Raw genomic sequence first — 51,128 nt, forward strand, 5'->3', positions numbered from 1 at the left:
GAAGCGTTCGGCCACCGCGAGTGCCGTCTCCATGGTCGCCTTCGACATCGTTTCGGTGCGACGCGGGCCGGCGGCCACGTGGCAGTGCACGCAGCTGAGGTTGCAGCGGTAGCCGAGGTTGAGCTGCAGCGTCGTGAACGCGCCGCGGGTGAGCGCCGGGAACGGGATGTCCTTCAGCAGGGGCCAGGTGTCACGCATGCGGGGCGGTCTCGGTGGGGGCGGGGCGCGGGGCGCGCCGGAAGGGGTTCAGCAGCAGGGCGGCCCAGCGTTGGTCGGCATCGCTGCGCCAGCCCTCGAGGCCGATGGCCATGGCGCGCTGGTCGCTGGGCGGCGTCACCGGGCGGGTGCGGAACAGCCGGTCCCAGGCGGTGAGCAGGTTGCCGTAGTGGCTGTCGGTGCAGGCGCGCTCGGGCGAGTGGTGCACGCGGTGCCACGTGGGCGTGACCAGCACCGCGCTGACGGCGCGTTCGAGGCGCGGCGGCAGGGCGAGGTCGGCGTGCGTCCACAGCGCGGCCAGCGCAAGCAGGGTCTCGTACAACGCGATGCCCGCGGCGGGAAGGCCGAGGGCCAGGACCAGCAGCAGCTTCCAGCCCAGCGAGACGAGGATTTCGAGGGGATGGAAGCGCAGGCCCAGCGTGGCCTCGAAGCGCGTGGCCACGTGGTGCACGCGATGCAGGCGCCACAGCCAGGGCCAGCGGTGCGAGGCGACATGCTGTGCCCAGATCGCGAGGTCCATCAGCACGACGGTCGCAGCGATCGCCCCGGCGCCGTCGAGGCCGATCGCGGAGAACAGGCCCAGCCCTTGCGACTGCGCCCACAGCGCGGTGCCGACCGTACCGATCGGTACCACGAGTCGCAGCAGGCCACTGCCGGCCAGCGCGACGACGAGGTTGTCGAGCATCACGCGGCCGCGCATGTCATGGCGGAAGCCGAAGCGCCACTGCAGCACCAGCAGCAGGGTCAGCAGGCCGAGCACGGCGGCGAGACGGAGCAGGTCGGCGTTCATCGGGGCATCGTCGCCAGCAGGGCGTCGAGACGGCGCGACACCCGCTCCTGCGAAGCCGTGCGTTCCGGCAGCGCGGCCAGCGCCGCGGCGACGACGGCGAGGTCCCCCGGTTCATCGAGGTCGTGCGCCGCGTCGAGCTGGTGGATGTGCAGGCCCTTCGGGAGCGCGGCGAGGAAGTCGCTGCGCGCGTCGGGCGTGCTGTAGCGCGGTGCCGTCCACGCGGCGAGCGGCAGGTCGACGCGGCCGCCCACCAGCCAGAAGCCGCCGTCCTCGCTCGGCCCGAGCACGAGATCGGCCTTGGCGTGGACGAGGGCGTCCACGGCGTCGGCCAGGGCCGGCATGGACAACTGCGGCAGGTCGGTGCCGATCAGCAGCGCGGCGCCGTGGCGTGCGCGCAGCGTGGCCCAGACATGCGCCATGCGCTCACCGAGCCCGCCCTCGCCTTGCGCAATCACCGGCAGGAGCTGCCAAGGATCGGAGGGCGCGGCGTGGTCGCCGTCGGCCTCCGCCACCGCCCAGTAGGCGTGGAGCCGGTCGCTGCGTTGCAGGGCGATCGCGATCTCGCCAACGGCGGTGGCGCAGTCGAGGTAGAGCGCTTCCGCGGCCTCGCGGCCGATCGCCGGCCAGAGCCGCGACTTCACCGGCGAGCGGCCGGGCGTCTTCACGAACAGGGCGAGGCCGGGCCTCATGGCGCTGGGCCTCGTGAGAATGCACGGCGCTGCTGCCAGGTCAGCCGAAGGTGTTCGCGCGTCGTCCGCCACCAGCCATGTTCGATGTAGCGGCGCGCGCTGGTTGCCACCCGGCCGCGCAGGCGTCGCAGCGGCAGTCCGGCGCGACGCACGGTGTGGACGAAGGCATGGTCTTCACCGCGGCCAACCGACGGATCGAAACCGCCGAGCGATTCGAACAGCGTTCGGGGTGCCAGGAAGCCCTGGTCGCCGAAAGGCATGCCGAACCAGCGGCTGCGCAGGTTGGCGCCGAAGGCGTTGATCGCCATCGCCCGCGGCCCGTCGTGGAAGGCGAGATTGAACCAGCACAGCGCCGGTGCCTCGCCGCGCGCGAAGCCGAGGGCCGCATCACGCGCGGCAGCGAACGTGTTCCCATCGATGCGGGTGTCGGCGTGCAGGATCCACACCGTCGCGCCCCGTGCTTCGCGCAGGCCAGCGTTGATCTGCCGCGCCCGGCCCGCCGGCGCGACGATCACCCGCGTGCCCGTTGGGCCGACCGGCAAGGCGTCGCCTTCGGCCAGCACCAGCAGGCGCTCGAGGTCGTCGCTCGCCGGCAGGTCATCCAGCAGCGCCGTCCAGTCACGGTCGCCGGGGCCGGCCGGGATGACGATGCTGAGCACGGGGGCACCCACGGCTGAAAGACTCAGCAGCAGGCGCCGGCGGCCTTCGGTACCGACGTCGGCGAGGCCGGCGCGCAGTCGAACAGACCGAAGTGGCGCGCTTTGTCGCCGTGCAGCTCGAAATGCGCGCCGAAGCGAGTGGCCGCCAGCATGTCGAAGGTGTTGCCGCAGACGCGCAGCGGACGGCCGGTCTCGAAGGTGTGGTGGTCGTCGAGCACGAAGGCGTGCGGCGCGTCGGGAATCGTGCCGCGATACGTCGCGATCTGGCCGAAGTCCTCACAACGATCTTCCAGTGCGAGCTTGAACGCCCGCACCGTGATCGATTCGAAATTCACGAAGCCGATGGCGGCCTCGATGGCCGGGTCGAGCAGCGGAATCGGCGCGCGGCTGACGGTACGGGCGTCGGCGCAGCCCACCTGCTGCATCAATCGGCGGAAGTCCTCGGTGTAAAGCGCACCGCCGAGGCACTCGCCCAACAGTACGGGGTCGCGGCGCAGGGCGTCGGGGATGCGGCGGTCGGCGAACACGTCGGCGAAGTACAGCTCGCCGCCGGGCTTGAGCACGCGGAAGACCTCGGCGAACACACGCGCCTTGTCGGGCGCAAGGTTCAGCACGCAGTTCGAGACCACCACGTCGATGCTCGCGTCGGTGATGCCGATCGCCCCGAGGTCTTCGATCAGGCCCTCATGGAACTCGACGTTGCTCGCCGCGAAGCCGTAGCGCTCGGCGTGCCAGTCGCGATGGCGGCGCGCCACCGTGAGTTGCTCGGGGGTCATATCGACGCCGATCACGCGTCCCGTCGGGCCGACCAGTCGCGAGAGCAGGTAGGCGTCGCGGCCAGTGCCGCAGCCGAGGTCGAGCACGGTGCGGCCTTCGAGCGCCGGCGGCAGCGGCGAGCCGCAGCCGTAGAAGCGCGCGAGGATCTCGGGATGGATGTCGCCGAGCATCCGGCGCAGGGCGAAAGGCATGGCCTCGGCTGGGCAGCAGGCGCCGGTCTTCAGGTCGGCGCTCGATTGCAGGACGTCGCCGTAGTACTCGCGGACGTCGGCGTGGGTGCGTGTCGGTGTGGTCATCGTGTTCGTCGTCGTCATTGGGTTCGTTCCGCGTGCCGGGCGGGGTTCTCGCCGGCCTATCCGCGGCGCCAACGGAAGAATCGTTCGGCCCAGCGCAGCGCGCCCTGCGGGGCGTTCGCCCGCTTCCACACACCGGCGGCGTACTTGTTGGCCTCATTCATCGTCGGATAGACGTGGATCGTGCCGAGCAGCTTGTTCAAGCCGAGGCCGTGCTTCATCGCCAGCACGAACTCCGGCAGCAGCTCGCCGGCGTGTGCGCCGACGATGCAGGCGCCGAGGATGCGGTCGCTGCCCGGCGGCGTGAGCACCTTGACGAAGCCTTCGTCGTTGCTGTCGGCGATGGCGCGGTCGAGGTCATCGATGCCGTAGCGCGTCACGTCGATGGCGATGCCTTGAGCCTTCGCCTCGTCCTCCGACAGCCCGACGCGCGCCACTTCCGGGTCGGTGAAGGTCACCCAGGGCACCACGCGGTAATCGACCTTGAACGACCAGAACGGCGCGAGCAGTCCGTTGACCGCGGCGTACCAGGCCTGGTGCGCCGCCATGTGGGTGAACTGGTAGGGGCCGGCCACGTCGCCGGCCACGAGGATGTTCGGGAAGTTCGTGCGCATCAGGCCATCGACCGCCACGTGCCCGCGCGGGCCGAGCTCCACGCCGAGTTCCTCCAGGCCGAAGCCGCGGGTGTTCGGCGTGCGCCCCAATGCCAGCAGCAGGCGGTCGAAGTCGATCCGCACTTCCGAGCCGTTCGCCTCGGCGACCAGCACGCCGCCTTTCCCGTCGGCACCGGGCTCGATGCGCAACGCCTTGTGGCCGGTGGCGACATGAAGGCCTTCGTGCGCAAGGCGCTCGGCGAGCAGCGCGCCAACCTCCGGGTCCTCGCGCGGCAGCAGTCGCGGCGCCATCTCGACCACGCTCACCGCCGCCCCAAAGCGCGCGAAGCTCTGCGCCAGTTCGCAGCCGATCGGCCCACCGCCCAGCACCAGCAGGCGCTTGGGAAGCTCGCGCAAGGCCCACACGGTGTCGCTCGTTAGCGCCTCGATGCTCTCGAGGCCGGGGATCGTTGGAACCAGCGGCCGTGCGCCGGTGGCGATGACGATGCTGCGGGCGCTGATCCGTCGGCCGTTGACTTCCACCTCCCACGGGCTGACGAGGCGCGCGTCGCCTTCGATCACGTCCACGCCCAGCCCGGTGTAGCGCTCGATTGAATCGTGCGGCTCGACCTTCGCCACCACGCGCTGCACGCGCTCCATCACCGTGGCGAAGTCGAAATCGGCCGAGAGCGAATTCAGCCCGTACTTCTGCGCCTCGCGCGCTTCGGCCAGCAGCCGCGCCGAGCGGATCAGCGCCTTCGACGGCACGCAGCCGGTGTTGAGGCAGTCGCCGCCCATCTTGTGCTTTTCGATCAGCGCGACCTTCGCCTTCACCGCCGCGCCGATGTAGGTGGTGACCAGCCCGGCCGAGCCCGCGCCGATGGCGATCAGGTTGTAGTCGAACGACCTCGGTTTCCGGTGCCCGGCGTAGACGCGGCGGGCCTTCAGCCAGCCCAGCACCGCCTTCAGCAACAGCGGCAGGGCGCTCAAGGCCACGAGCGCGCCGAGCAGGCCGGGCGAGAGAATGTCACCGACCGAACGGATCTGAGCGAGCTGCGTTCCCGCCAGCACGTAGACGATGGTCGCGGGCAGCATGCCCAGCTGGCTCACCCAGTAGAAGGTCCGCGTGGCCAGCGACGTGAGGCCGGAGAGCAGGTTGACGATGAAGAACGGGAAGGCCGGGACGAGGCGCAGGGTCAGCAGGTAGAAGGCGCCGTCGCGGGCGATGCCGGCATCGATGTCGCGCAGCCGTTCGCCGAAGCGGGCCCGAAGCGCATCGCGGAAGCCGAAGCGCGCGACGAGGAAGGCCAGCGTCGCGCCGATCGAGCTGGCGAACGACACCAGCACCGTCCCCTCGAGCAAGCCGAACAGGGCTCCGGCTGCCAGCGTCATCACCGCGGCGCCGGGGATCGACAGCGCGGCCACCAGCACGTAGGCGAGGAAGAACAGCCCCGCGGCCTGCCACGGGTTCGCGGCCACCGCCGTGCTGAGCGCGTCGGCCTGGGTCTTCAGGGCGCCCAGCGTCAACCACTGGTGCGCGCCGCTCGACCAGATCGCCAGCAGGGCGACAGCGAGCAGCACAGCGACCAGCCGCGGCCGGGACAAGGGCGGGGTTTGGCCCATCGGGTTTTCTCGTCGGTGTGATGCTGGTTCGTGCGAAGGGCGATGCGGGTTACAGCTCAGCGGGATTTCATCACTCGGAGCGCGACGGCACAGCCCAGCCCCCACGCGCCGTTGAGCAGCAGGGCGCCGATGATCAGCTTGGGGTCCCAGCCGCCGGCCATCGCCATGCCCTTGAGCGGGAACACGATGAACAGGGCCACCGCACTCGGGCCAATGGCGCCGGCGATGATCCATGCCGACCACCAACGGGCTGCCGTGAATTTCGCCAGCAGCGGCGCCAGCGCGATCGCCCAGACCCCGCCCCAGAACGCCAGCGATACCACTTGCGGGATGCCCAGCGGTTCCGTCGCGGCCAGATTGAACGGTGCGCGCGGGCTGATGCCCGTCAGATACAGCAGGCCGAATAGGCCCTGGTGGAACACCAGCGTCGCCACGAACCCGGCGATGAACCATTTCACGATCTTCATTCGTCGACTCCCTGATGCGCGAGCCCTGCATGGCCCGCCGTCGAGGATACGCGCCCGGGCGTCCCCCGCCGCGACGGCCAGCAGAAGCGGAGCCGCCCGGCGTGGGATCATGGCGGCCTTCCACGGCCGCACCGCTCCACGCCCCATGCTTCGACTCACCGACATCACCCTGCCGCTGGACCACGCCGACACCGCGATCAACGACGCGGTGCTGGCGCGCCTGAAGCTGCCGCCCGGCGCGCTGCGTTCGCTCTCCGTGGCCAAGCGCAGCTACGACGCCCGCAAGCGCGGCCAGATCCAGTTGATCTACTCGGTGGATGTCGACGTCGCCGATGAGGCGGCGGTGCTGAAGCGCGTTGCGGCCGAGAAGAAGCCGAACCGCGTCAAGGTGACCCCGACCCCCGACACGACCTACCGCTTCATCGCCAAGCCGGCGCCGGACCAGCCGCTGCGCCCGATTGTGGTCGGCATGGGCCCCTGCGGCCTGTTCGCTGCACTCGTTCTGGCGCAGATGGGCCTGCGCCCCATCGTGCTCGAGCGCGGCAAACAAGTGCGCGAGCGCACCGTCGACACCTTCGGCCTGTGGCGGAAGAAAGTGCTGAACCCCGAGTCGAACGTGCAGTACGGCGAGGGCGGTGCCGGCACGTTTTCCGACGGCAAGCTCTACAGCCAGATCAGCGACAAGCGCCACCTGGGTCGCAAGGTGCTGGAGGAGTTCGTGCAGGCCGGCGCGCCCGATGAAATCCTCTACGTCAGCAAGCCGCACATCGGCACCTTCCGCCTGGTGTCGATGGTGGAGCACATGCGGGGCGTCATCGAAGGCCTGGGCGGCGAAATCCGCTTCTCGCAGCGCGTGGATGACCTGCTGATCGACGTGGATGCCGCAGGCGTGCGCCAACTGCGCGGCGTGGTGTTGGCCAGCGGCGAAACCCTGCGCGCCAACCACGTCGTGATGGCGCTGGGCCACAGCGCCCGCGACACCTTCGCGATGCTGCACGCGCGCGGCGTCTTCATGGAAGCCAAGCCTTTCTCCATCGGCTTCCGCATCGAGCACCCGCAGTCGGTGATCGACCAGGCGCGCTTCGGTCCGCAGGCCGGCCATCCCATGCTCGGCGCGGCCGACTACAAGCTGGTGCACCACTGCAAGAACGGGCGCTCGGTCTACAGCTTCTGCATGTGCCCGGGCGGCACCGTGGTGGCGGCGGCCAGCGAGCCCGGGCGCGTGGTCACCAACGGCATGAGCCAGTACTCGCGCAACGAGCGCAATGCCAACGCGGCGATCGTGGTGGGCATCACGCCCGAGGACTACGCCGAGTTCGACCCCAGCGGCAGCCCGCTGGCGGGCATCGCGCTGCAGCGGCATTGGGAAGAAATCGCGTTCAAGCTCGGCGGCGAAACCTACGAAGCGCCGGCGCAGAAGGTTGGTGATTTCCTCGCCGGCACGCCCTCGGAAGCGCTGGGCACGGTGGTGAACTCGTACACGCCGGGCGTCCGGCTGGGCGATCTCTCCACGGCCCTGCCGCGCTACGCCATCGAGGCGATCCGCGAAGCGCTGCCGGCCTTCGGTAGGCAGATCAAGGGTTTCGACATGTCCGATGCGCTGCTCACCGGCGTCGAAACCCGCACCTCCTCGCCGCTGCGCCTGACGCGCGGCGACGACGGCCAAAGCCTCAACACGCGCGGCCTGTTCCCGGCGGGCGAAGGCGCGGGCTATGCCGGCGGCATTCTTTCGGCCGGCGTCGATGGCATCCGCGCGGCGGAATGGGTGGCCGAGGCGATGATCGAAGCGGGCACGGCGTTGCCGGCGTGACGCTCGTCACGGTGCGCAGGCCGATAGGCGATACGTTCGTCATCGGATCCGCATGTTCGTCATTTTCTCGTTTTCAATCTGAGTATTCCCAACATAGAGTGCAGCGACCCCTTGGATGGAGTGAACGCATGTTGACGACCTGGTCTGCGCCTTGGAGGGGTGAGCCGCGCGCCTTTCTGAGGTCCAGCGGCACCGTTCTGGCGTACTTCGTTGGCTTTGGTTTGGGCGGCCTTTTGTTCTTCGCCGTGTTCAACCACGTGCTCAAGCCCCTCGTTCCCGATGCATCGCCGTGGCTCAAGGAGTGGATCAACCTCCTTTCAACCGGCTGGATGTTCGGCGTTGCCCTCGCGGCCTTCCTTCTGGCTCGCGCCAAGCTCAGTGCGCCCGAACGGCGTGTCTCAATATGGCAAGCCACATCCGGGCGTCCCGCATGGGCTTGGGGCCTTGTATCGGCGGCCGCTTGGCTCATCATCACAATGACCGCTACGCTGGTGACGGACGGGCCCTCGGTGATGGGGGCGAGAGCCGCGGCCTTCGGATTGATGGAGTGGACCGTACTGTTGGCCACGGCGCTGGCCTGCATCGGCGTGCAGGCCGCCAGCGAGGAGATCGTCTTTCGCGGATACCTCATGCCGCGCCTTGCCGTCCGCGTGGGGGCGGTCGCCGCCCTGCTCATTTCAACGGTGCTGTTCACCGCACTGCATACAAGCCCAGGTCTTTGGGGCGGGCTGGGCGTCGCGCTTATGGGGCTCTGTATGGGCGTCTCCGCGTGGCGCACGGGATCCTTGCTGCCCGCGATCGGTCTGCACGTCGTCAACAATGTGTTCTACTTCCTTTACGAGCCGAACGGCACGAACGCTGATGTGACGTGGATAGACTTCGCACTGCTCGTCGTGGGCTTGCTCGTGTGGCTGGGCTGGGTTGAGATGTCGCATCGGCAGCGATCCGCCCGGGCCTCATCCCTGTCGAATTGAGTAGAGGGGGCTTCGGTGCGTGAGGTCACGGGCTCCGCTTGGCGTTGGGCCTTGGGCGTCTTCGTGGCATTGCTTGTGGTTGTGGCACTTATCAGCCCTTTTGGCGACCCGAACCTGCCAACTGCGCGCATCGCATTTATTGTCCCCGTGCTGTTTGGCCTCATGCTAGGGCCAGTGCTTAGCAGTTTTGCCGTCGTGGATCGATGGCCGCGGATCGGCCTAGCGCTGCCGACGATTCTTGTCCTGGTGGTGGGTTGGGCCTTGGTGCTCCGTCCCGTCATCGTATGGCTCGGCTTCCGGCAAAGCGTGATTCAGGACATCATCAATGTCGGGGTGGTGGTGGGCGTGATGCTGGCCATCCGCGGTGCATGGCGCGGGATCCGAGCCCGTCGGGCGCTCGAAGAGGCTGAAAGGCTTCGCGAGCTCGCCGAACAGCGCGCGCTCCAAGCACAGCTGTCCCCCCATGCCCTGCACAATCTGTTGAACACGCTTTATGCCGCCAGCCTCGCTTCGCCGGGACGTGTGCCCGAACTCGTCCTGGCGCTCTCTGGGATGATGCGGTATCTCGCGTTGAGCGCAGGAAGGGACCTTGTGACTGCGAGCGATGAGTGGGCATTCATGGAGGGATGTCGACGCTTCGCGTTGGAACGAAGCAGTCCGGATTCCCGGGTAGACATGGTGCTTGAGGGCGATGCGGACGAGGCTGTTCCGTCGCTTCTAATGGCTTCCCTGCTCGAGAACGCCCTGAAGAACGGGCGCGACACAGAAGGTCGGATTGACGTCGTCGTGCACTTGGCTATTGAGGTGTCGACGCTGCGCTTCCGCGTCGACAACGCCGTGCCATCGTCACCGTCCGCCGAGCCGGGCATGGGCTTGGGGCACTCGCTCGTCCGTCGTCGCTTGGCCCATCTCTATCCGGGCCGTCACCGCTTCGAAGCTGGCATGCGAGACGGACGGTATGTAGCCGAGCTGGATTTATGGTGACACCGGAAACTCTTCTTCCGATCCGGTATGCCAGTGTCGATGACGAGCCGCAGGCGCACGTCGCGCTGCGTGCGCTTCTCGCGGCGCACCCGGATTTTGTTGACGCGGGTCGATACGCCTCGAAAGCCTCTGCAGTGGCTGGTCTCGCTCGTCATCCTGTCGCCGTTCTCTTTCTCGATTTCGATCTCGCTGGCTCGACTGGATTTGAGCTGCTCGCCGGTCTCGATGACGTGCCGGTGACGGTACTTATCACTGCACATGCGGACTACGCGGTCGAAGCGTTCGAGCGTGGAGTTCGCGACTACCTGCTCAAGCCAGTCAGCGCCGATCGGCTTGCGCTGTGCCTTGATCGCTTGCGTTCGCTTCTCGTTGATCGTGCCACTCCACGGACGCCAAAGGCACTCGCCTTCTTCTGCGGGCGAGGCCACCGCCTCGTGCCTCCGGGCGATATCTTCGCGATCGATGCGGAGGGCAACTTCTGCTCGCTCTTGACTGCAAAGGAGCTGATTCTGGTTTCGGAAAGCATGAAGGCGCTGGAGTCGAGGTTGGCACTCTTCGGCTTCGTCAGGATCCATAAATGCCACATGGTCAACCGCCGCCACGTCGTCGCATTCGACGCCCATGAGGTCACATTGACGGGTGGGATCCACCGTCCGATTGGCCGGCTGTATCGCGATGCCGAGTTTTGAAACGACGCAAGAGGGCCCGCTATCGAGGCAGGGCCATTACTGCGAGGCGAGCTCTCCGCCTGAGGCTTCGGCACGAGATTCTCTTGCAGAACAAATACTACTGGCGTCGATTTTTTAGCTGGTTCTGCATCGTTCAACACGCTTTCTCGTCGTTCGTCATGCGGGCGTTGCTTCGAGCTCGAAGCCGACGAATCCTCGCGTCACCCCGCCCAAACCAGAGAGGCGGAGACCCGCGAGGTGATCCATATGAAAATCAAGTTGAACGCCCTCCAAGTCGAGAACCAACGTCCATTGCGCCAACGCCTGCGCCTTGCCTTCACTTGGGCGGTTATCGTTTGCGCAGTTGCCCCATTTGCGCACGCCAAGGATCCAGAAGCCGAGCAGTCTGGCGACGTCGTTGTCCTGATGGCAGCCATTTCGGCAATGAAGGAAAAGGCTCTGACTCGTGAACGAGTGGATTGGGGCGAAGTCGAGCAAACCGGGCGAAGAAAGCTGGACGATGGGGAGTCGTTAGGTGATGTCCTGGCTTGGGCTGTTGAGCGATTGGGCGATGGTCACAGTCGAGTACTCACCGCGCAAGAAGCACGGATGTTCCTCGGCAAGCAGGATCATCGCGCCGAGCCCGCAGGTCCTAGCGCGATGCCCCCTCCGCTTGATCCCAGCGGTCGTCTGGCGATCACGTCGTCCGGTTGCCGCGTGGCCTACTTGCGTGTGCCCTACTTCTTGTCGGCGGATCCGCCGACGATGTCCACCTTTGCCGGCTCACTGGCCTCGCTCCAGCGGCGCCTTGAGGGAGAGGGGGCTCGGGCCGTGATCATCGACCTTAGGGGAAACGTCGGCGGCAACATGTGGCCCATGTTGGCCGGGCTATCGGGCGTGCTTGGCGACGGAAAAAATGGCGAGATCTGGGCGCCTGACGGTTCGCGACAGGCTTGGGGTACTTCAATCGGGGCGGCGTGGGCCGGAGTACCCGAGAACGTTGTCATGGCCGATGAATCCTTCAAGGGGCCACAAGCAGCCCTCTGGCCAGCGGCAGTGCTTACCGATCAGCGCACTGCAAGCAGTGGTGAAGCCATCGCGATCAGCTTCAAGGGGCGCGCGAACACCCGGAGCTTTGGCGACGCAACGCGCGGTGCGTCTTCTGCCAATGAGATTGTGTCTCTGCCGGATGGTTCGATGATCGCGCTGACCACATCGCTGATGGTTGATCGCAACGGCAAGCGTTACGGCGGTCCGATTACTCCTGACGTGATTTTCAACCTTTCCACGCCCGAGCGAGGAGTGTCGCCTCCAATCGAAGATGGCAAGTCCGATCCGGTGTACGAGGCCTCGTTGCAATGGCTGGACGGTACCTGCACCGCCAAGAACTCTGGCATTGCCTACACGCTCCTCTGGGGCCTCAAGCGATCACCCGAAGGAGAGAATTCTTTGAATCCCTGGGTCGCCGTGGAGAAACCCCAGGGCGCTGTCGAGTTCAATGGGTGCGACGACTCCCGCCTCGATGAGTATTGCCTACTCGGCGGCGCCATCAAATGGAGTCGTCGAAACTCGCGAGGGGCACGCTGAGGGACGTGTGGTCAGTTCCTCCCGCGAACGCCGACGCCGTGGCGCAGCCCGTGGTGGTCGCCACGATGCCCATCAAGCTTCGTGCGATGTAGACAAAGGTACTTGCTTTTTCCTGCTGACGAGGCCATTGCCTCATTCTGCCCGACGGCATCGTCGCGGTTGAGGCGGAGGGCGACTTCTGCTTGCCAGTGACTGCCAAGGAGAATGGTCTCGTTCGAGAAAGCCCCGCCGTTTTGGCGGGGCTCCGGTTTCGCACCAGCCTCTTCCGGCAATTGTCAGAGCAGCGGCACCAGCAGCAGGGCCACGATGTTGATGATCTTGATCAGCGGGTTGATGGCCGGGCCGGCAGTGTCCTTGTAAGGGTCGCCGACGGTATCGCCGGTCACCGCGGCCTTGTGGGCATCGCTGCCCTTGCCGCCGTGGTGGCCTTCCTCGATGTACTTCTTGGCGTTGTCCCACGCGCCGCCGCCGGTGCACATCGAGATGGCCACGAACAGGCCGGTCACGATGGTGCCCATCAGCAGGCCACCGAGCGCCGCCGGGCCGAGCACGAGGCCGACGATGATCGGAATGAACAGCGGAAGCATCGAGGGCACGATCATTTCGCGGATCGCCGACTTCGTCAGCAGGTCCACGGCCTTGTCGTACTCCGGCTTGCCAGTGCCTTCCATGATGCCGGGGATGTCGCGGAATTGGCGGCGCACTTCTTCCACCACCGCGCCCGCCGCCCGGCCCACCGCCTGCATGGCGTAGGCGCCGAACAGGTAGGGGATCAGGCCGCCGATCAGCAGGCCGATCAGCACTTCCGGCTTGTCGATCGAGAAATCGACGACGTCCTGGCCGAACTTCTCGTCCAGCTTGTGGGCGTAGTCGGCGAACAGCACCAGCGCGGCGAGACCCGCCGAACCGATGGCGTAGCCCTTGGTGACGGCCTTCGTCGTGTTGCCCACGGCGTCGAGCGCGTCCGTCGTCTTGCGGATCTCCTTGTCGAGACCGCTCATCTCGGCGATGCCGCCGGCGTTGTCGGTGATCGGGCCGTAGGCGTCGAGCGCCACAATCACGCCCGCCATCGACAGCATCGACGTCGCGGCGACCGCGATGCCCATCAGGCCGGCCAGCGAGTAGCAGCACCAGATCGCCAGCGCGACGGCCAGCACCGGGGCCGCCGTCGACTTCATCGACACGGCGAGGCCGGCGATGACATTGGTGCCGTGGCCGGTGACCGAAGCCGCGGCCACGTCGCGCACCGGCTTGTACTCGGTGGCGGTGTAGTACTCGGTGATCACCACCATCGCCGCGGTCAGCACCAGGCCGACGAGGGCGCACAGGAAGATCTGCAGCGTGTTGACGGCGATCATCGCGTCGGTGACGAACCAGAAGCCGATGGCCGACAGCAGCCCCGCGACGATCAGGCCCTTGTAGAGCGCCTTCATGATCTTGCCGTCGCTGCCGACCTTGACGAAGAACGTCCCCACGATCGAAGCGATGATCGACACCGCGCCCAGCACCAGCGGGTACATCACGCCGGCGAAGCCGTAGGTGCTGAAGGTGATGCCGGCGATCAGCATCGCCGCGACGATGGTGACGGCGTAGGTTTCGAACAGGTCGGCGGCCATGCCGGCGCAGTCGCCGACGTTGTCGCCCACGTTGTCGGCGATCACCGCCGGGTTGCGCGGGTCGTCCTCCGGGATGCCGGCTTCGACCTTGCCCACCAGGTCCGCGCCGACGTCGGCGCCCTTGGTGAAGATGCCGCCGCCGAGGCGGGCGAAGATCGAGATCAGCGAGCTGCCGAAGGCGAGGCCGATCATCGGCTGCAGCGCCGCCTTGATCGCGGCTTCGTCGTTCACCGCGCCGCCAACGAACCAGAAGTAGCCCGCCACGCCGAGCAGGCCGAGGCCCACGACCAGCAGGCCGGTGACCGCACCGCCCTTGAAGCTGACGTTGAGCGCTTCGTTGAGGCCCTTCGTCGCCGCCTGCGTCGTGCGCACGTTGGCGCGCACCGAGACGAACATGCCGATGAAGCCGGCGAGGCCCGAGAGGATCGCGCCGATGGCAAACCCGATCGCCGTCGACCAGCCCAGCGCCGGCACGAAGCCGATCACCAGGAAGAGCACGACGCCGACCATGGCGATGGTGGTGTATTGCCGCCGCAGGTAGGCGCCCGCGCCTTCCTGGATGGCCGCGGCGATCTGCTGCATTCGTTCATTGCCGGCCGGTTGCGCGAGGATCCAGCGCGCCGACACGATTCCATAAAGGATGGCGACCACGGCACACGACAGTGCGATGGCGATTCCGTACTGCTCCAACATCCTGACCTCCCCAGACTTCGGACTTGAACCCAGACACGAGAAGGCGGCCGGACGGCCGCCTTGGGTCGAGTATTGCCGATGGGGGAGCGGGGCGCCATGGCGCCCCGTCCGCGATGCTGCACTACAGCATCATTCGTTGCTGTCGTCGTCGCCGTTGTCACTCGACAGCGGCTCGGCGGGCTTCAGCTTGCCGAGCGCGGCTTCGAAGGCCTCGACACCACTGGGCGTCAGGTTCGGCCGCCCCACCATGAAGCCCATGTTCATCCGACCTTCGACGAAGTAGGTTTCGCCAGCCTCGATCTCTAGCGTCGTGACGTCCTTGGCTTCCGAGTGCACGGTGTACTCGTGGGTGCCTGGTGCCGCGTCGATGCTGAAGAAGCGTCCGTTGCGCAGCTTGCCCAACTCGGTCTCACCCTCGCGCACCTTGAATCCGACGGCGGCGCCGGCGAAGCGATTGGGGCGGAAGAACACCACCTTGCCGGTGTTCGCATCGGCGGGTCCGATGGCTGCGCGGACCTCGGCGGAGAACGGGTCCGCCGCCGCTGGCGCTTCGACAATGGCTTCGGCGACTGCCTCCGCAGCGGGTGTCTCAGTGGCCGGCGGCTCCTGGGCCGTCGCGGGAGTCAGGCTCAGGCTCGCGCCGAGGATCAGCAGGGCGGACATCGTTTGCTTCATGCAGCTCTCCTTGCAGGGGTTCGGTATGAACCGGTGGGTCGATGGGGGAGGGTTGGGTTTCGGTGGACGACGGGATCTCAGCGCAGCTTTCGAAGGCGCCGGCCGGCAATTCGTGGATGTCGCGTGTTTCCGCGACCATCGGCGTCCCTGCGGGCATGACGATGTGTCCGCCGCGCACGAAGGCGGCGAAGGGCCCGGCGACGATCGACACGCCGAGCGCCGTCGCGTCGCGACTGCGGCCGGACTGCGCGTGGAGGTTGCGGAAGCGGACGACCGCGTTCCCGCCCTCGGGCGCCCACGGTCCTGCCGAAATCAGGAGTTCAGCGGCCTTGCCGAACATCCCGCTCTTCTGGGCGTGCACGACACGGCCAGCGACCACCGCACCCACGACGAGGCGGCGACCGTCGATGCAATCGCTGCCGGTGAGCGTGAAGGCCAGGGCGTCGCCGGTGCGCGTTCGGCGCGTATCGACGGGAGTGTCCAGTCGCAGCTCGACGCGAGTGTGCGCCGGGATCGCCCCGGACGAGGCCGACGCCACCGTGCCAACGGCGGCCAGCGCGCTGCCGAGCAGCGCGACGAACCCAGGGGATCGCTGCATCACCACGTCCTTGTGCACCACGCGCCTGCCGATCAGGCGCCATGCTCGGAGCCTAGCGATTTCGAAGCCGCGAGTTCAACCGGTCCGCATCACCAGCGAAGCCACCGCATGGCGGTGGCTTGGGTGAGCGCGACGGTGGCGATCACCGCGAGTCCGTACCAGACCAGCACGTACCCCGGTTGGTCGGCCTGGCAATGGAAGGCGTAGGCGAAGGCGCCGATCGCGCCAGCCGTCCAGCCCACGGCGCGGGCCGCGCGGGCCGGCTCGGTCGGTGCGGCGCGACGCAGGGCCCACACCATCGCGGCGGCCGGCAGAACGGAAAGCAGCGGCACCATCGTCAGGCAGACGAGGATGGTCGGCGAATGGATCAGCGCCAGGCGCTCCCCGGCGGGCGCCGAGACCACCGTCACCACGGTCGCGACCGCCAGCCACGCCGGCGCGGCCCAACGCAGGCGCTCGGTGGATCGCAGCGCACGCCCCGGAAGCCCCGAGCGATAGGCGGCGACGCCCGCGACCACCGCCAGCAGTGCCAAGGCGCCGATCTTCTGCCAGAACAGCGGGGAGGCGACGGCATCGGCCAGGTCCGGCCGCAGCCCCAGCATGAGCCCCATCAGCAGGAACGCCGTGACCAGCCCGGCAAACACGGCCAGCGCCGTGTCGCGCGCCGGATGGGCTTTCGGCAGGGCGTCCGGCTGTCGGGCCAGCAGGGTGATCAGGTCATCGGTCTTCATGGGGTGTCACCTTCCGCGGCGAGGCGCTTGGCCAGTGCCTTCAAGCCGCGATGGATGCCGACTTTCACGGCGGAAATGGACAGGCCGGTGCTGGCGGCGGCTTCCGCGACCGAGCGGCCTTCGAGCTTCACCAGCTCGATCGGCCGGCGCTGCTTGTCGGGCAGTTGCGCCAGCAGCACGGCGAGGTCGGCCCCGGCCTGCGGCTCGGTCGATTCGCTCGACTCGGCGAATTCATGGGTCTCGGCCAGCAGGTCGAGGCTCAGTTCGCGGCCCGGCTGGCGGCGCCGCAGCAGGTCGATCAGCTTGTAGCGCGCCACCGCATACAGCCAGGGCTCGAAGGGCTGGGCAGCGTCGTAGGTGTGCGACTTCAGGTGCAGCGCCAGCAGGCATTCCTGCACGACGTCCTCGGTGTCCCCCACCATCGCCGGCGCCATCCGCTGCAGCTTGGCCGCGGTGAAGCGGCGGAGCAGGACTGCGCACTCGCGCAGCGCCTGCGCGTAACGCACCTCGTCGCCTCCGCGGCCTGCGCAGAACAGCACGCCGAGGGCGCTGGCGGTCGGTGGCGGGGGCGTCATCGCGAAGGGCAGGGCCAGGGCGGTCACGGGATCGCTGGAGGGCAGGGCATGCCCTCCGGTACGGCCCAGGGCGGCCTGCGGTTACACCAGCGTGCGTCGGCGCAGGAAGGACTCGGCGAAGCGCGTCGCATCCGCCGGGCGGCCGAGGTGGTAGCCCTGCAGCAGCGCGCAATCGCGCTGGATCAGGTACTGCGCCTGCGATTCCGTTTCCACGCCTTCCGCCACCACCGTCAGGCCGAAGTGTCGGCCCATCGCGAGGATCGCGTCGACGATGGCGGCGTCGTTCGCGTCGGTGCCGAGATCGCGCACGAAGCCCTTGTCGATCTTCAGGCCGTCGGCCGGCAGGCGCTTCAGGTAGGCCATCGAGGAATAGCCGGTGCCGAAATCGTCGATGTAGAAGCGGATGCCGCGCGCACGCAGCGTGTTCATGCGTTGGATGGCACTGTCGATGTCGCCGAGCACCACGCCCTCGGTGATCTCGAGCACCAGCATCGAGGGCGGCACTTCGAACTCGTGCAGCGCGGCGAGCAGGCGGTCTTCGAAGCCCTGCTGGCGGAACTGGCGCGGGCTGATGTTGACGCTGATGTACTGCTGCGGTCCGAGCAGGCCATCCCGGCGCCACGCCTGCACCTGCTTGAGCACCGCGCGCAGCACCCAGACGCCGAGGTTGATGATCAGCCCGCTTTCTTCGCACAGCGGGATGAACTGCGCCGGCGACACCGGGCCGCGCGTCGGGTGCGTCCAGCGCACCAGCGCCTCCGCACCGCGCACGCCGCCATGCGCATCGACGAGGGGCTGGTAGGCGACGTCGAGGCCGCCTTCCACCAGCGCGCGGCGGAGGTCGGTTTCGAGCGCATGGCGCTCCTCCATCGCGGCGAGCAGGTCGCGCTGGAAGAAATGGATGGTGTTCCGGCCTTCGGTCTTGGCCTGGTACATCGCCGTGTCGGCGTGCTTGATCAGGTTCTCCGGGCTACCGCCGTCGTCGGGGAACAGCGCCACGCCGATGCTCGCCGAAAGCCGAAACACTTCGTCGCGCACCACGATGGGCTCGGCCAGCGCCGCGCGCAGCTTCTCGGCCGCGGTCTGCGCGTTCTGCGCGGCGCGTTCGCGGAGCTCGCCGAGCATCGGCAGCACGGCGACGAATTCGTCGCCGCCGAGGCGCGCCACCAGGTCGATCTCGCGCAGGTGCGTCCGCAGCCGCCGCGCCACCTCGATCAGCACGGCGTCGCCGATGCTGTGGCCGCGCGCGTCGTTCAGCGTCTTGAAGTGGTCGAGGTCGATGAACATCATCGCGCCCTGCGTGCCGCTGCGCTCCGCCACCGCGAGCTCGTGCGCCAGGCGCTGGAACAGCAGGCGGCGGTTCGGCAGGTTGGTCAGCGCGTCATGGTTGGCAAGGTGGTCGGCGGCCGCCTCGGCGCGCAGTCGCGCGGCGATGTCGGACTGCAGTTCGGCATTGGTGTCCGCGAGGTCGCGGTAGGCGCCGTGAAGGCTGCTGCGCATGGTTTCCAGTGCGTCGATCACGCGGTCGATCTCGTCGCCGGGACCGGAGCCGCGTGCCCGCACGCGGAAGCTCGCCGTCTCGTCGCGCAGGTCGAAGCGCTGCGCCGCGTGCGCCAAGGCGGACAGGTGGCGGGTGACGATCTGTCGCACGAGCAGGAGCAGCGCAAGGCTGATCAGCAGGGTGATGCCGCCCTGGGTGACCAGGATGCTGACGGCGCGTTCGAGGGCGCTGCGCTGGACCGCGCCGATGTCGAGCTCGACGATGAGGGTGCCAAGGTCGGCGTTTTCGCCATCGCGCCGGTAGGAGAGCGGCAGGCGCTCGATCCGGCCTTCGCCGCTCGCCTCTTCGCCGACGCGTGCCCGCAGGGCGCCGTCCTCGCCACCGGTGCCACGCTCACGCACTTCCACCGCGGCGACGTAGGGGCGCTGGCGGATGCCGTCGAGCTGCAGCCGCAGCTGGGCGTCGTCGTAGTTCCACAGCGAGAGCGCGATCGGATCGAGGCTGGCGCGGCTGATGCGCTCGATGTCGGCCTCGAGCTCGCGCAGGTCGTCCTGGTAGCCAGCCCAGACCTCGACACCGGCGACCGCCGTGCTGATCAGCGTGCTGGCCACCAGCATGGACGCCAAGAGCCGCCCACCGATGCCCGTGAGCGAGGCGCGGAGACGTGCGGTGATGCTTGGGTCGCGCTGCGGGGAAGCCGCCATGCCGGATGCACGCTCCATCGACGATGGCTTGAGGATAGCCACGTCCGGGGCGCTGTCCAGCGCCCCGGGGGGCCCGTCAACTCACTTTGACCATGCCGGCAGCGTTTTTGGCAGCAGCGGCAGGGTCGGGCGCACGAAAGCCGGCAGGCCGTCCTTGCCGTAGGGCGGCGGGGCTTCGCCGCGGATCAGCGGCTCCAAGTAGGTGCGGCAGGCCTCGGTGATGCCGAAACCGTCCTTGCGGATGAAGGCCTTCGGCATGATCTTCTCGTGGTTCGCGATCTCGGAAAGCGGGTGCGGCACGATCTTCCAGCGATAGGGCTTGTCGCTGGTGCGCTGGATGGTCGGCATCACGCCGTTCTTGCCGGCCAGGGCCAGCTCCACGGCCGCCTTGCCGACCGCCAGCGCCTGTTGCAGGTCGGTCTTGCTGGCGAGGTGGCGAGCCGAACGCTGCAGGTAGTCGGGCACGGTCCAGTGCACCTTCACGCCCAGCTTGTCCTTGCACAGCGCGGCCAGCATCGGGCCGACGCCGCCGAGCTGTGAATGCCCGAACGCGTCCTTGCCACCGGCCTCGGCCACGAAGCGGCCGTCGGCGTGCTGGATGCCCTCGGATACCACCACGACGCAGTAGCCGACCTTCTTCACCACGGCCTGCACCTTGGCGAGGAAGGCCGCCTCGTCGAAGGCGTTCTCGGGGAACAGGATCACGTGCGGCGCCTGGTCCTCGCCGCGGCCGGCGAGGCCCGCCGCTGCAGCCAGCCAGCCGGCGTGTCGGCCCATCACCTCGTAGACGAAGACCTTGGTCGACGTGTCCGCCATCGCGGCGACGTCGAGCGCGGCCTCGGCGACGGAAACGGCCGTGTACTTCGCCGCCGAGCCGAAGCCCGGGCAGCAGTCGGTCACCACGAGGTCGTTGTCGACCGTCTTCGGCACGCCGATGCAGGTCAGCGGGTAGCCGAGCTCGGAGGCGACCTTCGAGAGCTTCAGTGCGGTGTCGGCCGAGTCGTTGCCGCCGTTGTAGAGGAACCAGCGGATGTCGTGCGCGCGGAAGACGTCAATCAGGCGCTCGTACTGGGCGCGGTCCTGCTCGATCGACTTCAGCTTGAACCGGCAGCTGCCGAAGGCGCCGCCCGGGGTGTGGGCGAGGGCCTTGATCTCGGCGGCCTTCAACTTGCGGGTGTCGTAGAGCTCCTCGCGCAGGGCGCCGAGGATGCCGTTCTTCGCCCACAGCGTCGGCACCTTGTGGGCGCGCGCGGTGGCGAGGACGGCACTGGCCGTGGCGTTGATGACGGCGGTGACGCCGCCCGACTGGGCGTAGAGCAGGTGGCCTTTCGGCATGGGGGAACTCCGTGGGGCGGGGCGCGCGTGCTGCGGCCCGGGCCTGCCATTGAAGCGTTTCCTGTTTGACTTCACCACCCGGGGCCGCTAGCGTGACCTCGTCCGCACGGCCTGTCGGCGGCCCTCCGTATCGCGTTGGGGGTGAAGACGGTGCCGTGCGTCATCGTTTATGGAGCCTCTTCATGCGACTCGTCTTCCTCGGCGCCCCGGGTTCGGGCAAGGGCACGCAGGCCACCCGCCTGCGCGAGCACTTCAACATCGCCCACATCTCGACCGGTGACCTGCTGCGCGCCGCCGTCAAGGAAGGCACGCCGCTCGGCCTGCAGGCCAAGGCCGTGATGGATGCCGGCCAGCTGGTGTCCGACGACATCGTGCTGGGCATGCTCGAAGAGCGCCTCGCCAAGCCGGACACCGCCAAGGGCTTCATCCTCGACGGCTACCCGCGCAACCTCGCCCAGGCGGATGCGCTCGACGCGCTGCTCGGCCGCATCGGCCAGCCGCTCGACGCCGTCGTGAAGTTCGAAGTGCCGAACGAAGTGATCGTCGGCCGCTGCGAGATCCGCTACGCGGCCGAAGGTCGCGCCGACGACCATCCGGAAACCGTGCGCAAGCGCCTCGACGTTTACGCCCAGCAGACCGCGCCGGTCGCGGGCTTTTACCAGTCGCGCGGCCGCCTGGCCGTCGTCGATGGCGTGGGCGCTCTCGACGACGTGTTCCAGCGCATCGTCTCGGCTCTGCCGCAGCGATAAGGCGTTGCGGCTCCACATCCTCGGCATCTGCGGCACCTTCATGGGCGGCATCGCCGCCCTGGCGCGCGAGCTCGGCCACGACGTCGAAGGCTCGGACCAGAACGTGTATCCGCCGATGAGCACCCAGCTCGAGCAGCTGGGCATCTCGCTCGCTTCGGGCTACGCGCCGTCCAACATCAGCGCCGGGGTCGACGAAGTCGTCGTCGGCAACGCGCTGTCGCGCGGCAATCCGGCGGTCGAGCAGGTGCTGGACGCCGGCATGCGCTACACCTCGGGCGCGCAGTGGCTTTCGGAACACGTGCTGCGCGGCCGCGAGACGCTCGCCGTCGCCGGCACGCACGGCAAGACCACCACGACCTCGCTGCTGGCCTGGCTGCTCGAATCCGCCGGCCGCGATCCGGGCTTCCTCGTGGGCGGCGTGCCGGAGAATTTCGGCGTGTCCGCGCGCCTCGGCAGTGGCAGCGAGTTCGTGGTGGAAGCCGACGAATACGACACCGCGTTCTTCGACAAGCGCAGCAAGTTCGTGCACTACCGCCCGACGGTGGCGGTGCTGAACAACCTCGAGTACGACCACGCCGACATCTTCCCCGACCTCGCGGCGATCCAGCGCCAGTTCCACCACCTCGTGCGCATCGTGCCGGGGCGTGGGCGGCTCGTCGTCAACGGTGAGGATGCCGCGCTGGCCGAGGTGCTGGCCATGGGCTGCTGGACCCCGGTGGAGCGCTTCGGGATCGTCGATGCCGAAGGCCGGCCCGAGGTCGCGACGCCCGGTGGCGCGACGCTGGACTGGACCGCCCGCCTGCTGGCCGCCGACGGGTCGCGCTTCGTCGTCGCGCATCGCGGCGTTGAACTCGGTGCCGTCGACTGGCCGCTGGTGGGCCGCCACAACGTGATGAACGCGCTCGCTGCCTTGGCGGCCGCTGCGGCGGTGGGTTGCGATGCCCAGGCGCTGCTGCCCGCGTTCGCCGGTTTCGCCAGCGCCAAGCGCCGCCTCGAAGTGATCGGCACGGCGCGCGGCGTCACCGTTTACGACGACTTCGCCCACCACCCGACGGCCATCCGCACTACGCTCGACGGCCTGCGTGCGAAGGTCGGCAGCGCGCGCGTGATCGCCGCGCTGGAGCCGCGCAGCAATTCGATGCGCCTCGGCGCACATGCCGATGCGCTGGCGCCCTCGCTCGACCCGGCCGACGCCACGGTGTTCCTGCATCGCCCGAACCTGCCGTGGGATGCCGCGAAGGTCGTTGGCGCCGTGCGCGGTGCCGCACGCACCGTGCCCGATGTCGAGACCATGATCGCCAGCCTCGCCGCCGACGCACGCGAAGGCGACCACGTCGTGTTCATGTCGAACGGTGGCTTCGAGGATGCGCCGCGGCGGTTCCTTGCCGCGCTTCGCGGCTGATCAACCCGCCAGCAAGCGCCAAACGAGCGCCGTTGGCGCGCCGACGTAGTAGAGCCCGCGCAGCAGCCACTCGCCCGCTTCGCGCAGCATCGTCTGCCGCGCGGGCGCCGCGAACCATGACGCGCCGAAGGCGATGCCCTCGAGTGCGATGCGCAGCGCGGCGGCGAACAACATCAATCCCAAGGACCACGCCGCCCACCAGATCGCGAGGCCGGTGAACCACGCCGCGGGACCATAGGTCAGCCATTCGCCGAAGAAGCCGCCGAACGCGATCACTTGGTGCAGGCGGAAGGCGATCAGGGCGGGAAGCAGCGGGAACAGGCCGAACTTCAGCAGCGCGTGGTCCCAGCGCGGGCGATGGGCGCGCGCGCGCTGCTCGGCGACCGCGGCGAGGCGTCCCGTCGCGAGGCCGCCGCGCCACGCATCGCCGGCCGCTGAAGGCGACGCCAGCGCCATGGACCAGCGTCGGCCCGAGCCAAGCACCAGATCGAGCCCCGGCGAAGGCAGGGGCAGGCGCCAGGCTTGGAGTGCGGCGATCGCGCCGCGCGGGATCTCGATGCGTTCGCGCGGCCGATCGATGACGACGTGCGCCGACTCGAAGCGTAGCTCACTGCGCCCCCAGCGACGCAGGCCCCAGGCCAGCAACAGGGGCAGCACGACGAACAGGCCGTAGCCGCGGAGCTGGGCCAGGGACGCCACCTGCCAGCCGATGCGCGTGGCCATGTCGTAGGCCAAGGCCACCAGCCCCGCCAGCGCCACGGCGCGAAGCGCGATCACCGCGACGCGCAGCGGCGGCGGCATGAGCACGACGGCGAACACGGTGGGGGCCGCCGTCGGCCGCAGCGCGCGTTCTCCGAGGGCTGAAAGCCCGCGCCACAGGGCCAAGGCGAACAGGAAGGCGAGGCCGGCACGCCCCACCCAGTCGCCCCAGCGAACCATCAGGGTCGGCTTGGGATCGCGTGCCAGCAGGAAGCCGGTGAGCACCGCCTGCTGCCCCATCGCGGTATGCACCAGCACCTCGCCGGTCTCGTCGATGACGGCGCTGAAGCCGTTGGTGGTCACGCGAAGCTGCGGCAGGCCGGTCTCGACGCTGCGGAAGGCCGCCACCGCGAGGTGCAGGCGGGCCCCGAGCGGGGCCTCGGTGAACCACGAGTCGTTGGACATCCCGAGGATGGCCTGGGCGCCCAGCCGCGCACCGTCGATGGCGAGTTGTGGGTGCACATCGTCGAGACAGATCAGCGGCAGCACGTTCACTTCGCGACCGTCGCCGCTGCGCAGCGGCAGCACGCGCGCGCCATCACCCGCGCGCCAGCCGCCGGTCCACGGCAGGGCGCTGCGCAGCGCCGGCCCATCGAGCCATTCGGGCACATGCTCCGTCAGCGGGAACGGGTGGGTCTTGCGATAGCTGCCGAGCCGGCCGCGACCGGGCTCGAGGAACACGGCGGCGTTGTATTCACCGAGCGTGTCCTGCTCGTAGGTGCCGAACACCAGTGGCACGCCCATCGCATCGACGAAGCCCTGGATCTCGGCGTCAAAGGCGGCGCCGTCCTCGCTGCGCGGCTGCCCGAAGGTGGTGGGATAGACCGTTTCCGACCACAGCAGCACGTCGGCGCCGTGGTCGCGCAAGGCCGAGGCCGACAGGCCGAAGTGCGTGTCCAGCACCTCGCGCACCACGGCATAGGCGCCCTGCTCGCGGCGTCGCGCTTCGTAGTCGGTAAGGCTGGCCTGCACCATCGCCACGCGCAGCACGGCGGTCTCCGGTGCCGGCGGCGTGCGCAAGGCCTCGAGGCGCCACGCGCCGTAGCCGGCCACCGCGCCGAGCATCAACGTGCCCAAAGCCAGCGGCGCGCCCCAGGCCCGCAGGCCGTCGCGGCGTCGCGCGAGGGCGTGGGCGATGGCTTCGTTGGTCAGCAGCACCACGACGGTGAGGCCGGTGGCGCCGCCGAGGTCCGCAGCCTGTCGCAGCGCATCGGCCGGGTGCAGGCCGTGGCCGAGCGTGTCGCCGAGCAGCTTCGGCCACAGCGCTTCCGTGGCCACCCACGCGGCAGCACCCGCGAGCGCGCGCAGCATCGGCCCGTGCGCGCGGCCGACGGCGTGGCGGACCAGCGCGAAGACGAGGATCTGCGGCTGCAGCAGCGGGGCCGCCAGCAGCAGCGCGGCGGCCGCGAGGCCGGTGCCAACACCGGTGAACTGCCCGATGCCGATGGCGAACCACCACAAGACCGCGGCGGTGAACAGCACGGTCATCGCCAAGCCTTGCGCCGCGACGCCGCGCCAAGACCGCGCGCGGTCGAGCGCCCACAGCCACGGGACGAACAGGACGGCGGCGAGCGGCCACGCGGCTTCGATGGCGGCGAAGGCCGCGACTAGCGCGGCGGTGGCGAGGAGGCTTGCGGGGATCGGCCAGCGTGCGCTGGCGTTCGTGGCCGGCATCAAGACTTGCCGGGGCGGACCCAGCGCAGCGGCAGGCCCGGGGGCGCCAGCTCCGGCGGCACGACGCGGTTCGCCGGCAGGGGGATCGGACGGCCCTGGGCGTCACGCAGCACGAGGTCGGGCGAGAACATCAGGATCGGCTCGATGGTGTCGCCCTCATCGGTGGCCTGGTGGTGGCGCACGTAACCGGGCGGGAGTTCGAAATCCGCAGGGACGGCGAGTCCCTCGAGCGGCGGGCTGGTGCCCGGCGGGTTGAAGGCCGCGATGCCCGAACGGATGCCGGCCTCGTTCATCGCTTTGATCAGGTTCGCGGTGGAAGGCACGGGATCGCCGGGGCGGAAATAGCTCGCGAGATCGTTGGGGTCGCCGCTGGGCACGCGCGCCGCGACGTCAGCGGCGGTGGGCGAAATCTCCAGACGGTGCTCGGCGCCGGCCACTTCAGGGCGAGCCGGCTCCATCGCGGGTGTAGCGGTGTTTGCCGAGGCACCGGCGCTGGCAACGACGACGGCATCGCCCGCGAGCGCTTCGCTTCGCGAGGTCCAGAGCGACACCGCCACCGTCGCGCCGACCACGGCGGCGATGCCGATGGCCCAACGGGCCTCGACACCGAAACGCGAGCCGGGCTTGCGAAGAATGCGCACGCCCTCGTCGTCCGCGAGGGACGACGGGGCGTGGCGGTCGTTCGGCGATAGCGCCATGCGACAGGTGGTGCGGCTCAGGGGCTGGCCGGGTTGTAGACCGACAGCGCCCAACCCATCCGCTCATGGCCGAAGGTGTTCCAGATCGGATTGCGGCCGTTGGTGATGGTCGGGTAGCGCGGTGCGCCGGTGCCGGTGCTGCCGCCCCAGAGGCCGGCGCTGACGGTCGGGCCGCTGTAGGTCGGATGCACGTCGTCCGACTGGATGTAGTCGGCGCTGGTCGTCGACGAGACGAAGTGCGTGTTGGCGTCGCGCAGCGTGCTGCGCAGCGCCACCGTGATGCGCTGCACGTAGGCCGCCTCGGTATCGCCCGGCACGTAGCGGAGCGCATCGGAATCGACCTGGCCGTCGCCGTTGCTGTCGAAGTCCGCGCCCATGTACTGGGCGAAGCTGTCGGCGCACTGGAAGCCCTTCTGGCGGGCGTACTCGCACATCCAGTAGTTCATCCGGGTGATGGCCGGCAGGAAGCGGTCGCGCAGGTTGACGGTCTGGCCGGTGCTGGAATCGCGGCAGGTGCTCTGCACGTTGTCGGCGTTGTAGCCCGGGTAGTAGAGGTTCGAGATGACCTTGAGGCGCGTGTTCGGATGGGCGTTGGCGTTGATGTAGTCCATCGACGCGGCGACGTAGGTCTTGCAGCTGTTGACCGCGTTGTCGAGCACGGCGTAATTGCAGGTGCCGCTCTGGTCCTTGAAGGCGGTGCGCGCCTGCAGCCCGTCGTTGCCGCACATTTCGAACGTGACCACGCGCGTCGAAGCCGCCTGCATCCAGGACCGCTCGGCGACGATCTTGTTCTCGTAGACATCGCGCGCCACGGCGCCAGACTTGGTGCGGCGGATGCTCTCGATGTCGGCGTTCCAGCGCGCAGAGAGGTACTCGGAATCCACCGTCGGCGCGGCCCAGCGCGCGGCATTGGAGACGGAGCCGTTGTAGCCGGCGTAGATCGAATCGCCGTAGGCGACGACGCGGTACTTGGCCGTGGTGCCGGCGCGGTCGACGGTCCACGAGACGTTCTGGTTCAGCGTGCTGGCGAGGGTGGGCGCGGCGATCGCGACGAGCGCGAGCGCGGCGGCACACCGCCGCGTGGTGCGGCGAGCGAGATGGTTCATCGATTTTCCCCTGTGGCGTGGTGATCGCCGCGGGGTGTTCCCCGCTGCGTCCGACGGAAACCGGAGGCCGGCTTCACGATGCGGGCGCTGTCATCCCCTGGGGCGCCCGGTGCATCGCGGAACGGACGCTAGCGTATGGTCGCTGGGCGCGCAAGCACCTCGCCTCGAGGCGATGACTTTTTCTGCCTTTTCATGCTGCAGCGCGGCAATCAAATCCGCCATTGATGACGCGATGCAGCATGGGTCGAGAGGGCTCTGCTCTGCGGCGTCTCAGTCGCGCAGCTCCACTGCCGGGAACGCGGCTTCGGCCGTGTCCTTCGCGGAGGCTGTTGCAGACGGAGCCGCGGTGAGGGCGGCCAGCACCGCCGAGGTCAGGGCTGCAGTCGTCGCCGTGCCACCGAGGTCGCGTGCGCGCTGGGCGGTGTCGCTTTCGCCCGCTGCCAATACGGCGGAAACGGCACTTTCGACGGCCTCCGCTTCGCGGTGAAGGGACAGCGAATGCCGCAACAGCATCGCGACGCTCAGGATGGCGGCGATGGGGTTGGCGATGCCCTGGCCGGCGATGTCCGGCGCGCTGCCGTGGATGGGTTCGTAAAGCCCGCGCGGCCCGTCCCCGAGGGCAGCCGAGGGCAGCAGGCCCATGGAGCCCGCGAGCATCGCCGCTTCGTCGGTGAGGATGTCGCCGAACAGGTTCTCGGTGACCACCACGTCGTAGTCGCGGGGCCGCGAGATCAGGTGCATGGCCATCGAATCCACGAGCTGGTGCTCGAGCACGACGTCGGGAAACTCCGCGCGATGTACGTGGGAGACCGTCTCGCGCCACAGGCGCGAGGTCTCCAGCACATTCGCTTTGTCGACCGAGGTGACCTTGCCGCGACGCGTGCGCGCGAGGCGGAAGGCATGGCGGGCGACGCGCTCGATCTCGGCGACGCTGTATTCGCAGACATCCACGGCACGATCGGCGTGGCGTTCCTTGCGCCCGAAGTAGCTGCCACCGGTGAGCTCGCGCACGACCACGAGATCGACACCTTGCAACACCTCCGCCTTGATGGCGGAATGCTTGAGCGTCGCTGGATGCGGCTTCACCGGGCGCAGGTTGGCGTACACGTTGAGCTGCTTGCGCAGGGCCAGCAGCCCTTGCTCGGGCCGCACCGGGGCCTTCGGATCACTCCACTTCGGCCCGCCGACGGCACCGAGCAGCACGGCGTCGGCGCGGTCGCAGGCCTCGGCGGTCGCCGGTGGCAGGGCCTGCCCGGTGGCGTCGATGGCGGCACCACCGATCAGTGCCTCCTCGATGCGGAAGGTCTGGCCGAATCGCTGCCCGACGGCCTGCAGGACGGCCACGGCCGCCGCGGTGACCTCTGGGCCGATGCCGTCGCCGGGCAGGACGGTGATGCGGATCTCACGCGGCATGGCGGCGCTCCTCGAAGGCGGTGATGGCGGCGTCCTGGGCCAGCAGGTAGCCCAGCTCGTCGACGCCCTCGAGCAGGCAGGTCTGGGCGAAGGCGTCGATGGGGAACGTCACGTGCTCGCCGTCGGGCCAGTAGACGCGGCGCTTGGCGACATCCACCTGCAGGCGCAGGCCGGGTTGGGCCAGCAGCGTGTCGACCACGGCTTCCGGCAGAACGACCGGCAGCAGGCCGTTCTTCAGCGCGTTGTTGCGGAAGATGTCTGCGATCTCGCTGCTGATGACCACGCGGATGCCGGCGTCCAGCAGGGCCCAGGGGGCGTGCTCGCGCGAGCTGCCGCAGCCGAAGTTGCGCCCGGCGACGAGGATGCGGGCGTCGCGGTGCTCCGGGCGGTTCAGCACGAAATCGGCGCGCGGCGTGCCTTGCTCGTCGTAGCGCCAGTCGTGGAACGCGTGCCGGCCAAGACCATCGCGCGTCGTGGTGGTCAGGAAGCGCGCGGGGATGATCTGGTCGGTGTCGATGTTGGCGCGCGGCAGGCCGACGATCGGCGATTCGAGGGTGCGGAACGGATTCATGCGGTGGCCTCCTCGGCGACGGCCGGCGGGGTGGCGTAGGTGCGCGGATCGGCGATACAGCCTGCGATTGCGGCGGCGGCGGCGCTGGCGGGCGAGGCGAGCACGGTGCGCGCGCCCTTGCCCTGGCGTCCTTCGAAGTTGCGGTTGCTCGTGCTCACCGCGAGCTGTCCGGGCTTCACCGTGTCGCCGTTCATGGCGATGCACATCGAACAGCCCGGCTCGCGCCATTCCGCACCGGCCTCGCGGACCAGGCGGTCGATGCCTTCCGCCTCGGCCTCACGCTTCACGGCATCGGAGCCCGGCACCACGAGCATGCGCACGCGCGGATGCACGCGACGGCCGCGCAGCACGGCGGCCATCTCCCTCAGGTCCGAGAGGCGGCCATTGGTGCAGCTGCCGACGAAGACCACGTCCACCGGCTGGCCGGCCAGCGGCGCGCCGCCTTCGAAGCCCATGTAGGACAGCGCGCCCACGGTCTCCGGCGCGGCCTTCGGCAGCGCCGCATCGACCGCGACCACCTGCCCCGGGTGCGTGCCCCAGGTGAGCGTGGGGCGCACGTCGCCGGCGTCGATGCGCACTTCGGCGTCGAAGCACGCGCCCTCGTCGCTTCGCCACGCGCGCCATGCACTGGCCGCGGCCTCGAAGGCCTCACCCTGCGGCACACGCTCACGGCCGCGTAGCCATGCGATGGTGGTTTCGTCGACGGCGATCAGGCCGGCGCGGGCGCCGGCTTCGATGCTCATGTTGCACACCGTCATGCGCTCTTCCATCGACAGCGCTTCGATGGCCGTGCCGCGGTACTCGATGACCTGCCCGGTGCCGCCGGCGACGCCGATGCGACCGATGATGTGGAGGATCAGGTCCTTCGCGCTGCATCCGGCCGGCAGGCGGCCGTCGACGGTGATCGCCAGCGTCTTGGGCTTTCGCTGCAGCAGGCATTGCGTGGCCATGACATGGCCGACTTCGCTGCTGCCGATGCCGAAGGCCAGCGAACCAAAGGCGCCGTGCGTGGCCGTGTGGCTGTCGCCGCAGACGATGGTCATGCCCGGTTGCGTCAGGCCCAGCTCAGGGCCGACCACGTGGACGATGCCGCGCTTGCCGCTGTCCCAGTCGAACAGCTCGATGCCTTGCGCTTTGCAGTTCGCACGCAAGGCCTCCACCTGCGCTTCGGCCTGCGGGGTGATGTAGGCGAGGTGGCCCGAGGCATCGGCGGCCGTCGTCGGTGTGCTGTGGTCCAGCGTGGCCTTGTGGCGTTCCGGGCGGCGCACCTTCAGGCCGCGGGCCGAGAGTTCGGTGAAGGCCTGGGGGCTGGTCACCTCGTGCAGCAGGTGCAGGTCGATGTAGAGGATGGCCGGCGCGCGCTCGCTTTCCTCGCGGACGCAATGCGCGTCCCACAACTTTTCGAACAGGGTGCGCGGCGTGCTCATGCGCGGGCCTCCGAGGCGGCGATGTCGCGGGTCGGCGCCACGGCGGGGCCAGGGCGGCGCGCGATGCGCTGCGCCAGAGCCAGCCACGCGAGGGCGCTGGCTTCGAGGATGTCGGTGCTGGTGGCGCTCGCCGTCAGCTCCTCGCCGTGGTGGCGGGTGCTCAAGCTGGCCTGGCCCTGCGCGTCTTCGCCGCTGCTGACGCTGTGCACGGCGTAGCTCTCGACGTCGACATGCATGCCGCGGGCTTCGGTCAGCGCAGCGAACAACGCGTGCACCGGGCCGTCGCCGCTGCCGCGCCCGAAGTGCGATTCGCCCTGCGGATCGCGCAGCTCGATGGCGGCGGCCGGCTGCTCGCCCTGGCCGGCGCCCGTGCTCAGGTGGAAGGCGGTGAGCTGCCAGCCTGCCGCGTTCGCGTCCTCGCCCAGCACCAGCGCCTCGAGGTCGGCATCGAAGACTTCCTTCTTTTTCTCGGCCAGCGTCTTGAAGCGGGCGAACAGGCGCTCGGCGGCCGCTTCGTCGAGCGAGAAGCCGAGGAAGCCCAGGCGCTCGTTCACCGCGGCCCGGCCGCTGTGCCGGCCCAGCACCATCTGCGAGCGCGCCCAGCCGACCGTCTCGGGACGCATGATTTCGTAGGTGTCGCGGTGCTTCAGCATGCCGTGCTGGTGGATGCCGCTCTCATGGGCGAACGCGTTGGCGCCGACGATCGCCTTGTTGCGCTGGACCGCCATGCCGGTGATGCGCGTCAGCAGGCGCGAGGTCGGGACGAGGCGCGTCGTGTCGATGCCGGTGCGGAAGGGGAAGCGGTCGGCGCGCACGTTCAGCGCCATGACCAGTTCCTCCAGCGCGGCATTTCCGGCGCGCTCGCCGATGCCGTTGATCGTGCATTCCACCTGACGGGCGCCGCCGGCGATCGCCGCCAGCGAGTTGGCGACGGCCAGGCCGAGATCGTTGTGGCAATGCGTCGAGAGGATGGCCTCGTCGCCGATGGCCGCGCGCAGGCGGCGGAACAGGGCCTCGATCTCGGCGGGCGTGGTGTAGCCGACCGTGTCCGGCACATTCAGCGTGCGGGCGCCGGCTTTCGCCGCGGCACGGAAGACCTCTTCGAGGAATTCCGGCTCGGTGCGGATGGCGTCTTCCGCCGAGAACTCGACGTCGTCCACCAGCCGGCGCGCGTGCTCGACCGCGCGGACGGCCGCATCGACCACTTCGGCCTGCGAGAAGCCGAGCTTGTGCTGGCGGTGCAGCGGGCTGGTCGCGATGAAGACGTGGATGCGCGGAGCTTCGGCGTGTTCGAGGGCCTTGGCCGAGGCTTCGATGTCGCCGGGCCGGCAGCGGGCGAGGCTACACACCCCGGTGCCGGTGCCGCGGAGCGCGCGCGCGACGCGGGTAATGCCGTCGGCATCGGCGTCCGAGCTGGCGGCGAAGCCGGCTTCGAGCGTGTCGACGCCGAGCTCGGCCAGGGCGAGCGCGAAGCGCAGTTTCTGGGCGGCGTCCATGCTGCAGCCGGGCGATTGCTCGCCGTCGCGCAGGCTGGTGTCGAAGATGCGGATGCGCTCCGGTGCGGGGCTCATGGCAGGGATCCTTCAGGGGTCTTGGAGAAAGTGGCGGCGATGCCGGGGAGGGGCACCGCCGCCGTCGCCGAACGACCAGGGGTGGCGTTGGCGAAAGCGGGGCCGGTCGCCGGTGCGACCGGCGGAAGGGCGGGGCGCGAGGCGGGCGCCTCGGCGGTGAACGGGTCGGCGGCGCGACGACGCGGTGGCCGCGGCGGGCGCGGGCGGGTATCGAGCAGCAGCTGTGCGAACACCGCGGCATCGATGTTGCCGCCGGAGACGACGGCCACCTTGCGACGGCTGGCCACGCGGCGGCCGGCCGCCAGCGCCAGCGCGCCGGCGCCTTCGGCGACGATGTGTTCTTCCAGCATCAGGCGGGCCAGCGTCTCGCGCAGCTCGGCCTCGCGGACGATGATCAGGTCGTCGAGCAAGCGCGAGAGGATTTCGCGCGTCAGCGTTCCGGCTTCGGCGACACGGGTGCCGTCGGCCAGCGTGGCTTTCGGTGCGATCGGCGAGGCATCGCCCTTCAAGGCGCGGGCCATCGCATCCACGCCTTCGACCTGCGCGCCGATGATGCGCACGCCCTGCGACTTCAGCGCGAGCGCCACGCCGGCCGCGAGGCCGCCGCCGCCGATCGGCACCAGCACCGCTTCGGGCGCGTGCGCGGCGAGTTCGATGCCCAGCGTGCCCTGGCCGGCGATGACGTCCGGATCATCGAAGGCAGAGAGGTAGCGGAAGCCGTGCTGCTCGGCCAGCTGCAGCGCGTGGGCCTTGGCTTCGTCGTAGGTCTGGCCGCTCTGGCGCACGGTCGCGCCGAGGAAGGCCACGCCCTGCGCCTTCACGACGGGCGCGGTCACCGGCATGACGGTGATGACCGGCACCTTCAACTCGCGCGCCGCCCAAGCCAGGCCCATCGCGTGGTTGCCGGCCGAGGCGGTGATCACCGTGCGGCGATCACCGCGTTCGCGGGCCGCCAGCAGCGCGTTCAACGCGCCGCGCACTTTGTAGGCGCCGGTCCGCTGCAGGTTCTCCAGCTTCAGCCAGCAGCCGAAGCGCTCGGCGTAATGCAGCGGCGTCGGCGGCAGGTAGCGCCGCAGGCGCGCGCTGGCCGCCAGCACGTCGCTGGCGGTCACGTCGGCGCGGGCGGCGTCCAGCGGCATCAGACCCTCGTCAGCCAGTGACGGGCCGCTTCACTGCGGCCACGGACGATGTCGGCATAGCGGGTGGACAGCGCATCGCCGAAGGGCGAGCCGGCGAACACGCGCTCGTCGATGGCCTCGACCCGCGCGATCTCGGCCGAGGTGCCGGTCAGGAACACTTCGTCAGCGGCCTTCAGTTCCTCGATCCGCACCGGGCGCGATTCGGCGCCGGTGAGCTGGATCACGGTGTCGCGGGTGATGCCGGGCAGGGCGTCGCCGTGCTCGACGGCGGTGACGTGGCCATCTTTCACCATGAACACGTTCTCGCCGGTGCACTCCACGACGAAGCCGCCATCGTCGACGAACAGCGCCTCGCCGAAGCCGCGCTGGGTGGCTTCGCGCTTGGCCAGGATCGAGTTCACGTAGTTGCCGCAGAGCTTCAGCGGCGGCAGCGCCTTGGCCGGGTTGCGGCGGAAGGACGAGACCGTGAGACGGACGCGGTGCGTGCCCAGATGCGAGGTCCACGGCAGGGTGGCCACCATCAAGCGCTCGGAGAGCTTGTCGACGTCCAGGCCCAGCCCGCCCGCGTTGAACCACAGCAGCGGCCGGATGTAAGCGTCGCGGTGGCCGTTGGCGCGCAGCGTGGCCAGAACGGCTTCAGTGGCCTGCGACACGTCGAACTTCATGCCGAGCGCCTCGGCGCCCTTGCGCATGCGCTCCAGATGCTCGGGCAGGCGGAACACCGCCGCACCGCCGTCGTCGGTGGCATAGCTGCGGATGCCTTCGAACACGCCCGTGCCGTAGTGCAGCGCGTGGCTGGTCAGCGGAACGCTGAAGGCTTCGGCCTCGGCGATCTCGCCGTCGCAGAACTGCATCAGCGACATGGCGCCACCTCCACCGCAAGGCAGTCGTGCAGCTTGTCGAGCTGCGACTTCAGGCCGTGCGCCGAGCGCTCGCTCTCCACCTTCATGGACAGCGTCCACGCCGTGGCGCGGGGGTCGGTCTCGGCCTGCATCGACAGCGGCCAGTAGCCGCGGCGCTGGGCAGTGCCCAGCACGCGGGCCAGCGCGCCTTCGCTCTGGCGCAGGGTCACGTCAAGTTGGTAGTGCATGGACGAACTCCTTGCTCTCGTCATGGGCGACGGCCTCGGCCTGCGCCGGGGCATCGAGCATTTCGGTATTGGATTTGTTGGGCGGCACCAGCGGCCACACGTTGGCCTTCTGGTCGATGGCGACGTGCAGGAAGGCCGGGCCGTCGATGCCGAGGAATTCGGCGAGCGTGGCTTCTTGGTCGGCACGGGCGTCCAAGCGCATCGCGGGGATGCGGTAGGCCTGTGCGATCAGCCCGAAGTCCGGGTTGTCCGACAGATCGACGGCGGAGTAGCGCTCCTGGAAGAACAGCTCCTGCCACTGCCGCACCATGCCCAGCGCTTGGTTGTCGAGCAGCACGATCTTGATCGGCAGGCGCTCGCGCGCGACGGTGGCCAGTTCCTGGATGTTCATCTGGATGCTGCCGTCGCCGCTGACGCACACGACGGTGGCGCCGGGGTTCGACAGCTGTGCACCGATCGCTGCCGGCAGGCCGAAGCCCATCGTCCCGAGGCCTGCGCTGCTCAGATGATGCGTCGGGTCCTTGAAGCCCCAATGCTGTGCCACCCACATCTGGTGCTGGCCCACGTCGCAGGCCACGATCGCGTCGGGCGCCAGCTCCGAGATGCGCTTCAGCAGGGCCGGGGCGTAGATGTCGGTGCCCGGCGCGTCGTAGCGGGCGGCGTGCTTGTGCACGCGGTCCGCGCACAGGGTGCGCCACTCGTCGCAGCGGCTGATCGCGGCGCACAGCGCGTTCAGGCTGTTGTCGATGCGGCCATGCACCGAGACGTCCGCACGGCGCAGCTTGTTGATCTCGCCCAGGTCCGCGTCGAGGTGGATCACCTTGGCGTGCGGGGCGAACTCGGCCAGCTTGCCGGTGGCGCGGTCGTCGAAGCGGGCGCCGACCACGATCAGCAAATCGCTTTCCTGCACGGCCAGGTTCGCCGCGCGCGAGCCGTGCATGCCCAGCATGCCGAGGAACAGCGGGTGGTCGAAGGGCAGGGCACCCAGGCCGCGCAGCGTCAGCACGGTCGGCATCTTCGTGGCGGCGATGAAGCGGCGGAAAGCCTTCGTCGCATCGGCGATGGCGATGCCGCCTCCCCCGTACACCACCGGCTTCTTCGAGCGCGCGATCAGGGCCAGCGCTTCCACCAGTCCCACCGGCACGGCGTTCACCACCGGCGGGCTGATCAGCGGTGCGGGCGCCGGCAGGTGGTCGGCCTTCGCCAGCTGCACGTCCTTCGGCAGGTCGATCAGCACCGGGCCGGGGCGCCCGCTGCGCGCCAGATGGAAGGCCTCGTGCAGCACGGCCGGCAATTCATCGACCGAGCGCGGCAAGTAGCTGTGCTTGACGATCGGCAGGGTCATGCCGAACACGTCGAGTTCCTGGAAGGCGTCGGTGCCCATCAGGTGCGTCGGCACCTGCCCGGTGATGCAGACCATCGGCACCGAATCCAGCAGCGCGTCGGCGATGCCGGTGACGAGGTTCGACGCGCCGGGCCCAGAGGTCGCGACGCAGACACCGACGCGCCCGCTGTGGCGCGCGTAGCCGTTCGCGGCCAGCGCGGCGGCCTGCTCATGGCGCACCAGCACGTGCTTCATCGTGCTGCCGAGCAGGGCGTCGTAGAAGGGCATGATGCAGCCGCCCGGATAGCCGAAGAGGGTGTCGACCTCTTCGGCCTCGAGCGCCTTCACCAGCCACTCGGCTCCGTTCATGCACCGGCCTCGGCGGGGGTCGCCTGCGGGGTGGTGGTGGTCGACGGATTCGCCGGGGCTTCGCCGCGCGGATTCAGCCACGGCATGCCGGCGCGCAGTTTGCGGCCGACGGCCTCGATCGGGTGCTCCAGATCGGCCTGCTTCAGTGCGCGGTAGTTCGGGTTGCCGGCGCGGTACTCGGCGATCCACTCGCGGGCGAAGCGGCCGTCCTGGATCTCGGCCAGCACGCGCTTCATCTGCGTGCGGGTGTGCTCGTCCACCACGTACGGGCCGCGCGTCAGGTCGCCGTACTGGGCGGTCTCGCTGATGAAGCGGTGCATCTGAGTGACGCCGCCTTCGTACAGCAGGTCGACGATCAGCTTCAGCTCGTGCAGGCACTCGTAGTAGGCGATCTCGGGCTGGTAGCCGGCTTCGACCAGCGTCTCCCAGCCGGCCATCACCAGCTTGGTGGCGCCGCCGCACAGCACGGCCTGCTCGCCGAACAGGTCGGTCTCGGTCTCTTCCTTGAAGGTAGTCTTGATCGGCTGCGCGCGACCGCCGCCGATCCCCGAGCAATACGCCAGCGCGATCGTCTCGGCCGACCCGCTCTGGTCCTGGTGCACTGCGTAAACGCTCGGAACGCCGCGGCCGATCTCGAATTCGCGGCGCACCAGCGCGCCCGGGCCCTTCGGCGCCACCAGCACGACGTCGATGTCGTGGCGCGGGTTGATCTGGCCGTAGTGCACGTTGAAGCCGTGGGCGAACAGCAGGCAGGCGCCGGCCTTCAGGTTCGGCGCGATGTGCTGCTGGTACAGCTGCGGCTGGACCATGTCGGGCGTCAGCACGGCGACGACATCGGCGGCGCGCACGGCGTCGGCGGGCTCGCGCACTTCGAAACCGTCGGCCTTCGCCTTCGCTTCGGTGGGGCCGCCGGCGCGCAGGCCGACGATGACGCGGACGCCGGAGTCGCGCAGGTTCTTGGCGTGGGCGGTGCCTTGGCTGCCGTAGCCGATGACGGCGACGGTGCGGTGTTCCAGGGCGGCGGGCGTGGTGATGGCAGTGGTCATGGCGAGGTCCTTGGGAAGAAACGTTGGGAAGGGCGGAAGGAGGAATGCAGAGGCGAGGGAGAGGGCGTTGGAGTGCTAACCGGTGGTGATCGCCCCGCGGCTGGCGGAGGCGACGCTGCGGGCGTACTTGGCCAGCGCGCCGTGGCGCACGCGCGGTTCGATGTGGGCGGGTTCGCGGGCGCTGAGGTCGGCGTCGGTGCGGATCTCGCGGGCGTCGACGTCGATCACCACGCGGTCGCCGTCGCGCAGCTGCGCGAGCGGGCCGCCGCGCGCGGCCTCGGGGCTGATATGGCCGACCATGAAGCCGTGGGTCGCGCCGCTGAAGCGACCGTCGGTGATCAGTGCGACGTCATTGCCGAGGCCCTGGCCCACCAGCGCGGCGGTGACGGCCAGCATCTCGCGCATGCCGGGGCCGCCGGCCGGGCCCTCGAAGCGGATCACGACCACGTCGCCCGGCTGGATGGCGCGCGCCTGCACGGCGGCGAAGGCGGCGTCCTCGGAATCGAACACGCGCGCCGGGCCCTCGTGGCGACGGTGCTTCGCCGGCAGCTTGCAGATGCAGCCTTCGGGCGCGAGGTTGCCGTACAGCACCGAGTAGCCGCCATGCGGCTTGAGCGGCGACGCGAAGCCCGGCACCACCTCGGCGGGCGTGATGTCGCCGGCCTCGGGCGGGTTCGCCATCGCCGCGTCCACGGCCGCGAACAGCGTCTGGCCGGTCATCGTCGGCGTGTCGGTGATGCGGCCGGCGGCGCGCAACTCGTCCAGCACGCGCGCCGTGCCGCCGGCGGCATGCAGCTCCACCGCGGTGAAGCGGCCGCCGGGTTTCAGGTCGGCGATCACCGGCGTACGCGATGCGGCCTCGAATTCCTCCAGCGGGAAGGGCACGCCGGCTTCATGGGCGATGGCCAGCAGGTGCAGCACGGCATTGGTCGAACCGGCCGTCGCGGCCACGGTGATGGCGGCATTGCGCAGGGCCTGTGCGGTGATCGCTTCGCGCGGGCGGCGGCCGGCACGCAGGGCATCCATCGCGAACGCCCCGCAGCGGAACGCGGCCGTGCGCTTCGCCGGGTCGGTGGCCGGGATGTCGTTCAGGCCCATGGGCGACAGGCCCAGCGTCGTCAGCACCATGGCCATGGTGTTGGCGGTGAACTGGCCGCCGCAGGCGCCGGCGCCCGGGCAGGCGCGGCGTTCGATCTCGCCCAGCTCGGCGTCATCGATGCGTCCGGCTGCATGCGCCCCGACCGCTTCGAAGACCTCCTGCACGGTGATCTTCTTCGCCTTGCACACGCCCGGCTGGATCGTGCCGCCGTAGAGCACCACGCCCGGGATGTCCATGCGGCCCAGCGCCATCGCCGCCGCCGGGATGGTCTTGTCGCAGCCCACCAGCAGCACGACCGCGTCGAGGCAGTGCCCGGTCACCGCCAGTTCGATCGAATCGGCGATCACCTCGCGCGAGGGCAGCGAGGCGCGCATGCCCGTGGTGCCCATGGCGATGCCGTCGGTGACGGCGATGGTGTTGAACTCGACCGGCGTGCCGCCCGCGGCCTGGATGCCCTCGCGGGCCGATTGCGCCAGTTCGCGCAGCGTCAGGTTGCAGGGCGAGATGTCCGACCACGTGTGCACCACGCCGACCAGCGGCTTGGCGATGTCGGCGTCGGACAGGCCGGTGGCACGCAGCATGGCGCGAGCGGGAGCGCGGGACGGGCCGGATTTGATCTGATCGGAATTCACGGGGATGCGGGCGATTTCGAGGCTTCGGGGATTTTTCGAAGGCCCTGAAACGCGAAACCCCGCACCGTTGCCGGTGCGGGGTTTTCGTTTCGGACCTTGTTGTTGCGTTCTAGGTCACGTCGATCCCGCACCGGTTAGGGGGCTAATAAGAAGGACGACGACAACAACCGCGATAAGTGCGGGGACAACCGCGACAATCGCGACGTCACGAACCGCGGCCGGAAGGGCCGAGGTGGTGCGCGCAGCGAAGGTCGGGGTGGTGAAGTTCATGGACCCGACAAAACCACGGGCATTTCGGCGCTGTCAACACTTTGTCGTGATGTGGGCCGCATTCGAGTGAAGACTCGGCGCCAAGTCATTGATCGAAATGGAGAGTTGTTGCCGATAGAACTGACGGCTCCACCGCAGATTTCGCATCCCGATGGCCGACATGCGCGGGTTGAGTCCTGTGTCACGACCTTGTGGGCAGGGCCGCCACCATCCTTGGCCTGCCCATAAGCCCGCATCGATCGGTTCGCCATGGCTCACCACCTCGCCGCCACGCACTCTCTTCCGCTGTTTCCTCTCAAGGCCGTGCTGATGCCCGGTGGGATGATGGCCTTGCGCGTCTTCGAGCCGCGTTACCTCGACATGGTCAAGCGCTGCGCACGCAAGGGCGAGAGCTTCGGCATCGCCTTGATCATCGACGGCCCGGAAGTCGGCGGCCCGGCGCACCCCGCAGAGATCGGCACCGAGGCGCGCATCGTGGACTTCCACATGCAGCCCGGAGGCATGCTCGGCATCGCGGTGGAGGGCGAGCGCCGCTTCGCCGTCGCCAGCACGGCCGCGCAGGCCGATGGCCTTGTGGTGGCCGAAGTGCGCTGGCTGCCATCCACGCCTCGCGTTGTCGTCGAGCCGCAGCATGGGTTCCTCGTCGATCTGTTGAGGCGGATGCTCGAACGTGCCGGTGGCCCGCACGCTTACGCCGACAACGCCAGCTTCGACGACGCCGGCTGGGTCTCGTGCCGACTCGCGGAACTGCTGCCGCTCGACACCGACCAGCGCCTCCATCTGCTCGAGGAAGACGACCCCTCGCTGCGCCTCGACGCCGTGCTGCGCTGGCTGCCGCAGCTGGCTTGAGGCGTCAGTCGGCGGTGCGCGGCGCGCGCAGGCGCAGCACGCGGCCGTCGTCGCCCACGCGCAGCGTCGCGGTGTCGGCGGCCACCCGGGCAAACGCCGCGCTCTGGTCGTCCTGTGCCGCCCAATACCTGACGAAGCCGTCCCCGCGCAGGGCGAAGCGCAGCGTCTGCGCCGTGCCCAGCCATAGCGGTTCGTCGCCAAGACCGAGGGAATAGGGCGCCGGCCACAGGCGCAGCACCTCACGCTCCTCTGGAGCCGCCCCGGGCCGCACCATCAGCAGGGCTTCGGAGTGGCCTTCGTGCGTTGCCGGCATGATCGCCAACGTCGTCGCCGTGGCGTCGTCGTTCAACATCATCAGCAGGCCGCGCCAGTCGGCTCGCGGCAGCGGCGTCCACCCTGCCGCGCGGAGTTGCTCGACGAGGGGGGGCAGGTGGCCGGCGTACTGCACGTTCAGGAGCCAGGCGTCGCGACTGCGCAGCTCGTTACGGCGGGAGGGCAGGTCGAGGTCCGCGTCGCCACGGATCCAGCGTTCGGCGTCGATGGGCTGGCGCTCGATCGGCGGGTCGAAGGCAGCAACGAGGTCGTCCGCCGAGCGCGTGGCATGCCAACCGCCCACCAGCAGCACCAGGCCGAAGAAGATCGCCGCCACCGGGCGCACCCAGAACGAGCGCACCACGCGCCGCCGGTAGGCGATGCCTAGCGCGGTGATCCACAGCAGCCCGAGGCTGGCGCCGGCGAGCACGTCGGAGAGCCAATGCGCGCCAAGGTAGAGGCGCGAGAATCCGAGCAGGCCCACCAGCAGCGCCGCCACCACGTAAGGCCATACACGGCGCCGGCCGGGCATCTCGCGCGCCACCAGCACGGCGAAGAAGCCATACACCGTCGTCGCCAGCAGCACGGATTGCGAGGGGAAGGAAAACCCGCTCACCGCCGTGGCCGCCGGGGGTTTCGGCAGGTCGATCAGCCACCCCAGGGCCCAGGCGAACACGATCGCGAAGCTCGGTGCCGCGATCCAGTGCCAAGCGGCGATGCGGCGCTTGCGCCAGAAAAGCCACGCGGCCACGGCCGCCACGGCAGGACCCAGCACGATCGGGTCGCCCAGCGTGGCGAGGAAGCCCATCACCGGGTCGGCCAGCGGATGCCGCAGCCCGAACATCGTCTGGTGGACCACGAGGTCGAAGCGCGACGGGGCCTCGCCGCCGCCCACGGAAACCAGCAGCTGGAAGAAGCCCCAGGCGCCGAAAAGCAGCGCGACGGCAAACACCAGCAGGGAGGGCGATTCGCGCCGGTTCGGATCGATCAGGGCTTCGGAATAGCGGCCCATCACCGGATGGCGGTGCGACCAGTCGAGCAGGCGCACGAGCAGGCCATGCGCGCGCGGCGCCAGCCAGCGCCACGAGTACAGCACCACGGCCCACTGGGCGGCGACGAGCACCAGCACCAGGCCGATGACGATCGCGAGCCGCCCCGCCACCGCGGCCACCAGGTCCAGCGAGGCGCCGAACAGCCAGCCCGGTGCCAGGAACGCGAGGGCCCACAGCATGGCCGCCAAGCCCGTGGCGAAGCAGTACTTCGGTGCCGGCATCCGCACCATGCCGGCGATGGCCGGGATGAAGGGTCGGATGGCGCCGACGAAGCGCCCGATCACGAGGCTCTTCATGCCGTGCCGGCGGAACGCGACGTCGCCGCGCGCCAGCCACTGCGGGTTCTGTGCGAACGGCCAACGGGTCTTGAGCGAATCACCGTAGCGGCGTCCTGCCAGGTAGCTCACACCGTCGCCGCAGAAGGCGCCGAGCGCCGCGCAGACCACCGCATAGGTGCCGTCGATATGGCCGAGCCCCACCAGAGTGCCGACCGCAAAGAGCAACGGCGTCGCCGGGATGGCCACGCCGATGATCAGCAGCGCATCGCCGAACGCGATCAGGAAGATCACCACGCCCGCCGCGAGCGGGTGGCGTGAGATCCAGTCGAGAAGGGCGTCCCAGCGGATGGAGTCCATCCGGCGATTATAGGTGGGACGCCAAGGCGCTCGGATGACGTTGCTGCGACGCGTCACGCCAAATCCTCTCCGCCCGCGGGACTCGGTACTCTTTGGCCTCTCCCATCGGTCGACCGCGCGCATGCCCAGCCTCTCCGGCAAGACCCTGCTTATCACCGGTGCCTCCCGCGGCATCGGCCTGGCCATCGCCCTGCGTGCGGCCCGCGACGGCGCGAACGTGGCCATCGCTGCCAAGTCCTCGGTGCCAAACCCGAAGCTGCCCGGCACCATCCACAGCGCCGCCGCGGCGGTCGACGAGGCCGGCGGTCAGGGCCTCGCGATCAAGTGCGACATCCGCGAGGAGGCCGAGGTCGAGGCCGCTGTCGCCGCGACGGTCGAGCGCTTCGGCGGGCTCGACATCCTCGTCAACAACGCCAGCGCCATCTGGCTGAAGGGCGCGCTCGACACGCCGATGAAGCGCTTCGACCTGATGAGCCAGGTCAACAGCCGCGGCAGCTTCCTCTGCGCGCAGAAGGCCTTGCCGCACCTGCTGAAGTCGGCGAACCCGCACATCCTCACGCTGGCACCGCCGCCCAACCTCGACCCGAAGTGGTGGGGCCCGCACACCGGTTACACGCTGGCCAAGATGGGCATGAGCTTCGTCACCCTCGGCCTCGCCGCCGAGTTCGGCCCGCAGGGCGTGGCTGTCAATGCGCTATGGCCGAAGACCGTCATCGCCACCGATGCGCTGAACATGATCCCCGGCATCGATGTGTCCGGCTGCCGTACGCCGGCCATCGTCGCCGACGCCGCCCATGCGGTGCTGTGCCGCGAGGCCCGCGGCTTCCATGGCCGGTTCCTGATCGACGAGGACGTGCTGCGCGAGGCCGGCGAGACCGACTTCGCGCGCTATGCCGTCGATCCGTCGAAGCCGCTGTCGCCCGATCTTTTCCTCTGACAGCACGCTCGGGAACCGGATCCGCCCATGTACCAACCCGCCCTGTTCGCCGAAAACCGGCCCGAGGAATGGCATCGCCTGATCCGCGAGCACCCGCTGGGGATGCTGGTCACCGCGACCGCCGCGGGGCTCGAAGCGGAGCACCTGCCCTTCGTGCTCGAAGCGGAGCGCGGCCCCAGCGGCACGCTGCTGGCCCATGTCGCACGCGCCAATCCGGTCTGGCGCGCGGTGGGCGAGGGCGATGCGGTGATGGTCGTCTTCCGCGGCGTCCAGGGCTACATCTCGCCCAGCTGGTACCCGAGCAAGCACGAGCACCACCGCCATGTGCCTACCTGGAACTACGAGGTCGTGCACGTGCATGGCCGCATCCGGGTCCTCGACGACACGAACGCCGTCCGCGGGGCGGTGGCGAAGCTCACGCGCCAGAGCGAGGCGGGTGAGCCGGTGCCGTGGAAGATGGGCGATGCGCCGGCCGATTACCTCGCGTCGGAGCTCGCCCACATCGTGGCCATTGAGATTGCGATCGAGCGGATCGAAGCCAAGCGCAAACTCAGCCAGAACCGCGACGAACGCGACTTCAACAATGTCGTTGAAACCCTGGAGCAGCGCGGCGAACTCGCCTTGGCCGAGGCGATGCGCGGAGCGCGACCGGCGGGTAGCTGACGCTCCTCTCCGTTCCGTGGTCCAACGAAGGGTGGTTGGCGTGCAGGTCATCCAGCACGCCACGGTGATCGGGATCGAAGGAGCGTCAGTCCCCGTTCTCGGTGGGAGGGACTTGCGGAACCGGGCGGAGGGCGTTCCGGTCGACACCCTGCGCGGCCAGTCGATCCAGCAAGGCCTCGTAACGCGTGGGCTCCATGGTGGGCTCGCGGCCGAACACCCATGCCAGCTTCCGGTTCGGCGTCACCAGCGCGGCGCCCCGGTAATCGTCGTCGACATGCACGACCACGAGTTCGGTGGAGAACGGCCAGACGAACTGCACCTTCCATCGTGCGCCGGCGCTGCCCGGGATCACGGTGGATATGCCTCCCCACCGCTTGTCGTCTTCGCCGAAGCGGTCCTTGTAGACGAAGTCGTTGTCGATGCGGCCGTCCGCCCTCAGACGGTACTCGTCCCGCGTGGCGACCTTCCCCTCCTCGAAGAAGTAAGGCACGTGGGCGATGACGTACCACGTGCCCATGAACCTCGGGAGGTCGACGAACGGAGCGGGGGACAGTGGAGCCATGGGGCGGGGCTCCTTGCCGGCGCAAGCAACCAGCAGCAGGGCGGCGGCGAGCACTATCCATTGGAAAAGGCGCGTCTTTTCTCGCGGCGGATGGTTCATGCGGGGTTCCTGCGTTTTCGGTCTTGGGGGTTCATGCGGGTTGGACGGTGCAGCCAACGAGGGCTTCCCGGGCGGCCGTGTCGAGGGTGGTTTGGTCGGCGGGCGTCGGCGTGGGCGGGAAGTCGATCCTCACCTGCATCGGCGCCTCGCCTGCGTCGTCGCGAAGGTTCGACAGGCCTTCGAACCAGCGCAATCGCTTTGTCTGGCCGTCATAGGCCACCCGGATCGATGGCAGCAGCCATCCGAACCAGCCGCCCAACTGCAGGCGGAAGGCCTGGAGTTCGGGCGATCCGGAATCGATCGGCGACACATCGAATTCATAAGCCCGAAGCCGGGACGGGACGAGGAAGCGCATCTCAAGGGTCTTGCCCTGCGTGAGGGGGGCCCAGTAGCCGCGGACCCACTCGTCGAAGCCGGCATCGGCCACGAGGGGGCCCGAAGGCAGGAGTCCCGACGCTTCGCTCCCACCGGGCGGCGTCCAGCGCACACGGGTGCCCGAAGCGGTCTGTTCTGCGCCCTCGCGATAGCCGCTGCGGGCATCCTCGAGTTGGAACGATGGTGCCGAGGGCGTGTCCGCATACCGGACCCACTTCCGCGCGAAGGCCTGGCCGTCGAGGCAGCGGTACATCACGAGCCGCTCGGCCGGCTCCCCGTTATCGAAGCGGACGATGTGCTGCTCGCGGAACAGGACCTCCCGGCTTTCCAGGTCCCGAGCGGTGGCGATTTCCTGCTGGATCGTCGCGGTCGCCGCGGCCGGCAGCAGGGCGAGGATGGCGAAGGCGACGTGTGTTGTTCTGGTCATGACCTGTGTCTCCACGAAGGGCGCCGGATCAGGAGGCGCGGTGGGTGCGCGGTGGAAGGGGGAAGAAGGCGCTGACTTCCTGCTGGTAACGGCGATAGTCGTCCCCGCGGGTCCGGAGGGCCTGTGCTTCCGTCCAGGGAATGCCACTCACCCGCCATAGGAAGGCGAACATCAGGAGGGGGCCGGCCAGCGCCAGCCAGGCCAAGGGCCCCGTCGCCGCCAGCGCGACGTAGGCGAACCAGTGGACCCATTCGAAGAAGTAGTTGGGGTGCCTGGACCAGGCCCACAGGCCGCGGCGACACGTGCGGCCCTTCTGCGCTGGATCGCGACGATGCGCCGCCAGCTGGCGATCGGCCAGCGTTTCGCCAGCGACGGCGATCACCCACACCGCGGCAGCCGCCCAGATCCAGACGCTGTCGATGCCTCCCGCGCCAGCCGCGGCGGCAACGAAGGGCAGCGAGAACAAAGCGATCACTAGGGCCTGAAGCTGGAAGAAGGCGAACCAGCGCGGCGCGCCGTTCCCGATCGCCGCCCTCATGGCCTGGTAGCGACCGTCCTCGGCCTCCCCGCGCACGCGGTGCCAGAGGAACCGGAACAAGCGGAAGCCCCAAAAGCCGCCGAAGAGGGCCACGAGGACGCGGGAGGCCAGGCTGCCCTCGCCCAGCACGCCGGCCATCACCGCCGCGACCGCCATGCCCAGCGCCCAGAACACGTCGACGTAGCCCATGTTCCTCTCCCGCCTTGCGTAGAGGAAAGCAAGGCTCATCCCCGCCGCGGCGAGGCCCCAGATCAACATCACGATGCCGAGGGTGCTCATGCGATGGCCTCCCGCTCGTTCTTCGCCAGATGCTTGTCGATGCCGTACAGCAGCGGGATCGCCACGCCCCAGCCGATCGCGATGGCGACGAGCCCTTCCACCATGCCGTTGTCGAAGCGCACGGCGCCCGCGACCGACGCTGCGCTGGCGTAGGCCAGCGGCCCGCCAAGGACCCCGAGGGCCGCCGCCGCCCAGGGGCGGGTGGCCAAGGCCGCCATGGAGTGCGTCAGCGTCAGCGCGAAGCCCGCCCACAGGGCGAGGATCCAGGGAGGAGCGATGTGCCGGACTTCGCCGGCGGCCGCGTAGGTCAGGAGGCCGCTGGCCCCCAGCGACCCATCGAGGACCAGGCCGACCACGAGGGCGCTCGCGAGGAGGCGGACGTCCCGGCGTCGGGTGGGCGAGAACTGAAGATGGGCCGCGGCATACAGCACGGCAGCAACGGGTCCGGCCCATGGCCACCCTTTGCCGGCACCGATGACGCAGGCCCACCAGACGGCTTGGAAGCCGAGAACGTTGAACACCAGCCAATGCATTGCGAGATCTCCGTCGACACCCGGTTCGTCGGGCACGGAGGCATCGTCGCTGCGGCGGTTCCGGCCTTCGCGATGGGCCGGTGAAACCATGCATCAGCGGTGGCGCGGTCTCATCAGCGGTCGACGCGCGCCGGTCGCCATTGGCACCAGCGGCGCCTCGCGCGTGAAGCCGGGGCGAACCCGGGGATGCGCGGCCGCCTGTGCGTGCGGCGCCGCACGCGGACGGTCGACGACTGGGCCGCGCGACCCGTGCGCTCAGCGCAGCGCGTCGATCCCGTGCTGCAGGTCGGCGACGAGGTCGTCGCCGTGCTCCAGGCCAACGCTCAACCGCAGCAGCCCCGGTGGCGACACCGGGTTCGGCCCCTCGACCGAGGCGCGGTGTTCGATCAGCGATTCCACGCCGCCCAGCGAGGTGGCGTTGGTGAACACTTCGACGGCTCCGGCGAAGGCCAGCGCCGCCTCGCGACCGCCTTTGAAGGTGACCGAGACCATGCCGCCGAAATCCGACATCTGGCGCGCCGCGATGGCGTGGTTGCGGTGGGTGGGAAGGCCGGGCCAGTAGACCGTCTCGACGGCGGGCTGGCTGGCGAGGAACTCGGCGACGCGCCGCGCGTTCGCGCAGTGCCAGGCCATGCGCGCTGGCAGCGAGCGCAGGCCGCGAAGCGTCAGCCAGGCCGAGAATGGCGCGAGGATGTTGCCGGTGATGTGCCGGCGATGCGCGGCCTTCTCGAACAGCGCATCGCGCTTGGCGAACACCAGCGCGCCCCCCATCACGTCGCTGTGGCCGCCCATGTACTTGGTGGTGGAGTGCATCACCACGTCCGCGCCCAGCGCGATCGGCCGCTGAAGGGCGGGCGTGGCGAAGGTGTTGTCCACCGCCAGCAGCGCCCCGTGCTGCTTCGCGATCGCGGAGAGTGCGGCGAGATCGGCGATGCGCAACTGCGGGTTCGACGGTGTCTCGGCCCAGATCATCCGCACGGCGGGCGTCATCGCCGCGGCCACTGCGGCGGCATCGCATTGGTCGACACGACGCACGGTCACGCCGCGCTCGGGCAGGAACTCCGCGCCCAGCGAGCGCAGGCCGGCGTAGCAGTCCTCGGGGATCAGCACTTCGCTGCCGGCCGGCAGGCATTCGAGCGCCGCCGTCATCGCCGCCATGCCCGAACCGTAGGCCAGCGCCGCATCGCCACCGTCGAGCGCGGCCAGCGCGGTCTCGAGGCGGTCCTGCGTCGGATTGCCTTCGCGCTGGTACTCGTAGCCCGCCAATCGTTCGGCGGCCGGGCCATGCTTGAACGTGGTCGACAGGTGCAGCGGCGGGGCCACGGAGCCGTTGTGGGCATCGGCTTCGCCGCCCGCGTGGACGGCGAGGGTTTCAAGGTGGAGCTCAGGGCGCATGCACGGGTTCCAGGTCGAAGCCCCGGCGCAGCAATTCACCGGCGAGCTGCGGGGGCGAGGTGTAGTGGATCGCGTCGAGACCGGCGCTCTGGGCGCCCGACACATTCTCGGTGCGGTCATCGATCATCAGCGCCGACGCCGGGGAATAGCCGAGCGTCGACAGGCAGGCATAGAAGGCCTGCGGGTCGGGTTTGGTGAGGCCCAGCTGGCCGGTGGTGATCATCCGGGTGCCGAACAGGGGCCGCAGCTCGGGGAAGAACTTCGGCAGCTGCCGTCCGAGCCACTGGCCGTTGTTGGTGAACAGCGCCAGTGTCGTCTGTGGGGCGATGCGCTCGGCCAGGCCCAGCACCTCGCGCCGCAGGCGCATGCTCTGTCGGCGCGCATCGATGAACGCGTCCAGCGGAATGTCGAGGCCGTGGCGGCGACGCACGGCGTCGAGGTAATCCTCGAGACCCAGTTCGCCGCGGTCGTTCTTCGTCTCCAAGCCGCTCTTGAACAGGGCGTCCAGCACGGTCGCGGGGGCTGCGCCCACTGCGCGCGCCAGCACATCGACCCGGCGCTCGCGCTGGTACTCGACGAGCACGTCGTCGAGGTCGAACACCACCAGCTTCGGGCGCGGCCTTGGCGTCATGCGGCCGCGGCGACCTCGCGGAAGGCGGCGCGCGCGGCCTCCAGCGTGTGCGCGACCTCTGCGTCGCCGTGCGCGGACGACACGAAGCCGGCCTCGAAGGCCGACGGCGCGAGGTAGACGCCGCGCTTCAGCATCGCGTGGAAGAAACGGTTGAAGCGCGCCGTGTCGGCGGCCTTGGCCTGTTCGAAACTCGTCACGCGCTCCGCGGTGAAGTACAGGCCGAACATCGCGCAGACATGGCGGGTCGAGAACGCGACGCCGGCCTCGTCGGCGGCCGCCTGGAAGCCGGCCACCAGCGTGTCCGTCGTCCTCGCAAGCCCTTCGTAGAACCCGGGCTGCTGGATGATCTTCAGGGTCGCGAGCCCCGCGGCCATCGCCACCGGGTTGCCGCTCAGCGTGCCGGCCTGGTAGATCGGGCCGGCCGGCGCGATCTGCCGCATCAGCTCGGCGCGGCCACCGTAGGCGCCCACCGGCATGCCGCCGCCGATGATCTTGCCGAAGGTGCTGATGTCGGGCTGTACGCCATACAGCTGCTGTGCACCGCCGAGGGCGACGCGGAAGCCGGTCATCACCTCGTCGAAGATCAGCAGAGCGCCGTGCTTCGTGCAGAGTGCGCGCAGGTGTTCGAGGTAACCGGGCTCCGGCGGAATGCAGTTGGCGTTGCCCACCACGGGCTCGACGATGACGCCGGCGATGTCGGTGCCCACTTCGTCGAACAGCGCGGTCGCCGCGGCGAAGTCGTTGAAGGGCAGGGTCAGCGTCAGGTCGGCCAGCGCTTTCGGCACGCCCGGCGAGTTGGGCAGGCCGAAGGTCAGCGCGCCGGAGCCCGCCTTCACGAGGAAGCTGTCGCCGTGGCCGTGGTAGCAGCCCTCGAACTTGACGATGCGGTTGCGGCCCGTGGCGCCGCGCGCGAGGCGGATCGCCGAGAGCGTGGCTTCGGTGCCCGAGTTCACCATGCGCACCATCTCGCAGCTCGGCACGATGGCGGTGATGGCTTCGGCCATCGTCACCTCGAGCGGGTTCGGCACGCCGAACGAGAGACCGTCGACCATCACCTCGCGCACGGCCTCGAGCACTTCCTCGCGCGCATGGCCCGCGATCATCGGGCCCCAGCTGCCGATGTAGTCGACGTAGCGGTTGCCGTCCACGTCCTCGATCCAGGCGCCCTTGGCGCGCTTGGCGAAAAACGGTTCGCCGCCCACCGACTTGAAGGCGCGCACCGGCGAATTGACGCCGCCGGGCATGAGGTCGAGGGCGCGGGTGTAGAGGGCGTGGCTGGTGTCGGTCTTCATTCGTTGAATGGGGTCAGGAAAAGGAGGCGGCGTCCGCAGGGCGCCCGGCGACCGCCGGAGTGCCGAGGAACAAGGCATAGAAGCGGCGCGCCGCGGCCAAGGGCTCGGGCGCATCGAACACCGCGCCGACCACGGCCAGCAGGTCGGCACCGGCGGCGACGAGGGGCGCGGCATTGTCCGGCGTCAGGCCGCCGATGGCCACTCGAGACCGCCGCAAGGGCGCCGCGGCGACCAGCAGATCGGGTGTCGCTCGCCGGCTGGTCGCCTTGGTCCGCGTTGGAAAGAAAGCGCCGAAGGCGATGTAATCGGCGCCAGCCGCGACCGCGCGCTCCGCGCGGGCGAGCTCGTCGTAGCAGGAGGCGCCCAATACAAGTCGGGGTGCCGCCCGTCGGGCCTCTGCCAAGTCGCCATCGTCCTCACCGAGATGCGCGCCGGCCGCGTCGACGTCCAGTGCCAGCCGCCAATCATCATTGATGACCAGCGGCACGCCCGCCGCATCGCAAAGGGCCTTCAGCGCACGCGCCTCGTCGAAGCGCCGCGTGGCGTCCGCGCGCTTGTTCCGGTACTGCAGCAAGGCCGGTTTGGCCGGCAGCACGGCGGCGACGCGTTCCACGAGTCGATCGCTGTCGTCGTCGTCGGGCGTGATGAGGTAGAGGCCGCGCAGCGTCATCGCCGTATCGTACTCGTCAGGACGTGTGCGGCGTGGCAGGCTTCCTGCATTCCACGAATCGTCCCGAGACCATGTCCACCTCTGCCGCCTACACCACCTGGGTCTGCGTCGTCTGCGGGTTCATCTATGACGAGGCCGAAGGGCTGCCGTCGGAGGGCATCGCCCCGGGCACGCGTTGGGCCGACATCCCGGAAGACTGGCAATGCCCGGAGTGCGGCGTGTCGAAGGCCGACTTCGAAATGGTCCAGGCCTGATCCTTCCGTCGGCTCAGGGCTGACCGGTCTCAGGAATGCCGTCCGAGAAGGTGATCAGGTCACCGCGTTCGAGGCCTAGGGCGTCTGAGCGCCCAGCGTTGAGCTCCAGCACGTACTTGGCCGGCCCGCGGCTCGGATAGTTCGGGCAGCGGTCGCCCGCCGTGCAGGTCGGCACGCCGCGCTGGATCGACACCAGTTTCCGATCGGCATCGAAGTAGAGGATGTCGAGGGGGATCTTGGTGTTCTTCATCCAATAGGCGAGGGGCGCCTCGTTCTCGTGGACAAAGAGCATTCCGTGCTCGGCCGCCATCGACTCGCGGAACATCAGGCCCCGCGCGCGCTCGTCGAAATCGTCGGCGAGTTCGACATCGAAGCGTTGTCCGCCCACTTCCACCCAATGACGGCCGCCCGAGCCGCTGCATGCGGTGGCGCCGAGGATGGCGCCCAGGACGAGGAAGCTTGCAGCGAGGCGGAGGCGCATGGGAGGTCCCGGTCGATAGGAGCCTCCGATTCTAGGGTGGCGCGGCATTTCGCCCGCTAAGGAATGAACGATTCATCGCGCCCGCGCATTCGTTCATTCAAGAGGCTTGCAATGCCCCATGTCGGTTGCCTATAGTTCGCGCCCCTTCGCAGGGTGGCTCGGAAACGAGCGGCGCGGCGGAGGGGGGGTTGAGAAGAAAGTTTCGCTTTACGGTGTTGACGAACTTCGAAACTGCTGTATAGTGTGC

Annotated in this window: 48 protein-coding genes (1 of these 48 running past the window's edge); 11 read left to right on the forward strand and 37 right to left on the reverse strand. The window is 69.2% G+C overall.

Going from position 1 to position 51,128, the window contains the following annotated elements; all coding sequences use genetic code 11:
- The 7 genes in view from arsS to ACIQ6S_RS03430 are tightly spaced (at most 56 nt apart) and all read right to left on the reverse strand, a layout consistent with a single transcriptional unit that may run on beyond the window.
- Window positions 1–198, reverse strand: the 5' portion of a protein-coding gene (gene arsS, locus ACIQ6S_RS03400) for an arsenosugar biosynthesis radical SAM (seleno)protein ArsS (RefSeq protein ID WP_397607135.1). 759 nt of this gene lie to the left of the window's left edge; the window shows 198 of its 957 coding nt (coding positions 1–198); the start codon lies at window positions 196–198; its stop codon lies beyond the left edge, outside the window.
- Complete coding sequence (locus ACIQ6S_RS03405) at window positions 191–1,006, reverse strand: sterol desaturase family protein (RefSeq protein ID WP_397607136.1); 816 nt, start codon at window positions 1,004–1,006, stop codon at window positions 191–193. The genes arsS and ACIQ6S_RS03405 overlap by 8 nt, the downstream gene beginning before the upstream one ends.
- Window positions 1,003–1,695, reverse strand: a complete 693-nt coding sequence (locus ACIQ6S_RS03410) for a DUF2064 domain-containing protein (protein WP_397607137.1) — start codon at window positions 1,693–1,695, stop codon at window positions 1,003–1,005. Before ACIQ6S_RS03410 ends, ACIQ6S_RS03405 begins: the two co-directional genes overlap by 4 nt.
- Complete coding sequence (locus ACIQ6S_RS03415) at window positions 1,692–2,366, reverse strand: glycosyl transferase family 2 (protein WP_397607138.1); 675 nt, start codon at window positions 2,364–2,366, stop codon at window positions 1,692–1,694. The genes ACIQ6S_RS03410 and ACIQ6S_RS03415 overlap by 4 nt, the downstream gene beginning before the upstream one ends.
- An 11-nt stretch (window positions 2,367–2,377) precedes the next feature.
- The gene (locus ACIQ6S_RS03420; RefSeq protein ID WP_397607139.1) at window positions 2,378–3,445 is read right to left on the reverse strand and encodes a methyltransferase domain-containing protein; all 1,068 of its coding nucleotides are present in this window, start codon (window positions 3,443–3,445) and stop codon (window positions 2,378–2,380) included.
- Between the two features lie 38 nt (window positions 3,446–3,483).
- On the reverse strand, window positions 3,484–5,640 hold the full coding sequence (locus ACIQ6S_RS03425) for an FAD-dependent oxidoreductase (RefSeq protein WP_397607140.1): 2,157 nt from the start codon (window positions 5,638–5,640) through the stop codon (window positions 3,484–3,486).
- A 56-nt stretch (window positions 5,641–5,696) separates the two neighbouring features.
- The gene (locus tag ACIQ6S_RS03430) at window positions 5,697–6,107 is read right to left on the reverse strand and encodes a hypothetical protein (protein ID WP_297866063.1); all 411 of its coding nucleotides are present in this window, start codon (window positions 6,105–6,107) and stop codon (window positions 5,697–5,699) included.
- 145 nt (window positions 6,108–6,252) lie between these two features.
- Here ACIQ6S_RS03430 and ACIQ6S_RS03435 point away from each other — a divergent pair, with 145 nt between their 5' ends.
- The 5 genes from ACIQ6S_RS03435 (at window position 6,253) to ACIQ6S_RS03455 (ending at window position 12,130) form a co-directional block, all read left to right on the forward strand.
- Entirely contained in the window at window positions 6,253–7,917 is a 1,665-nt protein-coding gene (locus tag ACIQ6S_RS03435; protein WP_397607141.1) for an NAD(P)/FAD-dependent oxidoreductase, read from the forward strand.
- Between the two features lie 128 nt (window positions 7,918–8,045).
- Window positions 8,046–8,891 (forward strand): lysostaphin resistance A-like protein, encoded by an 846-nt coding sequence (locus ACIQ6S_RS03440; protein WP_397607142.1) that lies wholly within the window; start codon window positions 8,046–8,048, stop codon window positions 8,889–8,891.
- Window positions 8,892–8,942: 51 nt separating this feature from the next.
- On the forward strand, window positions 8,943–9,875 hold the full coding sequence (locus tag ACIQ6S_RS03445) for a sensor histidine kinase (protein ID WP_397607143.1): 933 nt from the start codon (window positions 8,943–8,945) through the stop codon (window positions 9,873–9,875).
- Complete coding sequence (locus ACIQ6S_RS03450; RefSeq protein WP_397607144.1) at window positions 9,869–10,564, forward strand: LytR/AlgR family response regulator transcription factor; 696 nt, start codon at window positions 9,869–9,871, stop codon at window positions 10,562–10,564. Before ACIQ6S_RS03445 ends, ACIQ6S_RS03450 begins: the two co-directional genes overlap by 7 nt.
- A gap of 246 nt (window positions 10,565–10,810) precedes the next feature.
- Window positions 10,811–12,130 carry a S41 family peptidase gene (locus ACIQ6S_RS03455; RefSeq protein WP_397607145.1) on the forward strand — a complete coding sequence of 440 codons (1,320 nt, stop codon included), beginning with the start codon at window positions 10,811–10,813 and terminating at the stop codon, window positions 12,128–12,130.
- Window positions 12,131–12,405: 275 nt separating this feature from the next.
- Here the strand turns inward: ACIQ6S_RS03455 and ACIQ6S_RS03460 are convergent, their stop codons facing one another.
- From ACIQ6S_RS03460 to ACIQ6S_RS03490, 7 genes are all read right to left on the reverse strand, one after another.
- Entirely contained in the window at window positions 12,406–14,439 is a 2,034-nt protein-coding gene (locus ACIQ6S_RS03460) for a sodium-translocating pyrophosphatase (RefSeq protein ID WP_397572659.1), read from the reverse strand.
- A 129-nt stretch (window positions 14,440–14,568) separates the two neighbouring features.
- Complete coding sequence (locus tag ACIQ6S_RS03465; protein ID WP_397607146.1) at window positions 14,569–15,102, reverse strand: DUF2846 domain-containing protein; 534 nt, start codon at window positions 15,100–15,102, stop codon at window positions 14,569–14,571.
- Window positions 15,029–15,712 (reverse strand): hypothetical protein, encoded by a 684-nt coding sequence (locus tag ACIQ6S_RS03470; RefSeq protein ID WP_397607147.1) that lies wholly within the window; start codon window positions 15,710–15,712, stop codon window positions 15,029–15,031. The genes ACIQ6S_RS03465 and ACIQ6S_RS03470 overlap by 74 nt, the downstream gene beginning before the upstream one ends.
- 89 nt (window positions 15,713–15,801) lie before the next feature.
- Entirely contained in the window at window positions 15,802–16,443 is a 642-nt protein-coding gene (locus tag ACIQ6S_RS03475) for an NrsF family protein (protein WP_397607148.1), read from the reverse strand.
- Window positions 16,440–17,045 carry a sigma-70 family RNA polymerase sigma factor gene (locus tag ACIQ6S_RS03480; protein WP_397607149.1) on the reverse strand — a complete coding sequence of 202 codons (606 nt, stop codon included), beginning with the start codon at window positions 17,043–17,045 and terminating at the stop codon, window positions 16,440–16,442. The genes ACIQ6S_RS03475 and ACIQ6S_RS03480 overlap by 4 nt, the downstream gene beginning before the upstream one ends.
- Window positions 17,046–17,099: 54 nt before the next feature.
- A complete protein-coding gene (locus ACIQ6S_RS03485) occupies window positions 17,100–19,223 on the reverse strand; it encodes a putative bifunctional diguanylate cyclase/phosphodiesterase (protein ID WP_397607150.1) in 2,124 nt (707 codons plus the stop codon).
- Window positions 19,224–19,304: 81 nt separating this feature from the next.
- On the reverse strand, window positions 19,305–20,558 hold the full coding sequence (locus ACIQ6S_RS03490) for a 6-phosphofructokinase (RefSeq protein WP_397607151.1): 1,254 nt from the start codon (window positions 20,556–20,558) through the stop codon (window positions 19,305–19,307).
- A 182-nt stretch (window positions 20,559–20,740) separates the two neighbouring features.
- On the opposite strand from ACIQ6S_RS03490, the gene ACIQ6S_RS03495 reads away from it, so the two are divergent.
- Together ACIQ6S_RS03495 and mpl are read left to right on the forward strand one after the other, a co-directional pair.
- The gene (locus ACIQ6S_RS03495) at window positions 20,741–21,307 is read left to right on the forward strand and encodes an adenylate kinase (protein WP_397607152.1); all 567 of its coding nucleotides are present in this window, start codon (window positions 20,741–20,743) and stop codon (window positions 21,305–21,307) included.
- 4 nt (window positions 21,308–21,311) lie between these two features.
- Entirely contained in the window at window positions 21,312–22,709 is a 1,398-nt protein-coding gene (gene mpl, locus ACIQ6S_RS03500) for a UDP-N-acetylmuramate:L-alanyl-gamma-D-glutamyl-meso-diaminopimelate ligase (RefSeq protein ID WP_397607153.1), read from the forward strand.
- On the opposite strand, the gene lnt is transcribed toward mpl, so the two are convergent.
- The 13 genes from lnt to ACIQ6S_RS03565 all read right to left on the reverse strand — a co-directional run bounded on the left by lnt (window position 22,710) and on the right by ACIQ6S_RS03565 (window position 38,576).
- Window positions 22,710–25,142, reverse strand: a complete 2,433-nt coding sequence (lnt, locus tag ACIQ6S_RS03505) for an apolipoprotein N-acyltransferase (RefSeq protein ID WP_397607154.1) — start codon at window positions 25,140–25,142, stop codon at window positions 22,710–22,712. It lies immediately after the preceding gene.
- The gene (locus ACIQ6S_RS03510; RefSeq protein ID WP_397607155.1) at window positions 25,142–25,840 is read right to left on the reverse strand and encodes a hypothetical protein; all 699 of its coding nucleotides are present in this window, start codon (window positions 25,838–25,840) and stop codon (window positions 25,142–25,144) included. Before ACIQ6S_RS03510 ends, lnt begins: the two co-directional genes overlap by 1 nt.
- A 17-nt stretch (window positions 25,841–25,857) precedes the next feature.
- Entirely contained in the window at window positions 25,858–26,946 is a 1,089-nt protein-coding gene (locus ACIQ6S_RS03515; RefSeq protein ID WP_397607156.1) for a hypothetical protein, read from the reverse strand.
- Between the two features lie 270 nt (window positions 26,947–27,216).
- Window positions 27,217–28,359 carry a 3-isopropylmalate dehydrogenase gene (gene leuB / locus ACIQ6S_RS03520; RefSeq protein ID WP_397607157.1) on the reverse strand — a complete coding sequence of 381 codons (1,143 nt, stop codon included), beginning with the start codon at window positions 28,357–28,359 and terminating at the stop codon, window positions 27,217–27,219.
- Window positions 28,349–28,930 carry a 3-isopropylmalate dehydratase small subunit gene (gene leuD / locus ACIQ6S_RS03525; RefSeq protein ID WP_397607158.1) on the reverse strand — a complete coding sequence of 194 codons (582 nt, stop codon included), beginning with the start codon at window positions 28,928–28,930 and terminating at the stop codon, window positions 28,349–28,351. Before leuD ends, leuB begins: the two co-directional genes overlap by 11 nt.
- Window positions 28,927–30,357 carry a 3-isopropylmalate dehydratase large subunit gene (gene leuC / locus ACIQ6S_RS03530; protein WP_397607159.1) on the reverse strand — a complete coding sequence of 477 codons (1,431 nt, stop codon included), beginning with the start codon at window positions 30,355–30,357 and terminating at the stop codon, window positions 28,927–28,929. Before leuC ends, leuD begins: the two co-directional genes overlap by 4 nt.
- Entirely contained in the window at window positions 30,354–31,928 is a 1,575-nt protein-coding gene (locus ACIQ6S_RS03535) for a 2-isopropylmalate synthase (RefSeq protein WP_397607160.1), read from the reverse strand. Before ACIQ6S_RS03535 ends, leuC begins: the two co-directional genes overlap by 4 nt.
- Window positions 31,925–33,067, reverse strand: coding sequence for a threonine dehydratase (locus ACIQ6S_RS03540; protein WP_397607161.1), 1,143 nt, complete (start codon window positions 33,065–33,067; stop codon window positions 31,925–31,927). Before ACIQ6S_RS03540 ends, ACIQ6S_RS03535 begins: the two co-directional genes overlap by 4 nt.
- Complete coding sequence (locus ACIQ6S_RS03545) at window positions 33,067–33,930, reverse strand: aminotransferase class IV (protein WP_297877322.1); 864 nt, start codon at window positions 33,928–33,930, stop codon at window positions 33,067–33,069. Before ACIQ6S_RS03545 ends, ACIQ6S_RS03540 begins: the two co-directional genes overlap by 1 nt.
- Complete coding sequence (locus tag ACIQ6S_RS03550; protein WP_297866082.1) at window positions 33,921–34,157, reverse strand: ACT domain-containing protein; 237 nt, start codon at window positions 34,155–34,157, stop codon at window positions 33,921–33,923. The genes ACIQ6S_RS03545 and ACIQ6S_RS03550 overlap by 10 nt, the downstream gene beginning before the upstream one ends.
- Window positions 34,141–35,850, reverse strand: coding sequence for an acetolactate synthase 2 catalytic subunit (gene ilvG, locus ACIQ6S_RS03555; protein WP_397607162.1), 1,710 nt, complete (start codon window positions 35,848–35,850; stop codon window positions 34,141–34,143). The genes ACIQ6S_RS03550 and ilvG overlap by 17 nt, the downstream gene beginning before the upstream one ends.
- Entirely contained in the window at window positions 35,847–36,896 is a 1,050-nt protein-coding gene (gene ilvC / locus ACIQ6S_RS03560; RefSeq protein WP_397607163.1) for a ketol-acid reductoisomerase, read from the reverse strand. The genes ilvG and ilvC overlap by 4 nt, the downstream gene beginning before the upstream one ends.
- A gap of 75 nt (window positions 36,897–36,971) precedes the next feature.
- Complete coding sequence (locus tag ACIQ6S_RS03565) at window positions 36,972–38,576, reverse strand: dihydroxy-acid dehydratase (protein WP_397607164.1); 1,605 nt, start codon at window positions 38,574–38,576, stop codon at window positions 36,972–36,974.
- A gap of 570 nt (window positions 38,577–39,146) precedes the next feature.
- Between ACIQ6S_RS03565 and ACIQ6S_RS03570 the strand changes: the two genes are divergently transcribed.
- Window positions 39,147–39,746: an LON peptidase substrate-binding domain-containing protein gene (locus tag ACIQ6S_RS03570; protein ID WP_397607165.1), complete on the forward strand. Its 600-nt coding sequence runs from the start codon at window positions 39,147–39,149 to the stop codon at window positions 39,744–39,746.
- A gap of 4 nt (window positions 39,747–39,750) precedes the next feature.
- Here the strand turns inward: ACIQ6S_RS03570 and ACIQ6S_RS03575 are convergent, their stop codons facing one another.
- A complete protein-coding gene (locus ACIQ6S_RS03575) occupies window positions 39,751–41,745 on the reverse strand; it encodes a VTT domain-containing protein (RefSeq protein WP_397607166.1) in 1,995 nt (664 codons plus the stop codon).
- Window positions 41,746–41,866: 121 nt separating this feature from the next.
- Here ACIQ6S_RS03575 and ACIQ6S_RS03580 point away from each other — a divergent pair, with 121 nt between their 5' ends.
- Together ACIQ6S_RS03580 and ACIQ6S_RS03585 are read left to right on the forward strand one after the other, a co-directional pair.
- Window positions 41,867–42,682 (forward strand): SDR family oxidoreductase, encoded by an 816-nt coding sequence (locus ACIQ6S_RS03580; protein ID WP_397607167.1) that lies wholly within the window; start codon window positions 41,867–41,869, stop codon window positions 42,680–42,682.
- A gap of 27 nt (window positions 42,683–42,709) precedes the next feature.
- A complete protein-coding gene (locus ACIQ6S_RS03585; protein WP_397607168.1) occupies window positions 42,710–43,345 on the forward strand; it encodes an FMN-binding negative transcriptional regulator in 636 nt (211 codons plus the stop codon).
- An 85-nt stretch (window positions 43,346–43,430) separates the two neighbouring features.
- Here the strand turns inward: ACIQ6S_RS03585 and ACIQ6S_RS03590 are convergent, their stop codons facing one another.
- The 8 genes from ACIQ6S_RS03590 to thiE all read right to left on the reverse strand — a co-directional run bounded on the left by ACIQ6S_RS03590 (window position 43,431) and on the right by thiE (window position 50,146).
- Entirely contained in the window at window positions 43,431–43,907 is a 477-nt protein-coding gene (locus ACIQ6S_RS03590; RefSeq protein WP_397607169.1) for a lipocalin family protein, read from the reverse strand.
- Between the two features lie 130 nt (window positions 43,908–44,037).
- Window positions 44,038–44,808 carry a hypothetical protein gene (locus ACIQ6S_RS03595; RefSeq protein WP_397607170.1) on the reverse strand — a complete coding sequence of 257 codons (771 nt, stop codon included), beginning with the start codon at window positions 44,806–44,808 and terminating at the stop codon, window positions 44,038–44,040.
- Window positions 44,809–44,836: 28 nt separating this feature from the next.
- Window positions 44,837–45,625 (reverse strand): DUF1295 domain-containing protein, encoded by a 789-nt coding sequence (locus tag ACIQ6S_RS03600; RefSeq protein WP_397607171.1) that lies wholly within the window; start codon window positions 45,623–45,625, stop codon window positions 44,837–44,839.
- On the reverse strand, window positions 45,622–46,194 hold the full coding sequence (locus ACIQ6S_RS03605) for a DUF2878 domain-containing protein (protein ID WP_397607172.1): 573 nt from the start codon (window positions 46,192–46,194) through the stop codon (window positions 45,622–45,624). Before ACIQ6S_RS03605 ends, ACIQ6S_RS03600 begins: the two co-directional genes overlap by 4 nt.
- 219 nt (window positions 46,195–46,413) lie before the next feature.
- Window positions 46,414–47,553: a trans-sulfuration enzyme family protein gene (locus ACIQ6S_RS03610; RefSeq protein ID WP_397607173.1), complete on the reverse strand. Its 1,140-nt coding sequence runs from the start codon at window positions 47,551–47,553 to the stop codon at window positions 46,414–46,416.
- Entirely contained in the window at window positions 47,543–48,184 is a 642-nt protein-coding gene (locus ACIQ6S_RS03615; RefSeq protein ID WP_397607174.1) for an HAD family hydrolase, read from the reverse strand. Before ACIQ6S_RS03615 ends, ACIQ6S_RS03610 begins: the two co-directional genes overlap by 11 nt.
- Window positions 48,181–49,476, reverse strand: coding sequence for a glutamate-1-semialdehyde 2,1-aminomutase (gene hemL / locus ACIQ6S_RS03620; RefSeq protein WP_397607175.1), 1,296 nt, complete (start codon window positions 49,474–49,476; stop codon window positions 48,181–48,183). The genes ACIQ6S_RS03615 and hemL overlap by 4 nt, the downstream gene beginning before the upstream one ends.
- Before the next feature lie 13 nt (window positions 49,477–49,489).
- Window positions 49,490–50,146 carry a thiamine phosphate synthase gene (thiE, locus tag ACIQ6S_RS03625; protein ID WP_397607176.1) on the reverse strand — a complete coding sequence of 219 codons (657 nt, stop codon included), beginning with the start codon at window positions 50,144–50,146 and terminating at the stop codon, window positions 49,490–49,492.
- A 71-nt stretch (window positions 50,147–50,217) separates the two neighbouring features.
- On the opposite strand from thiE, the gene ACIQ6S_RS03630 reads away from it, so the two are divergent.
- Entirely contained in the window at window positions 50,218–50,400 is a 183-nt protein-coding gene (locus tag ACIQ6S_RS03630; protein WP_397572632.1) for a rubredoxin, read from the forward strand.
- A gap of 13 nt (window positions 50,401–50,413) precedes the next feature.
- Here ACIQ6S_RS03630 and ACIQ6S_RS03635 read toward each other — a convergent pair whose 3' ends face one another.
- Window positions 50,414–50,881, reverse strand: coding sequence for a DUF192 domain-containing protein (locus ACIQ6S_RS03635; protein ID WP_397607177.1), 468 nt, complete (start codon window positions 50,879–50,881; stop codon window positions 50,414–50,416).
- Window positions 50,882–51,128: the final 247 nt, after the last annotated feature.

It is taken from the genome of Silanimonas sp., assembly GCF_044377035.1.
Lineage (GTDB): Bacteria > Pseudomonadota > Gammaproteobacteria > Xanthomonadales > Xanthomonadaceae > Silanimonas.

What these genes read in the sequence shown, in the direction of transcription:
- leuB (WP_397607157.1), bottom strand. Translation starts at nt 28,359, where the DNA reads ATGCCGCGTGAGATCCGCATCACCGTCCTGCCCGGCGACGGCATCGGC.
- ACIQ6S_RS03515 (WP_397607156.1), bottom strand. Translation starts at nt 26,946, where the DNA reads ATGAACCATCTCGCTCGCCGCACCACGCGGCGGTGTGCCGCCGCGCTC.
- ACIQ6S_RS03470 (WP_397607147.1), bottom strand. Translation starts at nt 15,712, where the DNA reads ATGCAGCGATCCCCTGGGTTCGTCGCGCTGCTCGGCAGCGCGCTGGCC.
- ACIQ6S_RS03630 (WP_397572632.1), top strand. Translation starts at nt 50,218, where the DNA reads ATGTCCACCTCTGCCGCCTACACCACCTGGGTCTGCGTCGTCTGCGGG.
- ACIQ6S_RS03580 (WP_397607167.1), top strand. Translation starts at nt 41,867, where the DNA reads ATGCCCAGCCTCTCCGGCAAGACCCTGCTTATCACCGGTGCCTCCCGC.
- ACIQ6S_RS03575 (WP_397607166.1), bottom strand. Translation starts at nt 41,745, where the DNA reads ATGGACTCCATCCGCTGGGACGCCCTTCTCGACTGGATCTCACGCCAC.
- lnt (WP_397607154.1), bottom strand. Translation starts at nt 25,142, where the DNA reads ATGCCGGCCACGAACGCCAGCGCACGCTGGCCGATCCCCGCAAGCCTC.
- ACIQ6S_RS03590 (WP_397607169.1), bottom strand. Translation starts at nt 43,907, where the DNA reads ATGGCTCCACTGTCCCCCGCTCCGTTCGTCGACCTCCCGAGGTTCATG.
- ACIQ6S_RS03510 (WP_397607155.1), bottom strand. Translation starts at nt 25,840, where the DNA reads ATGGCGCTATCGCCGAACGACCGCCACGCCCCGTCGTCCCTCGCGGAC.
- ACIQ6S_RS03475 (WP_397607148.1), bottom strand. Translation starts at nt 16,443, where the DNA reads ATGAAGACCGATGACCTGATCACCCTGCTGGCCCGACAGCCGGACGCC.
- ACIQ6S_RS03425 (WP_397607140.1), bottom strand. Translation starts at nt 5,640, where the DNA reads ATGGGCCAAACCCCGCCCTTGTCCCGGCCGCGGCTGGTCGCTGTGCTG.
- ACIQ6S_RS03450 (WP_397607144.1), top strand. Translation starts at nt 9,869, where the DNA reads ATGGTGACACCGGAAACTCTTCTTCCGATCCGGTATGCCAGTGTCGAT.
- ACIQ6S_RS03600 (WP_397607171.1), bottom strand. Translation starts at nt 45,625, where the DNA reads ATGAGCACCCTCGGCATCGTGATGTTGATCTGGGGCCTCGCCGCGGCG.
- ACIQ6S_RS03550 (WP_297866082.1), bottom strand. Translation starts at nt 34,157, where the DNA reads ATGCACTACCAACTTGACGTGACCCTGCGCCAGAGCGAAGGCGCGCTG.
- ACIQ6S_RS03435 (WP_397607141.1), top strand. Translation starts at nt 6,253, where the DNA reads ATGCTTCGACTCACCGACATCACCCTGCCGCTGGACCACGCCGACACC.
- ACIQ6S_RS03455 (WP_397607145.1), top strand. Translation starts at nt 10,811, where the DNA reads ATGAAAATCAAGTTGAACGCCCTCCAAGTCGAGAACCAACGTCCATTG.
- ACIQ6S_RS03585 (WP_397607168.1), top strand. Translation starts at nt 42,710, where the DNA reads ATGTACCAACCCGCCCTGTTCGCCGAAAACCGGCCCGAGGAATGGCAT.
- ACIQ6S_RS03570 (WP_397607165.1), top strand. Translation starts at nt 39,147, where the DNA reads ATGGCTCACCACCTCGCCGCCACGCACTCTCTTCCGCTGTTTCCTCTC.
- ACIQ6S_RS03595 (WP_397607170.1), bottom strand. Translation starts at nt 44,808, where the DNA reads ATGACCAGAACAACACACGTCGCCTTCGCCATCCTCGCCCTGCTGCCG.
- ACIQ6S_RS03565 (WP_397607164.1), bottom strand. Translation starts at nt 38,576, where the DNA reads ATGCTGCGTGCCACCGGCCTGTCCGACGCCGACATCGCCAAGCCGCTG.
- ACIQ6S_RS03490 (WP_397607151.1), bottom strand. Translation starts at nt 20,558, where the DNA reads ATGCCGAAAGGCCACCTGCTCTACGCCCAGTCGGGCGGCGTCACCGCC.
- ACIQ6S_RS03635 (WP_397607177.1), bottom strand. Translation starts at nt 50,881, where the DNA reads ATGCGCCTCCGCCTCGCTGCAAGCTTCCTCGTCCTGGGCGCCATCCTC.
- ACIQ6S_RS03535 (WP_397607160.1), bottom strand. Translation starts at nt 31,928, where the DNA reads ATGAGCCCCGCACCGGAGCGCATCCGCATCTTCGACACCAGCCTGCGC.
- leuD (WP_397607158.1), bottom strand. Translation starts at nt 28,930, where the DNA reads ATGAATCCGTTCCGCACCCTCGAATCGCCGATCGTCGGCCTGCCGCGC.
- ACIQ6S_RS03410 (WP_397607137.1), bottom strand. Translation starts at nt 1,695, where the DNA reads ATGAGGCCCGGCCTCGCCCTGTTCGTGAAGACGCCCGGCCGCTCGCCG.
- ilvC (WP_397607163.1), bottom strand. Translation starts at nt 36,896, where the DNA reads ATGACCACTGCCATCACCACGCCCGCCGCCCTGGAACACCGCACCGTC.
- ilvG (WP_397607162.1), bottom strand. Translation starts at nt 35,850, where the DNA reads ATGAACGGAGCCGAGTGGCTGGTGAAGGCGCTCGAGGCCGAAGAGGTC.
- ACIQ6S_RS03405 (WP_397607136.1), bottom strand. Translation starts at nt 1,006, where the DNA reads ATGAACGCCGACCTGCTCCGTCTCGCCGCCGTGCTCGGCCTGCTGACC.
- ACIQ6S_RS03610 (WP_397607173.1), bottom strand. Translation starts at nt 47,553, where the DNA reads ATGCGCCCTGAGCTCCACCTTGAAACCCTCGCCGTCCACGCGGGCGGC.
- ACIQ6S_RS03545 (WP_297877322.1), bottom strand. Translation starts at nt 33,930, where the DNA reads ATGTCGCTGATGCAGTTCTGCGACGGCGAGATCGCCGAGGCCGAAGCC.
- ACIQ6S_RS03420 (WP_397607139.1), bottom strand. Translation starts at nt 3,445, where the DNA reads ATGACGACGACGAACACGATGACCACACCGACACGCACCCACGCCGAC.
- hemL (WP_397607175.1), bottom strand. Translation starts at nt 49,476, where the DNA reads ATGAAGACCGACACCAGCCACGCCCTCTACACCCGCGCCCTCGACCTC.
- ACIQ6S_RS03495 (WP_397607152.1), top strand. Translation starts at nt 20,741, where the DNA reads ATGCGACTCGTCTTCCTCGGCGCCCCGGGTTCGGGCAAGGGCACGCAG.
- leuC (WP_397607159.1), bottom strand. Translation starts at nt 30,357, where the DNA reads ATGAGCACGCCGCGCACCCTGTTCGAAAAGTTGTGGGACGCGCATTGC.
- ACIQ6S_RS03540 (WP_397607161.1), bottom strand. Translation starts at nt 33,067, where the DNA reads ATGCCGCTGGACGCCGCCCGCGCCGACGTGACCGCCAGCGACGTGCTG.
- thiE (WP_397607176.1), bottom strand. Translation starts at nt 50,146, where the DNA reads ATGACGCTGCGCGGCCTCTACCTCATCACGCCCGACGACGACGACAGC.
- ACIQ6S_RS03465 (WP_397607146.1), bottom strand. Translation starts at nt 15,102, where the DNA reads ATGTCCGCCCTGCTGATCCTCGGCGCGAGCCTGAGCCTGACTCCCGCG.
- ACIQ6S_RS03440 (WP_397607142.1), top strand. Translation starts at nt 8,046, where the DNA reads ATGTTGACGACCTGGTCTGCGCCTTGGAGGGGTGAGCCGCGCGCCTTT.
- ACIQ6S_RS03615 (WP_397607174.1), bottom strand. Translation starts at nt 48,184, where the DNA reads ATGACGCCAAGGCCGCGCCCGAAGCTGGTGGTGTTCGACCTCGACGAC.
- ACIQ6S_RS03485 (WP_397607150.1), bottom strand. Translation starts at nt 19,223, where the DNA reads ATGGCGGCTTCCCCGCAGCGCGACCCAAGCATCACCGCACGTCTCCGC.
- ACIQ6S_RS03460 (WP_397572659.1), bottom strand. Translation starts at nt 14,439, where the DNA reads ATGTTGGAGCAGTACGGAATCGCCATCGCACTGTCGTGTGCCGTGGTC.
- ACIQ6S_RS03430 (WP_297866063.1), bottom strand. Translation starts at nt 6,107, where the DNA reads ATGAAGATCGTGAAATGGTTCATCGCCGGGTTCGTGGCGACGCTGGTG.